Source organism: Tissierella praeacuta DSM 18095, from assembly GCF_900128955.1.
GTDB classification, from domain to species: Bacteria; Bacillota; Clostridia; order Tissierellales; family Tissierellaceae; genus Tissierella; species Tissierella praeacuta.
On sequence record NZ_FQTY01000012.1, the window covers coordinates 1 to 57,671 of the forward strand.

Below are 57,671 nucleotides of genomic sequence, written 5' to 3' on the forward strand. Positions count from 1 at the left end.
CTGCTTAAAATGAATATACGCCAATCATAATGAAATGGTTGGCGCACAAAGTTTTTATTATTTTCACTGTCTACTTGACAGGGGCATGTTCATATATTTCATTCTTGTTTTTTATAATAATCTCTCTTGCCTAATTATCTGCTAGTGCTTCTTCCATATTATCTAGGGGTTCGTCTATATCTTTACTTTCATTTGGTAAAATATTATTCTCTTTATTTGTAAAAGAAGTTATAACATCTGTTAAATCTATACCAGTTATATCCTTAACTGTTTGAAAACCATTTGTTGTAATATCAGTGATTAACTTTGTTAGTTTTGCTGCACCTTCCCTACCACCATTATCTATTATAGTTATCTTATCTACTTGCTCCATTGGTTTAGCCACTTCTGCCATTATTTCTGGTAACTTGCCTACTACTAATTCTACTATAGCTGCATCACCATATTTTGCCATAGCTTCTGCTAATCTGTCCTTAGATTCAGCTTCAGCTATACCCTTTGCCTTTATTGATTCAGCTTCAGCTATACCTTTTGCCTTTATTGCCTCTGCCTCTGCTATGGCTGCAATCTTTAGGGCATCTGCTTCTGCCACTGCCTTAATTCTTATAGCTTCTGCCTGTGCCTCAGCCTGTTTTATAGATCTTATTTTCTCTGCTTCAGCATTTACTTCTGTTTCATATTTCTTTGCATCTGCTGGTTTCTTTATTTCAGCTACAAGTCTCTCTTCCACTACTGTAGCATTCTTCTTAGCCAAAGCCGCTTGCTGCTCTGCCACTAAAGACTCATTTTCGATCTCTTTCAATTTATATGCCACGTCGGCATCTGCCTTTGCTCTGTCCTGTTCTGCTCTATAACTCTCTACCTTTATTGATTTATCTCTTTGACTTTCTGCTATTTCCGTTTCAGCTAATAGCTTAGCCCTTTCTCCTTCTCTTATTGCATTTGCAGTACGTATTTCTGTATCTCTTTTTCTTTCAGCTGTAGCAATATCAGCATCTGCCTTTGCAGAAGCAATTTGAGGTATAGCCCTATTCTCTAAGTAACCTCCTTGGGTAGATATTCTAAGAATAGAATATGATATAAGTAACAAACCCATAGAATGTAGTTCTTCCCTAATATCATCTTCTATTCTTTGCTCAAATGCTGCTCTATCTTCATTTATTTGCTCTACAGTAAGAGTTGATATTATCCCCCTTAGCTTACCTTCTAAAATTTGTTCTACCATACTACTAATAACGCCTACTGTGTTCTTTGCTCCGCCATTGCAAAACTGCTCTACTGCTTTAAGTATGCTATTCTCTTCATTATTGACTTTTACTATGGCTGTACCTATTATGTTTACAAATATCCCTTGTTTAGAAGGTGCTTCATTTACATCTGTAGTCATACTAATATTTTCTAAAGAAATTGTACAAGAAGTTTCTAAAAATGGAATCATAAATCCGCCTTTACCAGATAGAACCCTTTTCTTTAAACCTGTGATTACCATTGCCTTATCTGCCGGTACTTTTCTCCAGAATAGTAGCAGAAGTATTAAAAATATTACTACTCCTCCTAATATAAATATATACTGCATGGCAAAACCCCCTTTTTGAAATTATATAAATTTAATAATCATTATATACCTTTATGCATTTATGTTAAACAATATTTTAACAATTGTAATGTTTTTGTAATACAATATATAAAAAGAATCCTTTAGAACTCTTTCTTATGGATTAATACATTAATAAATTTCAATGTAATTTCCATTTTCAATCTCTCTATAGGATTCTCTAAATCAATATTACAAATTTGTTGTATCTTTGCAATTCTATATCTTACTGTATTACTATGAATAAATAATTTCTTTGCTGCAATATTACAATTTGATTCACTTTCTAAATAAACTTTTAATGTAGATATTAATTCTTCCCTATCGGGCTCTTCTAGTAATGGATATACCTGAATAAAATTATTATTAAAATCTTTTCTCTGAATATTCTCTAAGCGAAATAAACCAAAGGGTCCCAAATCCTCATAGGCTATCATTTCTCCATCTGTATAAATATAAGATCCAATGTCTACAGCCTTTAAAGAACCAACATAACTTTCCCTTATACGACAAATATCTTCTACCATATCACCTATACCTAATTTTATTTCTCTATCTTGAAAATTATTTTTTATTTCTTTGAATATACCAGCAAAATCCTTTTTTACATTCATAACAATATCTTTATTATAGTCTTCCACATCGTATATAAGTATTATGGTATTGTCATCTAATATACCAAATATAGATTTATCCTTTGAAAGATTTAACAAAAATGTAGTAGATATTTTTTCACGATCCTTATAAAAAGATGGATTATTTTCATTTTGCTTTATACATATACATATAAATTTATTTTCTATATTCAACTTAAAATCTTGAATACTATTTATTGCTTTAATTAAACTTTGTTTAGAATCTAATTCCTCATTTATCAAGGATTTAATTAAATCATCGTAAAAACGTCTTTCAAAAGAGTTCATAAGATAAATCTGTTCATATATCTCTAAAAGCAAAGTATAACTAAGTCTTAAAACAAATAAATCATAATAATCAATTTTAGCATTATGTTCCCATACCATTAGCTTTGATACTGTTACACCCTTTATCACTATAGGCATTATTATAAAAGGACATTTTTCTTTATCTTCTATATTTGTTATTCTATATATATTTAATTTATCACACAATATTTCTTTCTGATAATTAAATGAAAAATCATCTTCTTTATTAAAAGAAATATCATCTTTCAAAAAAGGTTGTTTCTTAGGATAATCAAAAATTCCCTTTTCCAAAATATCAACTATTGATAATGGAGAGTTCAATTCTTCCGAAAGACATATTATTGTTTTTTCAATCTTCTTATGAAAATCATCACTTCTCAGTACCAGTTTATCTGCATTTTTTTTATCAATAATATGCGTTATATATCTATTCATAACAATTGAATTTACAGCATTTATTATATCTATCCAAGCTACATCATTGGGAACATTAATTAGTGGAAATCTCAACTCATCACATAAATCTATTATTTCCTTTGGAATATCTCCCAAATATCTATTAATTTTCACCGCCAAACAAGTGGAATTTTGTTTAGATAGAAATAATATTACTTCTTTAAAAAGCTCAATATTATCCTTGAATAAATAGCCTGAGGAAAGCATAAACTCCTTACCTTTAACCCATTTATATCCATCTGGAGCATCAAAAAGTGATACAGCTTGTATTTCCCTATTTAGTCCTTCTTTTCCTGCAATTAAATAATAGTCTCCAAAAAATTTTGTTTTCAATACTTCCCCAACTGTTACTCCCATCTTCCATTTTCCCTCCTTATTTAGCCTATTATGATTCTATTTATTATATTATAGCATATAATAGACATTCTTCGACAATGTCAATAAATAAATAACCTCCTAATTTTAGGATTACCTATTAAAATTAGGAAGTTATCTAATATTATAATACGTTTATATCTTTTCTAAATAATCCATTGCACCTTGGATAAGTAATGCTGCACCTTTCCAAAGTATCTCTTCATTTATATCAAACTTAGAATTATGATGAGGATAATATTCTCCATTAACTGCTCTAGGAGTGCTCATGAAGAAAAAGGTACCTGGAACTTCATTTAGAAAATATGCCATATCCTCTCCACCCATTGCAGGCTTTTTCATCTCAACTATATCCTCTTCAGGAATAATTTTCTTTGCAGATTCTATGAAATCCTTGGTAAATTCTTTATCATTTACTAAGGGGGGATATCCAAAGACATATTCATATTCATAAGTTCCCCTCATAGTTTCAGAAATACCCTTTGCAAAATCTTCTATTCTCTTAGCTATATTTTCTCTTACTTTTTGGTCTACTGCCCTTACAGTTCCTTCTAATTCTACACTATCAGGAATTATATTATATGCAAATCCTCCATTAATCTTTCCAATGGTAACAACTGCTGGATCAGTTGGACTTAATTCCCTGCTAATTATAGATTGTACATTGGATATAAAATATCCTGCCATAGCAATTGGATCTACTCCTGTTTCAGGATAAGCACCATGACAACCTTTGCCTATTAACTTTAATTTAAACCTATCTAAACAAGCCATCATATTATTATAGGATATCATGATTGAGCCTTCTTTACTATTTTCAGTTAAATTTCCCACATGAAGTCCCATAATGGCATCTACTTTTGGTTCTTTCAAAGCACCATCTTCTATCATTGGTTTTGCTCCACCAGGTCCTTCTTCTGCAGGCTGGAATATTAATTTTACATTTCCCTTTATCTTGTCTTTATTTTCATTTAACACTTTAGCCGCTCCTAAAAGAATTGCCGTATGAGCATCATGACCACAAGCATGCATATTGCCATTCTTTGATGCAAATGTAAGTCCTGTTTCTTCTTTAATAGGAAGGGCATCCATATCCGCTCTTAACGCTATTGTTCTTCCTGGTTTCTCTCCCTTTATAAGTCCTACTATACCAGAAACTCCAATGTTTTTTCTATATTCAATTCCCATTTCTTCAAGTTGTTTAATTACATATTGGGAAGTTTGTTCCAAATTTAATCCTATTTCAGGAATTTGATGTAAGTCTCTTCTCCAATTTATAATGCTCTTTTCTACTTCCTTGGCAGTTTTAATTATATCCAATCTAATTCCCCCTTATATTAATAAATAATGATTTATAATACAAGATACCTTTCTATCATAGCTATATAAAAATGAACTGATTCCATTAGACTATCTATTGTTATATACTCATTTGGCTGGTGAGCCATAGTTGAATCTCCTGGTCCATAAAATATACAAGGTATTTCTTTAGCCGGTAAAAATATTGATGCATCTGTATAGAAATTTACTCCTTGAGCTTTAACCTCTCTACCAAACTCTTCTTTAATAGTTTCTTCAGCTAATTTAACAAATGGATGATTTGGTTTAGTTTCCACAGCCGCCCTATCATTTAATATTTTAATATCTGCTTTAAAATCATCTATTTCTGTAGCTAATTTTTCAATTATTCTTTCAAAATCCTTTGCAATTTCACTATGAATCATACCAGGTACAGTTCTCATATCTATGGTAATACTACATTTATCTGGTACAACATTGGTTTTTACTCCACCATTAATAGTAGAAATATTCATTGTAGGATGACCAAGAGTTGAATTCTCTTCATATTTAAATCTATAGCTTATTAACTCAGATAATAAGGCGTTCATATGAGTCACTGCATTAATACCTTTCTGAGGAAAAGCACCATGGGCAGTCTTTCCATAGGTAGTTATCTCCACCCAAAATGCACCTTTTTCTGCAATATTTATTTTACCTGCACTTGGCTCTCCAATAATTATTGCCCCTACTTCGTCTAATCCTCCATCTTGTACAAATTTTACTGCACCTATACTGTCTATTTCTTCTCCTGCAGTAGCAGAATAAATAAAGTCACCTTTCAATTTCCATCCTGCCTCTTTTACGGCTTTAAGTGCTATAAACATTGCTGCTAATCCACCCTTCATATCAGCAGAGCCTCTACCATAGATTTTTCCATCTACTACTTTTCCACTATATGGATCATAATCCCACTGAATATCTCCTGGAGGAACAGTATCTAAATGCCCATTAAATAATAGTGCCTCTCTTTCACCAGTACCTCTTAGCCTTCCTATTACATTTCCTCGGTTATTTCCCAAATCATCAACTACTGATTCCAATCCAATCTCATCTAGCCTTTGTTTTATAAATTTAGCTAGAGGCAATTCATCTCCTGGCTCATTTACAGTCCTAAATCCTATCATCTTTTGAAGTAAATCTATTGCTTCATCTTTATCAACTAATTTTAATATGTTACTATCTTTCATTACGTCCCCCTCCAATGCCTTATTATTTTTTATTGTTCTTGCTTTGTTTTCTTTTTATATGAAGTTGTAGCAAAAATTATTGTACTAAATACACATAAAGGAATTAAAATATATACTGGTAATATCTTTACAACTCCTAAAAGGAATAATGTTAACCCTATGGCAAAAGCCCCATATTTTGGATACTTAACTGCGAACATTGCAAACATTGCTCCAAATATTGACGGCAATACAAATTCAAAAGCCTTTAGTATTACTGGGGGAAATAATTTCATCAATTCATTCCCAGCAATTGCTGCTATTGTAACTACTACTAGATTTGTAATAATTGAGCCTGCAATTCCTAATGTAGCTACTATTTCTGCCTTCTCTGAACCCGGTTCAACTTTTAAAGCTTCTTGAGCCACTGCTGCACAAGGCACCCTCATATTACCTATGTTTCCTGCCAAGAAAGACATATATGTTCCTGCCACTCCTAATATTGGGAAATATGATATAGGTTCAATAAAATAATAAGTGCCGTAAATTGATAATATTAAAAACCAGCCTGTCATTATTGCACGAAATGGTGGTAATGCTCCGTATCTTATCCATAAATAAATTGGTGGTAAGAAACACAATGCTACTGCAAGAAGCAATGTCCATTTTCCTGTTCTAATTATGGGTTTTGTAAAACTTTCATAATAATCTTGATTTTTATTATTTTCCATTTCTATCCCTCCTAGTATCCTACATATGCTACTGCTGCAATCATTCCTACAACCATTGCTAATCCTAAGTTATATTCTGTAATCTTAGGATATTTTTCTCCTAATTTCCCAAAGATTATCATTGATATTCCTGCTGCTAATGCTGCTATTAACCTTCCGCTGCCTGCTATTAAATGTCCTCCAACTAAATATGCCATTGCACCTAACATAGCAGCTCCACTTATTTCACCTGTAAGCTTTGGATCTCCTTTTGAGACCTTATGTCTCAAGCCCTCTAGTTTATGAGTAAATAACCCAACGAATAAAAGCCAGCCAATACCATTTAAAGTCATTGTCCAAACAGAGTTAGCATATTCTAATGCTCCATAACCTTCTCCACCGAACTCTACACCCATAGCCTTTGCACCCATAGTGGATGCTGCTAATTCTGTTGGTGCTGCTCCAATTATAGCTAATCTTATCCAAGTCATTGGTCCTCCTACTACTGCCATCATACCTAGCATTACTACAAACACTGCTACAGCAGGTCCTATTGCTGATACTGCTCCTATTCTAAATGCATCCTTTGCTTCTTTTTTAGTAAGTTTTACAATACTAGCTGTTTGAAATGCCTTTTTAGAAAATATAATTGCTTGAATGGCTACTACTATTACTACTGGTAAACACATTAGCCATAGTATTGGATCATTAGCTACCTTTAAGTATTCCTTCATGTTTATTGCCTCCTTCATATTTTAATTTGTATTTTTATATTACTACATTCCTCATCAATAAAATTTGTGAGTATTTAAGATATTAAATATGGATTTTGTAGCTTTGTATTTTTTTATAAAATATCTATTCTTTTTGTACTTTTGCACTTTTATACAAAAAACATAATATTCTTGTCATATTTACATAAAAAGAACTTCCTTTTGGTGAATCACCATAAGGAAGTTCTTTTTAACTACTATTCTTTTAATTATCTTTTATATTCTATGATTTTAATTTATACTGTAAACTTTGAAACTACTTTTAATAAAGATTCTGATTTTTCTTTTGCCAACTTTGCCAACTTAATAACATCATCTGACATTTCAGTTATAACTGATGTTTCCTGTGCTATACTTGTAGCCCCCTGTGCTTCTTCATTAGCAGCAATTGCAATTTCATCTATTGCTCTTACCATATTTTGCATTGAAGCTAAGAGTTCTTCAGACGTAGCACTAAATTCATTTACCACATCATTTATTCCTATAGAATTTTGACCATATTGTTCACTGGCATTAACCAGATCTTCATAATCATTTAATACCTTCTTATCAATAAAATCTATTATTTCACTGGAATTAGATGAAAGATTATTAACGGCTTCAAATATTACTTTAGTTACTTCTTGTATTCTAGAAACCGTATTCTTAGAACCTTCTGCTAATTTCCTAATTTCATCTGCAACAACTGCAAATCCTTTACCTGCTTCACCAGCCCTAGCAGCTTCAATAGCAGCATTCAATGCTAGTAAATTAGTTTGTGAAGTTATCTCAAGAATTGCTTCAGACAATTCATTGATTTGATTAACTGCTTCTGATTGTTTAATGGCAGTCTCTAAATCAATTTTTGTATTTCTATATATTTCAATGGCAGCTTCTCTTGAAGATATTGCCTTTTTCTTCATTTCTTGACTCATATTATTTATTTCATTTACCATAATTGCACCTTCCTGTGCCTTACATGCAGTAGATTCAATAGCCCTTTCAATTTCTGTAGATGTGGCACTCATTTCCTCAGTAGATGCGGCATTTTCCTCAGTTCCTGCAGATAATTCTTCCGTGGTTGCCGAAATCTCTTCTATGCTTTTATTAAGTTGCCCCATATTTTCATCAATACTTATAAGCATCTGACTTACATTAAAGGATTCTTCAGCTACCTCTTTTATAATATCTTTTACAGATTGCTGCATAGTATCAATGGCATTTGCTAAAATACCCGTTTCATCCTTCATTTCCATCAATTTTATGGGTACTGCTCCTGTAAAGTTTCCAGTTGCCACTACATTTAAATAATCGGAGGCTTCTTTTATAGGATTTGAAATACTTCCTGCTATAAAGAAAGTAATAACTAAACCAATAAGAATATAAATAATTGAAATAATTAACATTGAAACTGCTAAACCATTTACTTCTGACATAACTTCTGACTTTGGTGCAGTTATGGCTAACAACCAATTAGTTCCTTCTACTGGAGCAAACCCCATATATTTAGCAATACCTTTATAAATATATTCTCCAACTCCATCTTCTTCTTCAATCATTCGCTTCTCCATTTCAGCAAAAGATTGTAACTCAGGATCATCTTTAGCATCTTCAATAATATTATCCATTTCCATAACAAGGCTTCTATCTTTATTAGCTATAGTTGTCCCTTGCTTATTTATCATAAAAACTGCACCATTTTCCCCATATTGCATATCACTGGTGAAATCACTTAAAACATTTCCATCTCGGTTAGCTATTAGTACTCCTTTTATAGTACTACCCTCTTTAATAGGAACTGCATAGCAAATCACTACTTTATTATCAGTCTTGCTTACAATTGGATCTGAAACTACTACTTTACCCGATAGTGCCTCTATGTAATAATCTCTATCTAAAATATTAGAACTTATTCCATTGGTATTTCTCGAATTGCCATTGATATCTGCTATATTCATATCTATATGTCCACTTCGTTTCACTTCAATATTTAATAAATCTAACTTTTCATCTAAGGTTAATTCATCACTTTTTATCCAATGACTCTCTGCCAATGCCTCTAATGCATTAAACTGAACTCTCATTCCTTCTGTAACAACCTTTGCATCTTCTTTTGCCATTTGATAAAGTGATTCATTAATACTTTTTGCCAAAGCTTTTGATGCTGTTTTATAAGATATAAGTCCAAGACCTATACAAACAACAAACAAAAGTACTCCATAAGATAAAGTTAGCTTTGTTTTAATACTCTTTAATTTCAAATATACCCCTCCTCAGTTAGCATAAAATATAAAATAATGTATTTTTTTGTAGTTTATTGTATAATTATATATTAATATCTGTATTAGTTATACTATGTGGATATCAAAGTCATTGCCTTGGTTGTGACAATTTTATACTATCTATATCCAATATGATAATATAAAATTATTGTCAATTATTTTAAGGAGGGAACCCTTTGACAACTAATGTGAAATTTGGTGAATGTCTATCCTTTTTACTTTCCACTTTGGATATAAGTATGAGTCAATTAGCAAAAGCTATAAATGTAGATAGTTCACTTGTCAATCGTTGGGCTAATGGAAAAAGAATTCCCGCATATAATACGGTATATATTGAAAGTATTACTGAATACCTTTCAAAAAATATTAAGAATTCATTTCAAGAACAACATATAAATGAACTTTTTATGAAAGTGTGTAAGAATGATGAGTTTAATGGTAATATAATAGAAAAAACTAGAAAGGTATTGTTGGAATCCCAAGGATATTCCATTGAATGTAAAAAAAAAGAGCAAAAACAAAAGAAAGAACAATCAATTAATGAAAAACAAACTTCTAATCTTTTAGATATAAAGCAAATTCATTCTCATAATCATGATAATATTAATTTTTCAAATCAAACTATAGCTTTATCAGATGAAGACAAAATAATTTTCGGAATTGAGAACATTGTTTCTGCTCGTATTTCCTTACTTGAAATTGCAGCCAATCAAGAACATGAAGATAATAAGATAATTTATATCACTTATAATATGAATAAAATAAATACTTGTTATAAATTAATTTATTGGCGAAAGACTTTGTTAAAAGCTATAAATAATGGATGGGAAATAATTGTCTTATTAAGATTGGATAATAATATTAATAGAATAATGGAATTCATAGATTTTATATATCCAATTATTATAACAGGAAAACTGAAAATATATTATTTTAATAATCATGACACTTATTTAACAAATAGAGAAATATATGTAATTTCTGGAATTGGTGCATTATCTTGTTTCCCAGAAAACCTTGGTTGGGAGATGAACTGTGGTTTTTATTTAAAAAATAAATCTGGAATAGATATTCTCAAAAACTACTTTAACAAATTTCTTGCAGATCATGCCCACCCTATTGTGAAATATTATTCAAAACATACAGAATATTACAATGACTTAGTAGAATTTGAAGAAAATATAGGAAATCGCTTTCAATATAAATATTGTTTTAGTATGCTTATGCTAACTAATAACCTGTTCCAAAAATTTCTCAAGAAAAAAAAGGTTCCCAATAATGAAGGAATTATGGCCTTAAATATTCATAAGAAAAGATTTAATACATTTCTATCAAATATACAGTACTATAAATATACAGATATATATTTAACTAACTCTATTAAATATTTAATTATAGATAAAAAATTTCATTTTGACTACTCTACTGGTACTGAAATAATTAATTTAGAAATTGAAGATATCATTGAAATTTTACAAAATATAATATATCTTCTTGAGACATATGACAATTTCAATATAGCCTTTATGCCTCAAAATGCTGTTACATTATTAAAAAATCCTAATTCATATTGTACAGTTAAAGATAGACATTATATATTATTTAAAACCTTTAATTCTCCAGAAAACATATCAGAAATACAGTTATCTATTGAAGAGCATATGATTGTTAAAACCTTTAATGAGTATTTTAAACAAACCTTGAAACAAATTGCCCCAGTTAATAAGGAGAAAAGCCAAATCATTAAAATGCTACAATATCATATAGATATATTAAATAAATAAGTAATAAAAATGGTACCTAGTACCATTTTATTACCTATTTATAAAAAATCCTTTACCTGAGATAAATATATAAATTCAATTCCTTGGTCTTTTAACTTTTTAGACATCTTATCTATTGTATTTATTGTTATCTTACCTCCTTGACCTCCTACATGACCAATTCCTATTGCATATCCCTTATCTAAAGCTATCTTACTAAGTTCCTCCATGGCATTTGATATATAATGTTCAGTCCTTTCATTATCTAAAAAAACATTTCTTTGAAAATATACTACTCCTAGTTCTTTGCTTATTTCTTCGCAAATATTAGATTCATCTGTTTTACTATTTAAGAAATAAATATTTTTTTCCTTAGCTATGTTTAAAATTTCCTTCATAATAATTTCATCTTTCATAATTTTAGACCCCATATGATTATTTATTCCCTTTGCCCATTTCAATTGTTCTAAGGCATCATAAACAATCTCTTTAATTTCATCATTACAAAAATTTGATCTTATTGCCCTAGGACCTAACCACTTCGGATCACCTTTCTCTGGCTCCATTGGTAAATGTAATATTATCTCCATTCCAGCTTCATAAGCTTTTTTTGCATCTATCTCCGTGTATTCAAGAAATGGCATTACAGCTGCAGTAATAGGTATATCAAGTTTAGTTAGCTCGTCTATTCCTTCTCCATTATTTCCTAAATCATCTATAACTATGGCAATGCATCCTTTAGAACCAGTACTTGTTTCAATAGACTTTTTCATGAAAGTAAATTTAATAATACAAAAAAATATAATAATTACCAGAAAGAAAATCTTTAATGTTTTCTTATTTATAACAATAAGCATAAAAAACCACCTCTAATTTATTAGAATTTAATCCATATACTAATATATGAACTATATGCTAATACTATTAAAGAAGTTAATATTTATAATGATAATAGTATTACAAAAAATATAAAAAAGAAGCTTCTCAAAAATTCACAGAATTAATGAAAAGCTTCTAATATTACCAAAATGTTAGCAAGTCGGCTTCATAACTTTGCATACCTATTGATTTCAATGGTTTTGCAATTTTATTACATCATGCCGCCCATGCCACCCATGCCGCCCATACCTGCCATAGCTGCCATTGGGTCTTCTTTTTCTACATCTGCTACTGCACCTTCTGTAGTAAGTACCATAGCTGCTACAGATGATGCATTTTGTAATGCTGATCTAGTTACCTTAGTTGGATCAACTATACCAGCTTCAATCATATTTACATATTTTTCATTTAGAGCATCGAATCCTATTCCATCAGCTTCTGCTCTTACCTTTTCAACTATAACAGAACCTTCAAGTCCAGCATTAGCTGCAATTTGTCTAACTGGTTCTTCTAATGCTCTAACTATTATACTAACTCCTGTTTTTTCATCTCCATTGGAGTTTTCAAGTAATTTAGCCACAGCTGGTATAGAATCTACTAATACTGTTCCACCGCCAGGTACAATACCTTCTTCTACTGCTGCACGAGTTGCTGCAAGAGCATCTTCTATTCTAAGTTTTCTTTCTTTTAACTCAGTTTCAGTTGCAGCACCTACTTGAATTACTGCTACTCCACCTGATAATTTAGCAAGTCTTTCTTGAAGTTTCTCAGCATCAAATTCTGATTCAGTTTCTTCAAGTTGAGCTTTAATTTGTTTAACTCTATTTTGAATTTCTTCTTGACTTCCTTCTCCATTAACTATTACAGTATTTTCTTTGTCAACCTTAACTTTTGCTGCTTTACCTAACATTTCAATAGTAGCTTCTTTTAAATCATATCCTAATTCTTCAGATATTACTTCTCCACCTGTTAAGATTGCTATATCTTGTAACATTTCTTTTCTTCTATCTCCAAATCCTGGTGCCTTAACAGCAACGCAGTTAAATGTTCCTCTTAATTTATTAACTACTAATGTAGCCATTGCCTCTCCTTCAATATCTTCAGCAATAATTACAAGTGGTTTTCCTAGTTGTACTATTTGCTCAAGAATTGGAAGAATTTCTTGGATATTGCTAATCTTCTTATCAGTGATTAATATATATGGATTTTCGTATTCTGCTATCATTTTTTCAGTATCTGTTACCATGTAAGCAGATACATATCCTCTATCAAATTGCATACCTTCTACTACATCTAAAGTAGTTCCCATAGATCTTGATTCTTCTACAGTAATAACTCCGTCATTTCCTACCTTTTCCATAGCATCAGCTATTAATTTTCCTATTTCTTCATCTCCAGCTGAGATTGAAGCAACTTGAGCTATAGCTTCTTTTGATTCTACTTTTTTAGAAAATCTTTTTATTTCTTCTACTGCAGTGTTAACAGCGGATTTAATTCCTCTTTGAAGAATCATTGGATTTGCACCTGCTGCCACATTCTTTAATCCTTCTCTAATTATTGCTTGAGCTAATAAAGTAGCAGTAGTAGTTCCATCTCCAGCTACATCATTAGTTTTAGTAGCTACTTCCTTAACAAGCTGAGCACCCATATTTTCATATTTATCTTCTAATTCTATTTCACGAGCTATAGTTACACCATCATTTGTAATAAGTGGTGCACCAAATTTCTTATCTAATACAACATTTCTTCCCTTTGGTCCTAATGTAACCTTTACAGTATCAGCTAATTGATTTATTCCTCTTTCCATAGCACGACGTGCATCTTCGCCAAACTTAATTTCCTTCGCCATTTATATACACACTCCTTTATTCAATTTTCAGTTAACAACTAACAATTGAGAATTATTAAATACTTAGAATTTTAATATTTTAATTGTTATTTGTTTTTGACAATTATTAATTGTCATTATTCCACTATTGCTAAAATATCAGATAATTTTAGAATTGTTAATTCTTCACCATCTACTTTAATTTCTGTTCCTGCATATTTTGAAAATATTACTTTGTCTCCAACTTTAATTTGATCTTTTTTCTTTTCGTCGTTTGTAATATCAGCACCAATAGCAACTACTTCTGCCATTTGTGGCTGTTCTTTAGCAGTACTTGGTAAAACTATACCGCTCTTTGTTTTTTCCTCAACTTCTACTTTTTTAATTACAATCCTATCACCCAATGGTCTAAGGTTCATTTTATTACCTCCTTATGTTAATATTAGTTTTTTCTTTCATTTTATTAGCACTTACTGTTATTGAGTGCTAATCTTTACAATATATATGTTACTTAAATGAAATCATGTAATCAAGTCCCAATTTAGACTGTATTAAGGTATTATTTGCTAAAATATGGTTTTATATCCATCATTCTTATGTTTTCTCTAATTTTCTATTTTTATCTTATTAAATCAACTATTTTTACTAATATGTCCTAACTAATAGAAATAAAATTAAATGAGAACACCTCGAGGTGTTCTCATAATATCACTCATATGTGCCTTTTACAAGTAATTCTTCTCCATCTAGCATCAATCTCCCCCCGGAGATTACTGATACTAAATTCATATTACTATCTAATATTAATAAGTCTGCATCTGAATTTTCACCAATATATCCCTTTTTAGGATATAAATTTAATGCCTTAGCTACATTTATAGTAAAAAATTGTAATGCCTTTTCTAGTTGAAAGCCAGCTTCTAATACCATATTTTGCATCTCAGCAAATAAACTGGTTACAGAAGAAGCTCCTATTTTTACTAGGTTTCCATATTCATCGTATTTAGACCAACTACCATATCCATCGGAACTAATAGTTATATTTTCTAAAGGAACACCATTCTTTTCTGCCCTTAAAATAACATTAGTTGGAGATAGCTCCTTATATATTCCACAGGTTAAATCTATTAATCCACCTCTTTTAGCATAATGAAAGGACTCTACAAGTAATTCTTCCTTTCTATTTACATGGGTTGGTCTTATGGTTCTAATAGGAATTTCCGTTTCTTCCAGAACTTCATTTATTAGACCTAAACCTTTTCTTCCATTTCCCATATGAGCCACAACTATTCCAGCCTTTCCAGACATCATACCTGCTACTCTTGCATCTGATGCAAGTCTTGCCAATTCATACTTTGATACACTAGGGGCTCTATGATCAGATAATGCAATTTTCACCCCTATTATTTCATCTATAAAAACTATGTCCTTCTTCACTGAATCTGTTAATGTTATGGAAGGATAGCCATAGGAACCAGTATGAATATATGCAGATATTCCTTCTTCTTTTAAAGATTTTGCCTTAGCCAATAGATTTTCTATATTCCTTGTAGTTCCATCAGTTCCTAAAAGCCCTACTACAGTAGTGATACCTCCTTCTATTAATTTAGATAAGGTAATTTCAGGTACTCTGGTTTTGAAACTTCCCTCTCCACCACCACCAGTAATATGAACATGATTATCTATTAAACCTGGTATAAGTTTCTTGCCTGTCCCATCAATTATCTTAACTTTATGACTAAATGATTCTATCTTATCTTCTATTAAAGCTATCTTTTTACCAATTATTAAAACATCTTTTATCCCAATATTTTTAGGACAAAACACCTCTATATTTTTAATTAATAACATAATTACACCTCTTCTTGTATCCTTTTTTTGTCTTCTGGACTCAATTTTGCAATTCCAAAACCTGTAAATGCTAAGATTATTGCAAATACTATTCCCATATAATTTAGTATGGCCCAAGGTAAGTATTCCATTGTAGAAACACCTAATGTAGTTGACATATATGCCCCCGCTGCAGACCATGGTATAAGAGGTACTAATACAGTTCCTGAATCTTCCAATGTCCTAGAAAGATTTTTTGGATGAAGATTTCTCTCAACATATACATCCCTAAATAATTCTCCAGGTATCAATATAGATAGATAAGAATTCCCAGTAACAAAAGCTACAGTAAAACAAGAAGCAATAGTAGACAATATTATACCAGCTGTAGTCTTAACTCTTTTTAATAATTCTTCCAATACTACATCTAACATTCCAGATATACTAATAATGCCTGCAAAACCCATGGCACAGAATACAAGCACAGTAGTACTAGTTACTGATACAACTCCTCCCCTATTAATCAAAGTTGTAACCATAGTGCTAATTTCCCCTTCATATCCTGTCATGCTAACATTGAAACCTTGAATCAAGGATATAAAACCATTTTTAAGAGTAAATCCTTGAACTATCATACCAATAATTACTGAAAAAATACTTGTTCCCAACATTGTAGGTATAGTAGGCAACTTTAGTAATGACCCTGCAATAATAAACACTACAGGTAATAATAATAAAATATTCCAATTAAACATACTATCCAGTTGACCTTGCAATAAATCTACAGTTTCTGGTGTACCAACTTCTCCAGATGTTCCCATGCCCACTATAAAATATACTATTAAAGATACTATAGTAGCAGGTATAGTGGTATAAAGCATATGTTTAATATGTTCATATAGTTCAGAGCCTGCTGCCAATGGAGCTAAGTTTGTAGTATCAGAAAAAGGAGACAGTTTATCACCAAAATATGCTCCTGCTACGACTGCCCCTGCTACTGGAGCAAGAGGTGCTCCAAGTCCTCCAGCTATACCCATTATAGCTACTCCTATTGTCCCTGCTGATCCCCATGATGTACCAGTAATAGTAGATAAAATAGCTGAAATTATAAATGCCGTTACTAATAAGTACTTTGGATTTACAATTCTCACTCCATAGTAAATAATCATAGGTACAGTACCTGAAAACATCCAAGAACCAATAAGTAATCCTACACTCCATAATATTAATGTCGCTGGCAATGCCCTTGCTATTTTTTCAATTACTCCAGCCTGCATTTCTTCCCAACTATAACCTAATCTCCAGGCTATTATTCCAGCAACAAAAGCCGATATGATGATAATAGGCTCTGTCCTAATCTTTAGCACACCTACTCCTAATGTCAGAGATATTACCATAAATAATATTGGAAAAAATCCCTGAATAAAAGTTGGCTTTTTCTTAACTCTTTCTTTCTTTGACATATTATATCCTCCCTTAAAATATTATTAATTCAATATTATATATTGCAATTTTCATGCCTAAATTAAAATATTATAAAGATTTATTAAAATATTCATACAAATTACTACTTTGCTTTATCGAGATAACTTCATAAACTATAATCTTCAAATATATAAATATATCTACATTTAATTCCATGGACAAAATAAACCATGACATGGTTATATATGACCATGTCATGGTTTATAATTCTTCCAAAATTTTTCTTCCACTCTCTGTTATCTTAGAACCCATATTTCCTATTGACTCTATCAATCCATAATTCTCTAAGGTCTTGAGTATATTCCTAATTTTTCCTTCCCCTATTTTTAGGTTCTCATTAATTGCTAATTCAGCAAGTTTAGTTCTGCCTAGAGGAACTCTATTATGTATTTCAAATTGTTCTAAAATCCATACCTCTTCTTTAGATAAATATACCCTTTCTTTTTTAGACTCAACATCCATCATATAGCTATGTAAAGATGATAAACCTAATTTTTCTCCATTATAAATCAAAGTTAAATATTCTACTAAATTTATAAGCTCTCTAACATTGCCTATCCATTCATAATTATTGAGAAATACTATTGTTTCTTTTTCAAAAAATTCCTCTAAACATTCTATCCTTCTATGTTGTAAATTAATATTAATAAAATATTTTAGCAGATATTCTATATCTTCCCTTCTTCTACGAAGTGGTATAGTATGCAATGGCAAAATATTTAATCTAAAAAACAAATCTAGTCTAAATTGCCCTTTTTCTACTAATTCTAATAAATTTTTGTTTGTGGCAGCTATAATCCTTACATCTATTGGAATTTCATCAACTCCACCTACTTTTCTAATACGCCTTTCCTCTAAGACTCTCAATAGCTTAGCTTGAACATCTAAAGGTGTATCCCCTATTTCATCAATAAATACAGTTCCTCCATGAGCCATTTGGAATAAACCTATTTTACCACCCTTAAGAGCACCAGTAAATGTACCTTCTTCATATCCAAACAACTCACTTTCCAAAAGGTTAGATGAAATAGTAGCCATATTAACAGGAACAAAGATACTATTATTTCTAAAAGAATTCATATGAATTCCTTGAGCTAGTATCTCTTTTCCTGTACCATTCTCTCCCTCAATTAAAATAGTGGAATCTGTTTTCGAAAACTTCTTTGCTATTCTTATGATATCCAATGCATCTTTGTTTATAGTTAGATAATCTTTGAAACTATGCAACTTTCTATTGAAAACTTTATTATCAGTATAATTTATTCCCTGCTCTATCTTTGAAGTATGTCTAAGGGATAATATATATCCTGTTTTCCCATAAATCTTAACTTCCCTATATTGAATATATACATCTCGATTTTCAATTTTACCTGTATATGCTCCGTTCCCATTTAGATTTGTATTTTCAAAAGGAAGAAAAGCATCAATTCTTCGTTTAATAATATCCTTCCTTTTAACTCCTAAGATATGTTCAAATTTAGGATTCAAACTTAATACTTCACCTTCATTATTTATAAAAGCAACTCCATAGTCAAGTCCATTTATTATGGTTTCTAACATTGTCTGAGACTCTAAACTTTTCTTTCTGCTTTCATCTATGGATTTTGAAATCTCCACTATATCCCGTATATAGTTTATTACCAAACTATCATTTAAGTATTTTTCCAAATCTAATATTCTGCCTATTTCATGAATAGTTTGTATATCTAAAATTCTTGTACCAATATCTATCAATTTCTTAGGTTTATATGGTGCTAATTGACTTTCCCCAGCAGTAATTGCTGTTTCTAAACATGGGTAAGAAGTACAGTCTGGATAATAAGAATGATATTTGATATGGTCTAATCCCAATTCTATAAGCTGCTCTATAGCTTCGCTAGCCGATTCATAACAATCATTAATAAATAATACATCTTTACCCTCTTCTATACTTATTATTTCACTTATATTCTTATGATCTATAATTCTTTTGGATATTATATTTGGAATATCAGAGGGAATATACCTAATTCCCCTTTTTTTTACATATATACTTGTAAATAAAACAAGGTCAGCATTTACTTCTGAATATTTTAGTTTTGAAACTAAAATATTTTCTGTTTTAAGATGTTTTTTTAACAAATCATTCATCTGTTCTATTAATCTTGTACCAGTATTTTTACTTTCACTTATTATCACTAATTTTTTCAATATATTCACCTTTAATTTTTAAATATAATAATTCTTACTGTATTGTTACTATTAGTATAGCATATTTTTCATATGGAATTAACTTACAATAGAGAGTTAATCTCATATTTACTACCTACATATTATTTTCACAAGGATATTAAAGAAATTATCCCACTTAATTATCCAGCTTGTTTTCTATACCAATAACTTCTCCTATTATACTTCCCAATACTACACTGCCTATTACTAAAATAATATTCTCAGATTTAATACCTCCCATTATACCAATAACTATAACTGAAAGACCTATTCCATCCATTATTGTATTTTTGTAATCGTCTTTAATTCCTTTTCTAATCCCTATTCCAAATAACGCTCCCATTATAATTGCCAAAGCATTAACTATTGTTCCCAGCATAGTTCAGTCCTCCTATTTTAATTAACGATTAACCATTAAGAATGAATATATTAAAAAATAATAAATCATCCTATATTTTTATTATTCTTATAAGGATACACTATTTTAACAAATATTGCTACAAAAAAATGGAGTTCTGAAAAGAACTCCATTTTATAAACTATTCATCACCAATTATTGACTATATTTTCAATTATATTTCACTTTTCTTATATACATTATCCTTATTATAATAAAATAAATCATCTGAAATACTAAATATCCAAATGCAACTACAAGTCCATTTGTAAAGAGATTTTTTTCAAGTAAATTAGAAAGAGATTTCAGTGCAAATAAGGAATGTGTAGTACTAACTACAAATGGTAAAAAGAATATAATTCCTATTTGCTTTGTAATTATTTTATTTATTTCATTTTCTGTAGCTCCAATTTTCCTTAATATATCATATTCTACCTTATCTTGTTTTACTTCATTAAATAATTTGAAATATATTATACTCCCTGAAGCTATAAAAAATAAAAATGCTATAAAGAATCCTATAAATAATGTAAGCCCAAAGTTATTTCTAATATCCTTATATGGAATTGATTTAGCATAATAACTTCCTTGATATTTGTCACCTAACATATCTCTTATTTCTACTGATGCATCAAAGGAGCTTTTCCAATTATCTAATTTTATTCCATTATATATAACAATATTATCTTCTTTAGCTCTTTTCAATAAATGGTTATAGTCTTTATCATTTAATATAAACGCATCAAAATATCCTAATTTACCTAATGCCATAAGACTATGATGGATTTCATCATTTACTTTATATTCTCTTACTTCTCCATTTAAACTTAATTTTGCTGTTTCAAGAGGATATCTTTTTATCTTCTCTGGTTTACCATTATATCCAAATACCTCATAAGGAAAATTATATACTGCTTCATTTTCTTTTACTATAATTTTCTCCTTATTTTGAGAAACTGCTAATTTATTATAATCTGTATTAGACATGATTAAGATTTCTTCTTTAATATGAGAATTGTCCTTGTTAGCTTCATTCTTAACCCATATATTCTTCACTGTATAAATTCCTTTAGTTTTTAAGTCATGTTTTTCTAATATCTCTTTTATCCTATCTATACTATGAATGTCGTCTATTGTTTCTCCTTTTCGGATTATTGCAATATCCTCTGGTGTATCAATTCCTGATATACTTGCTATTTCTGTAAAGAAAGAATATATCGTCTCTGTAGCAGTGAATGTAATTGCACCTAAAATAGCTGCTGCAAATAGAACCTTGGCTGTATCCTGCAATTTAAATATCATTTGAGAATATGATATTAAATTTGTTTTCTTATAAATTATATCCTTGCTCTTTAAAATTCTATTAGCTATAGCTATACTAAATTGAGTAAATGTAAAGTAGGTACCAATTATAACTATAAATATAACTGGCAGCATAGCCAAAGGTACAAAAGCTCCTTTTACAATCCAAGCTATACCATAACCCAATACTAATAAACCAACACCAAGAATTGATTTTATCTTTGAAAATTGTGGTATTTCCTTAGGTATTTTACTACTTTTAATTTGTTGTATTATTTCCTTGTTCCTTATTTTAAAAAGCATTAGAATACTTACTGTTTCAAATAAGACAAAGAATACTAAAATTGTAAGTCCCAATGACTTAAAGGATATATTAAACGGAAGATTTATATCCATAAATGCTTCCATTGCCATAAGAAATAGTTTTGAAAACACTACTCCTGACAATATACCAGTTACTATGGAAAAAGCAGATATTATGGTATTTTCTATAAATACATATTTCTTTATTTGTTTATTAGTCATTCCATATAGAGAAAGAAGTCCAAATTCCTTTCCCCTAGACTTTAAAAATATGGAGGTAGAATAACTCACAAATAATATTGAAAATATTACTATTATAACTTGGCAAGCTATCATACTATTAACTACACCCATTAAAGATACACTGCTGCCGCCTATATTCTTTATTTTTAATGAAGGATGAAATACAAAATTAGAAAATATAAAAAATGCCGTAACGGCAAAGGAATTACTTAAATAATACATTATATATCTATATAAGTTTCCTTTAACATTACTAAATGCCATATTAGATATCTTCATTATATCCACCTCCTAGAAGAGACAATGCATCTAATATTTCTTTAAAAAATATCTGTCTATTAGAACTCTTAACTATTTCGGTGAAAAACTTTCCGTCCTTTATCATTATTATTCTCTTACAAAAACTTGCGGCAAAGGCATCATGAGTGACCATAACTATAGTAGCCTTCTTTTTTTCATTTATATTTTCTAAAGAATTCATTAAATCAAATGATGCTTTAGAATCTAAATTTCCAGTAGGCTCATCTGCCAATATAATAGCAGGATCGTTTATTAATGCCCTTGCACAAGCAGTTCTCTGTTGTTGTCCTCCTGATATCTCATAGGTTCTTTTATCTAAAATATTCTTAATATTTAATACTGATGTTATTTCATCTAATTTCTTTTCTATTTCTCTTTTTAGATAGCCTTCCAATACTAAAGGCAGTATAATATTTTCTTTTACTGATAATGTGTCTAGTAAATTAAAGTCTTGGAATATAAATCCCAAGTTTTTTCTTCTAAATATAGCCAGTTTATCTTCTTTTAATCTATAAGGATTTTCTCCATTTATTAAAACTTCTCCAGAAGATGGAGAGTCTATTGTTGCAAGGATGTTTAACAACGTAGTTTTACCACTGCCAGAAGGTCCCATTATCCCTACAAATTCCCCTGCTTTTATACTCATATTAAAATTATCTAGAGCCTTTACAGATATACCTTTGCCTTTGCTTCCATATATTTTAGATAGATCTTTAGTTTGTAATACTGTCATTTCTTTACCTCCTAGTTTGTTTTTCTGTATATATCATAATAAATTAAGGGAAATCATCATATTGATTTCCCTTTCAAGCTTTAATTATCTCTTACAAAATTGTCATATTAATTATTTGTTAAATTATAAATACTTTTGCCACTATAAAATATAACACTAACTGTAGTTCCTTCTCCTTCAATAGATTCTATATTTATACTATGCCCTAATCTATTACATATATCTTTAGATAAATACAATCCCATTCCTGTAGACTCTAAATATCTTCTGCCATTTATACCTGTAAAAAAAGGATCGAACACCCTTTCCAAATCTTCCTTTGGTACTCCTACACCATTATCTTTTATGGAAATTATAGTATTCTCATCTTCTTTATAAATCTTTATTATTATATCCTTATCCTTACTTTCCTTTACCTTTGAATATTTTATAGCATTAGATATTATTTGACTGATAATAAACTTTACCCATTTTTTATCACTCTTTACAAATATATCATCTCGTGAAAGTATCTTAGGATATATAGAATTCACTATAAATGCAGATTTGTTCTCATTAATTACATTTCTTATTATTTCCAATAAAGATATATCTTCTACTTTAAAATCAAGCTCAAAATCATTTATCCTAAGAGTATATAAAGCCATCTCTAGACCATGAGATAATTTTTCTATTTCTTCTTCTATACTTTCATAACTTCTTCTAGTATTTTCATCTATATCTTTATCTTTCTCATTTTCCAGCATAAGTCTTATTACGGAAACAGGGGTTTTCATCGCATGAATCCATATATTATTAAAATCCATTTGAGTCTTTGTAGTCTTTTTATATCTTTCCAATGTATTTACATAAATAGTATAATCTCTAATTAAAATTTTCTTTAAAAAACTATATTCATTACTGATATTATCAGGAATATTATATATATATTGTAAATCTTCATCTTTTTCTAAACCATAATTTATTGGAGTATAAAATCTCTTTTTTTTAATATACTCTATTGATATTGATATGCCCAATGCTATAGATCCTAGAATAAAGCCATAGATAATATTTACTATATTTAATCTTTCTTTTCTGATTATAATGTCCAACATCATTATAGTTATAACCAAAGATATAGCAATAAAATAAATAACAATATATAAGAGTCTATCTTTTATATAATCTTTAAATTTCAATTTTATCTACTCCCATGTGTTAATCATCTGCTAAATCACAGATATGCCCCCCTACTTTTCATTAAAATAAAATCAAACAATACAACAATATAGTAAATTTACACTATGAACTATATTCTAAATCCATTCTATAATTAGAATCCTCAATCAAATTTTCACCAAGATAAACTATATTATCTAGACAAGATATATTATAAATTTCTTCCATATTCTTTTTCATAATATCTAATATTTCCTGATTTTTCATTATAGATTCCAAAAGTTCTTTAATAAAATCCACCTTAGGTACATATAAGGCTAGTCCTTGTCTAAGCAAAAAATCAAGATTTTCCTTTTCCTGTCCTGGAATATAATAGGGAATAATCATAGGAAGTCGCTTTGCCATTGCTTCAGAAATAGTCAATCCTCCAGGTTTTGTTATGATTATATTAGAATTTTCCATAATAAATGGAATGTTATTTGTAAATCCATATACACTAAGTTTGTTACTTTCTATTAATTCTCTATATTCTTTCTCTATACTTGCCTGTAACTTTCTATTTTTCCCACAAATTGTTACAATATTATAGTCACCATCTATTTGAACAATGTTTTTCAATACCTTTTTCATTCCTTTGAGACCTAAACTTCCTGCCATGAGTAAAATTTGGAAAGAACTAGATTTCAAATTCATCGACTGAAATCCTTTTAAAAATTCTTCCTTAATAGGTATACCATATGAAAATATTTTCTCCTTTGATATTCCTTTTTTTATTAATGTTCTACTTGTATAATCACTACCTGCAATATAGGCATCTACATTTTTATCTATATATGCCCTATGTGCTTCATAATCTGTTACTATTGAAATAAAAGGTATGTCAATTAACTTCCTTTCCTTCAAAGAGCCTACTACTCCAACCATAAAAGCATGAGTTGATATGATTAAATCAGGATTTTCTTGTAAAATTATATTATAAACTTTCTCTCTAGAAATACTTGAAAAAGACTGTTTAATTAACTTATTGGATTTCTCCTTGTTGCTAATGCTATATAAACTTCCATATAATTTAGGAAAATTATTAATTAAAACCTTGCAAGATCCAATTATAAAAGCATCTAATGCTTTATTTATCTCCAATAAAGCATCTATTTTTTTCACCATAAAACCATGTTTTTTAAACTCTCTTTCTAAACAAGATGCAGCCTCATTATGACCGCCACCTATAGATGCAGTAAATATCAATACTTTTTTCATATATTTCCCTCCTCTACTGCCTAACTCAAATAATATGTCATAGATATAACGAAATTTAAATACATACTACTGCATTTTAATTTATTTAATCTCTTTATCTATACTATATAAAAATAAATAGAGGTTATCTATTGATTTTTCTTTCAAGTCAAAAATATATCTTACAATAATGTCAGATTAAATTTAAAACCATCTAATCCCATGTTTTTATCATAGAATATCCTTGCCCTCTTTTAGTTTGAATACTGTCTTTTATTCCAATATCTTCTAGTCTCTTCCTAAGTCTTGTAATATTCACTGATAAGGTATTATCATCAACAAAATCCACATCATCCCACAACTCTTCTAATAGGATTTCTCTGGATACTATTTTATCTATATTAGACATAAGAATATATAATAATCCGAACTCTTTCTTACTTAACTCTATTTTCTTTCCTTGCCATTCAACTGTTGACTGGCTTTTATATAAATATACCCCTTCTACTTCATATATATCCTTAGAAATATCCCCTGCATATTCTCCATAGGTTCTCCTTATTACTCCTTTTATTTTTGCTAGTAATAAATCAAAAGAAAAAGGTTTTATAATATAATCATCTCCACCATTTTCTATGGCCAATACTTGATCCATATCTGAAAATCTAGCTGATATAAATATAATAGGAACTTTAGATATGCTTCTCAATTCTCTACACCAAAAAAAGCCATCATAATTAGGTAAATTTATATCTAGAAGAACTAAATGAGGATTTTCTGCTATAAACTCTCCTTTTATATTGTTATAATCCTTTACTGTAACTACAGTGTAATTGTATCTCTCTAATTTATCTTTAATAAGCTTTAAAATCTTTTCATCATCTTCTACTACAAATATTTTATACATTTCCTCACCTCTTAATTAATTGTTTATACAATTATATATTTAGAATATCCCATTCAAAATAATTTTTCCACATAAAAAATGGAATTCCATAAAAGAATTCCATTTTTTATTAATTTAAGTCAAAAATTCAAACTATGCCAGTTCTTTATTTAATTTATTTTTACTTCCTAAAAACATTATTAAAAATTGAATTAATACATAGCCTATTATGGCAGTGGTTAAATAAATTTGAAATCCAGCTAATTCTTTAATTGCAATGGATAATTTCTCATATCCAAGTCCTATTACAAACTTAGACATTTGTAGAGATGCAACAATTCCTATTGCCATTGGAAATGTCATTCCTGCATAACTTGGTACAAAATCAAAGGAGAAAAATCTTGGCAATTTATAAACTACAAAGATTAAGGAACAAAGAACTGCAAAATAAAGACCAAATACCAAATATAGATTAGGATTTTCTATGTTATTCAAATAACTTACTAAACATAAACTACATGGTGCCAATAAAATTGCCATTGTATGATAAGCTGGTGCTTTAATTTCTACTTTTATTAATCTATTAAGTATGAAAGGTAAAAGCAGTAGATAAATAGCAATACCATAATAAACAACTATTTTGCAGATAAATGGTTCTTTCATTGCTCCACCAACTACGGCAGAAACCATAATCCCGTTGTAAGTAACAAACCAACTAGGTAAAAAAGTTTCCTTATTGAAATTTTTAATTATATTTCTATAAGTAAATATAAGAATATGAATTATATGAAGAATTAATCCTATTACCCAAAGACCTTTCCCAATAACTTGGTTAAATCCAATATAATAACTACCTAAGAGCATCATAACCATTGTAAAACCTGCATATAAACTACTTGGAACCGTAGTAGAATATTCTTTTTTAAAGGTTTTAGGATATTTTAAAATCTTTATTAAATAAAGAACCCAGATACAAGTTCCAAGCCACATAAAACCATGTCGTATTCCAGTAAAACCTAACCCTTGATATACATTGGATAAAGTTAAAGCTCCAACCATAGTAGGTAAAATAGGTACTGGCATATTTTCCAATCTTTCCATAAATGATTTATCCATGATTATCCTCCTATTCATAACTGAACTCAAAATTATCTGTAATATTGAAGAAATCTGAGTAATCGATTTTAAAAATTGGTTTCTTTACTTTAGAAATATCTATATTCTCTCTAATTAACTGTGTTAGTACTCCTGCATAGGATAGATCTCCTTGAAGAATAGCTCCATATATCTTTCCATCCTTGTGAATTACCTTCTTATAATTTCCCTTAATATCTTCTTCTATCTCTACTGAATAGCTACTATCTAATGGCTCATTTATTCCCAATGACATAGTTGGAATACCAAAAAAATTCATAGTAGATTTACTTGTAAAAAAATCTGTCATCTCTCTATGAACTCCAACCATATTGCTGCCAGCAATAACTCCTTCCTTTACTGCTACAGGCCATATAGGTCCTCGACCAGTAACATCTCCTGCACCATAAACATCAGAGTCATTAGTTCTTCCACTTCTATCAATAATAAGACCTTTTTTATCTACTTCAATTGTAGAATCCTTTAAGAAACCAATATTAGCACGAACTCCAGCAGTTACAATAAGTAGTTCACAAGGGATTTCTTCTCCATTACTTAAAGTAAGACTTTTAATATTATCTTCCTCATGAAGATTTAACTTTTGAGCACCAACTCCAAAATAAAAATTTACTCCTCTCCTACGAAAGGCATCTTCATAAGTCTTAGCAGCTCTTTTATCTAATTGAATAGATAATAATCTATCCTGCATTTCTACTAAATACAGATTTTTTTTGGAGTCTATTAATCCTATAAGGGCATCAACACCTACTAATCCTCCACCCATTATAACAATATTGTCTAACTTATCTATTTTCTCCATGATTTCTATACAATCATCTATATTTCTAAATCCCAAAACATTTTTAGCCTTATTCATATTCTCAATAGGTGGAAAGAAGGAATTTGAACCTGTTCCTATAAGGAGCTTATCATATCCAACAGTTTCTCCATTAGATAGATATACTTCCTTTTTCTCTGCATTTAAACCTATTGCCTCTGTACCTCCAACCCATTTAATTCTATAGCGTTCAAAAAAATCCCCTTCTACAAATCTAAGTCTATTCATTGTACGATGTCTAGACATATAATGATGCAATATACATCTGGAATATATAGTCTCATCTTTAGAAATCATAATAATTTCCCCATTAGGGTCTAGTTTTCTAATCTCTTTTGCACCATTAACACCTGCTGCAGATGAACCTAAAATTACATACCTCATACTTATACCTCCTCTAAAGTAATTGCATGCATTGGACATTTTTCAACACACATTGGCTTCGGCGAACCATCCTCAGTACTATGAACACACATATTACATTTCATAATTAATTCATGATTGATTCTATCACTTTTAAGAACTCCATAAGGACAGGCCATAATACACATATAACAACTAGCACATTGCTCACTATCATATTCTACAAATCCAGTTTCCGGGTTCTTATGCATTGCACCAGTCATGCAAGTATAGGTACATTCAGGTAAATCACAATGACGACAGAAAATAGGTGATGCTTTTGTTTCACTATCTATTACAACACGATTTCTTGCATCATCACTTTGGTGAGATACTACGCAAGCAGTAACACAGGTTAAACATCCAATACATTTATTTCTATCTATCTTTATTCTTTTCATCTCTATCCCTCCTTAGAGTTTTTCAAAATAGATCGGTGTCGCCTTATAGGATGGCTCCTTTGAATAAGGGTCATAAAGCGAAGGCGTAAGTTTATTACATTCAATATAGTGTATTGGTGCATAAAGCTGTTCATATCGTAAATTATCCGTTATTTTTACAAAGAAATCTGCATATTCTCCATTAATAGAATAAACACGTATAAAATCATTTTCTTTAATTCCATTTTCTAAAGCCAGTTTACTATTCATATAAATATATGATTTTTTAATACTAACATCTTCAATAAATTGTACCTCTTTTGTACGAGTCTGAGTATGCCATTGTCCCACTGTACCTCTTCCTGTATTCAATACATAGGGAAATTCTTCTGTAGTAGGAAGCGGGTTTTCTTTTGCATCTTCAAATATAAATTTTGCTTTTTTAGATGGAGTGTAAAATTTTCCATCTTCATAAAGACGTCTTTCATCTTCCTTCAATTCTTCCCCTTCTCTAAATGGCCATTGAATACCATTGGAGCCTTCAAGACCTTCCCAAGTTATACCTGTTATATCACAAGGCATTCCCCTAGAACATTCTTTCATAAGCTCAAAACAATCTCTCGGTGTTTTCCATTTATCTAAAAGAGAACCCATACCTAAAGCTTTCCCTACTCCGTAGATAATTTCATAATCATTTTTTTCATTTTCACCTTTTTCCAAACAAGGTCTCATGGCAGAAACCCTTCTCTCAAGATTTATATATGTTCCTTCCTTCTTGATACCAGAAACTGCTGGGAAAAATACGGTACAATGATTTGCACTATCTGTATCATCATAAATATCCTGAACCACAAATAATTCAAGTTTCTCAATTGCCTTTGCAAAGGTTTCATTATTTGTCCAGCTATGACGTGGATTAGTACATAAAATCCACAACCCCTTAATCTTACCTTCATTGATACCTTCAATAATTTGATTATAGGTTGCCGTTGGCTTTTCTGCTAAATCCGAATCCTTAACTCCTAAAACTTCTGCAATACGTTTTCTCCTATTAGGATTATTGAAATCTCCCCCACCAAAGAAACAAGCAGTATTACTATAGGCTCTAGAACCCATTGCATTACATTGTCCTGTAATAGAATTAGCTCCCGTACCTTCTCTTCCAATATTTCCAGTCATTAAAGCTAAATTGATAATAGCTTGTGCAGTACGTACTGCCTCATATCCTTGATTAACTCCCATAGTCCACCAGAAGGATACTCTTTCTCCACTATGAATTAATTCTACAAGTTCTAAAATTTGTTCTTCTCTTAACTCTGTAATCTCTATAGCCTTATCTAAGGTATAGGATTTCACAAAGGACTTAAATTCTTCAAATCCCTCTGTACTCTTCTCTATATAATCTTTATCAATATAATCCTTTTCAATTAAAATATTTGCAATTGTATATAATAAAACTAAATCAGTCTTTCCTTTTAAACCATACCAATAATCAGCATTTTGAGCAGTTTCTGATCTTCTAGGGTCAATTACAATTAATTTCTTATTTTTGTTCTTTAAAATACGTTCCCATAGAATTGGATGGGCAACCACTGGGTTTGCCCCAATTAAAATAATTCTATCAGATAACTCAATATCCCTTAAAGTAAAACCAGGTGCATCAAATCCAAAGCTTTGTTTATGTGCAACAACGGCAGTTGCCATACAAAGTCTTGTATTACCATCTACATTGGTTTTGAGGAAATTTCTCATAACATGACCGAATATGGCAAATTCCTCCATAGTAAGTTGTCCTGTACTAATTCCTGCAACACTTTCTTTTCCATATTTCTCTTGTAATTCTAATAATTTATTTGCTACATATTCAAATCCTTCTTCCCATGAAACATATTTAAAACTTCCGTCAGGTTGTTTGATTTTTGGCAAAGGCGAGCAATTTACTGTAGTTTGTTGCTTATCTAAAGATAATCCCTTAATGCAGGAAAACCCATTGTTAACTGGATATCCTTTAGTTGGAACAACTTTTACAACTCTATTATCTTCTACATAAAAATCAAGATTGCAATCTAATGCACAATAGTTACAGGTTGATTGTACCTTCTTCATATTCATCCCCCTATTAATTTTATTTTTATTGTTACCAGTAAATATGCTCCGCCACCTTTGCATCCTTTGGCAATTCCACATCCTTCAATGCCCATTTTTTAAACTCTTGATATCCTGTACGGTCTACAATGTAACCAACATGTTCCTTTGGAAGAGTACGGTCTATATATTCATCTACATAATCATAGGTGTTTTGAATGATTTTAATAATAGATGCTTCGTCAACACCTTGAATAAAAGTCTGTGCTAAACGTGGTTTTTTCTTTCCAGTTCGACCCATGATTACTAATTTATATCGTTTTTCTTCTTTTCTAGACCATGCCTGCATAGGACAAGTTAAAACACATTCTCCACATTCTATACAAATAGCTTCATTTCTTACTACTTTGCCATCTACCATCTCTAAGGCACCAACAACACGTTTCTTACAATTTTTCACACAGGCCTCACAACCTACACAGTGATAAGCATCATATTGAACACCTGCCATTCCTATTATTCCAAAATCTTGCATATGAGCCTTGATACAATCATTTGGACATCCAGTAGTTGCTATTTTAAAATGATGATCATGGGGAAAAACTGCTGCCTCTATTCTTCTTGCAAACTCTGTTGTATTGTAATTTGCATAGGGACATACTCTATTTCCAATACAGGAAGATATATTTCTAGTTCCTGAAGCAGGATATCCTTCCTTTGGATTGTGGATTTCAACTCCATAGGACAATTCTAACTTCTCAATTATTGGACTTATTATTTCATTGACTTTATCCATATTAGCAAAATCAATCCCAGTTATTTCAAATCCTTGTCTTGAGGTAATATGTAGCTTACCATCTCCGTATTTTGTAGCAATCTCATATAATGTAGGAATAATTTCTGCTGGTAATTGTCCACCAGGAATTCTTATACGTATAGATGTTTTATTTCGTTCTTTTGTAATTCTAAATGCATTCTTTTTAATTTTTTTTGTGTTTAAATCTAACATCCATTTCCCTCCTTAATCTATTAATTTAGAAGCCTTATCATATCTAAATACTGGACCCTCTAAACAGACATATGTTTCGTCAATTTTACAATGTCCACATTTTCCAATTCCACAAGACATCTTCCTTTCAAATGAAACCCAAATTTGTTCATCTTTAATACCTAATTTTGACAATTCAATTCCAGTAAATTTCATCATGGGCGGCGGTCCCACCATGATTACACTGACATTTTCTATATTGGGAAGATTAAGTTTAGCTACATGCTCTGTTACAAATCCTGTATTTCCCCTCCAACCTTCTTCTGGTCTATCAATAGTCAGACAAATATCCATATTCTTTTCCCATTCCTTAAAAGAATCTTTAAATAGAATATCTTGTGAGGATTTAAATCCACTAATTAATTTAAAGCTATTTATTTTATCTAAATTCCTATGAAAATAATTAATTACACTTTTTACAGGAGCGAGACCAGTTCCACCTGTTACCATAATTAAATCCTTACCAAAATGGACTTCCGATTGAAAATTATTGCCATAGGGACCACGAATTTGCAAAAAATCTCCTATCTCTTTATTAAAAATCCCATCTGTTACACGACCGACTTTTCTTATGGTTAACTCCATTAATTCATCATCAAAATCACTGATGGATATAGGCACTTCTCCAAATTTAGGAACAGATACCTGAACAAATTGCCCTCCTTTAACTTCCATAATCTTTTCAACAAAAAATGTGTAATCAATATCTGTATGTTTGATGATTTTCTTTATTTCTGCAGGATAAGTCATATATGGATTCATTATTTCTCCTCCTTATTTTCTTCATTAACCTTTTCTGAAACTAAATTAATGCAACGTGCAAAGGATATATACTCTGGACATCTATCATCACATCGCCCACAGCCAACACACATTGTTTCTCCAAAACGTTTTTTAAAATCATAAACCTTATGCATTGTCTTGAAACGCATTCTTGACCCATAATCTCTCCTAAAGGAATGTCCTCCTGCCATGTCAGTAAATTTATCTACTTGACAACCTGCCCACACACGGCGTCTTTCTCCATTATCTTGATTTTCTTTATAATGAATATCTGTTGTTGTAAAACAAGTACATGTTGGACAGGAAAAATTGCAACGACCACAGGCAATACATCTGTTTTCATAATCCTTCCACATTTCATCATTAAATAAAGAGAAATCTAATTTTTTCACATCAGGAACTGTAACATTATAATGATTTTCTAAGACATAATCGGGAGTAAATTCAACTTCATTTTCCCCTTTAAACTCTTCTTGAAATATTGGGTCTTTGACTTCAATATAAACCTTATCATCAAAAAACTTAATTCCCATAGAGTAATTATCTGTTTTATTAGTTTCCATAGATACACAGAAACAGTTCTCAAAACTATTATTACATCCCATTAAAATAAATTTAGTATTTTCTCTTCTTCTTTTGTAATAAGGATCTTGAAAACTTCCATTTTTTAAAAATATATTATCCATTCTATCTATTGCATGAATATCACAGGAACGAAGAAAAACTAGATATTTCTTATTCTCATAATTTGGTTCACTAAGTCTTTCTTCTTGAATATTGAAAATTGTTTCTGTTACTGGAAATAATACTTCCTTTGCAGAAAAAATAGATTTTTCTTTATACTCAATATCTTCAATGTTTTTGATTTTTTCATAACGTATATTATCCGTATCAGAAAACCTTCCTCCTCCTAGTATTCGAACAGGCCCATAGATTTCATAATCTTTACTCCATTTTTCAAGATAGGAATTAAATTTATTATTTCTTATTTCATAACTCATTGAGCACCCTCCTTGCTAATTATAGTAACGCTTTAACCAATTATATATTATATAAAACAAACAGACTGTGAAATCTATCACAATTATGATAGAATAATAAAATAAAGTTAAAATACATAGTTGGAGGTATTGACTATGATTCAGTTAGATAATTTCAAGTCTTGGAGAAATATATCAAAAGAAACAAAGGAAAAGTTTTTAAAAAATTCCACCTATATGGAATATACTAAAGGAACTGTTATTTACTTAGAATCAGAGCAAAATCCCCTAATCTATCTTATTTCCTCTGGATATATAGTATTGTCAAAAACATCTATAGAAGGAAAAGAAAAATATTTATATTATCTTTCAACTGGAGATTTTATAAATCAATGTGCTATTGATGGAAAACTTACTGCAACTACTGCAAAGGTTGTTAGTGATGCATCTTTAATTAGTATAGATAAAGATATTTTGCTTAAACTTATGAAAGAAGATTTTGAGTTGAATCTTCTTATTCTTACTTCCCTAACACATATAATACGTAGAAGTCAAAGGCAAATCTTAAATCTTGGAATCTATAATACCAGTCAAAGAATAGCCTCTAGGCTATGGAAGTTATCAAGGGATTATGGCAAAAAAATAGATGATTATACTTTAATAGATGCACCTATAAATCAAACGGATCTTTCTAATATGGTTGGAGCTTCTAGAGAAACTGTTAATCGCTTTTTAAAAGAGTTAGAAAATAAAGGTATTGTTATTCTAAAGGGTCATAGTATTATAATTATAGATAGAGATAGACTTTTGGACTATATAAATTAAAAACATGCTCAATATTGAGCATGTTTTTAATTATTCATATTCTGGATAAGGTATTTCTCCTTTTCCTTCCCTTATAAAAGAATTTGTCCATTCAGGCATAGGTGGTTGTTTATCTTCCTTTATGAGTTTTTGCCATTTTTCATCTGTTAATCTTTCATTAGATATAAACTCATGATAACTAAATACTGCACCTCTTGTAAGATATAGTTTCCCTCCTATAGGTACTACTACATAAATTTCATATGCCGAACCTACTCCTGTTTCCATATATCCTCCATCACTCTGAGGATTTGGTGCAATAGTGTGGAAATCTGCTATTACTGCCATATTCTTATCGGTTTCAGAAGTTATTTCAAACCATCGTAAATAATCTCCAGCAAAGGAAGCTGTTAAACGTTCTAGTCTACCTCCATATACCTCAATTTGAAAATACTCTTCATTTGTCAACTCTTCATTTCTTAATTCTTTTATGGAACAATTGATTAGAAACTCTAGAATTTCTTCAAATTCTCCCATCTTCATATCTATGCCTTCTATGGCTAAGCCCCTAGCAGATAAGTTTTTTCTTGAGAATTTAGTTAACCATAGTAATTTTTCATATACTTCTATATTAGGCTCCACATATCCTATTACTTCTTCAAATCCTGCACCACCACATTCTGCACCAGATTGTTTACCATAAAGAACAGTATCATGTTTTAACTCTGACCAAGAACCAAGCGCTGTATTTAAATTTTTATCCACCCATGCCTCATTAGTCATAAAAGACGGATAACCCTCTCCAAAGGGTTCAAGAAACCCAAATAATGTCCAAAGCCATCCTTGGTACATATTTCCCATCCATTCCTCTTCAGATAGCCTTGAAAATTCATTCCTTAATTTTTGAAATTTAATAGGATACTCTTCCCAAGATTGATCATTTTTAGATAGTTGAATTTCCTTTGCTCTTTCCGAGCCTAATACTCCCATTATATCTAACCCTGAAGGTATTGGTCTAATTATAGGCTCTACTAATTCTTGAATAATTTCAGAATCCAAGATATACCTTTGCCCCATAAATCTAAACTGTTTTCCTACTGGAGTAGTTACAGTGGTATATTTTGCTTTTATCCTTGGTTCCGGCAATTTATCTGCTTCTTCATAAAATTCATCTAATTTTTTCTTATCCTTTAATTTATTTAAATTTGGAGTTTTTCCATATATGCTAAATAATAATTCTCCATATTGATAAACACTTAAATCATCACAGCTTCCAACAAAGAAATTAGTTGGTTCATATATATTTTCCCATTTATTATAATTCTCCTTATTAGAATATAAACTATAGGTAATTAAAAGAGCCTGTAAAGTCTGCTCTATATTTCTCTCACCATTATGAAAATATAATGGGAATGGAGCTTGCCCATACCACATCATAGCCTTGAAATATCTCTCAAAATCTTTTGATCTAGTATAATGTCCCCTAATAGTAAATTGACTATAATCTAGGTCATATGGGAATAAACTAGATTTCTCAAATCCAGAATGTGCATTAATTTTCTCTAATTCTTCCAAGGCTATCTTTCTTGCCTGTTCTGGTACTTCATTTGGAATTTCCTTTTCTAATGCGAGCTGTGCAGTGGCAAAAAAACCAATATTCTTTAATTGAATATCCTTAATTTCTTTATTATTTAGTTTATTATAAATATTAATAGAGTCCATTAACATACTATCTGTCATTTCCTCTACTAATCCCAATAATTTATCATTCTCTAATGTTCGTAGTGTATAATCATAAAATATATGATATACTTGTAAAACTGAATCTGTAGTGATAAATGATGGTATGTTCTTATATTCATTATCTTCGTAGATATAAAATAATTGCTCTTGTTTTGTAGGATTTACTACAAAATTATTTTTCACTATAAGCTCTAATTGCTCCTTAGAAAACTCACCAAACTTCGTCAGATTTTCAATATTAGATAAATCAGATTTCACCATATAAGGCTCAACTTTTATTTCAAATTTTAAGGGCTCATAGGGAACTCCTATATTTATTAATCCATGGTTTATTTCCTTATTAATTTCTTTATCATTTTTAGTATCTCCTGATACATCAGTAGTACATCCAGTCATCAAAATAACTGCTGCCAAAATAAATGAAGTAATTGAGCAGAATGATTTTCTTTTCAACCTAATCCTCCCTTTCTATTATTAAATTATTATCTTTTAATTTTACTACCCCCAAGTATTTATCTCGTCCTTCTTTAATTCCAATATTTAATCTTTCATTCTCTATAGTTAAGTCTTTTAAATCTTCATAATCTTTAGACTCTAAGTATCCCTCAAATCCAAATCCTTTCCATTTATATGTATTAATAATCTTTCTATTACTCTCTAATATTTCAACTGAAATAATTTCATCTATACTATCTCCATCTATATCATAAAAATCATAATCAGTAAAGGGTTTTGATAGTCTTGAGCCTCTCCATTTAGGTTCCAATCTCCCATTCTCAAAAGAATATATAAATGGTCTTTTTGCCATTACTTGATGAAAGGGAGATTTTTTATACATACCAACAGATACTTCGTCTTTTCCATCTCCATCTATATCTCCTATGGCTATTTTCCAAGGTTTAAATTCCGAGAAATTTCTTCTATATATTTCTTTCATATCTTTTAGAGAATAGATAATTACTTCCTTCCCGAATTTTCTCCCCCTTGATCCTGTTAATACCACTAAATAGTCTATATTATCTCCATTGATATTTCCTATGGCATAATCTACGACTTTATCTTTTATTTCTATAGGAAGTTTAACTTGATTAGATGAAAAAAATAAAAACAAGGCAAGTAAGATTATAGAAATATAGAGAAGTATTATTTTTGCTTTTAATCTACGCATTTATTCACCACTTTATCTTATCTCTTTACTAACAGTATAGCAATATTATACAAAGAATAAATTACAAATAGTTTACAATACGAAAATAACCAGTGCCTAATAGACTCTGGTTATAACTATTATTCATTATTTAAATTGCCAATTCTTCTATTTGCCTATTCCCAACTCCCTAGCATAATAAAATAAATATTGTTGGGCAAATCCTGCAAGGTTTCCAAATATTCTAGCACCATGTGTTCCTATTAGCTTCACATTAGTATCTTCTTTTAAATAAAAATGTTCCATAACTCTTTTTACCCATACATCTACTGGAAAAGCATCATCTTTATTAAAGGCAAATAACAAAATACAGTCACTAACCTTTGGTCCTACTCCTGGTAAAGTCATTAAAAGCTCTTTGCCTTCATCTCTTGTTAAATTATAGATTGAGTTTAAGTCTAACTCGCCATTTGCTATAATCCTTGCTGTCTGTACAATTCTTTCTCCTCTAAAGCCTACTTTACATATTTCCTTTAAATCTTCTGGTTTAGCATTTGACAAGTTTTCTGCTGTTGGAAAGCTATAGTATTCCTGTTCTCCTGGCACAATTTTTTCTCCATAATGTTTAGACATTAACTCTATGGATCTTTTTATTCTAGGTATTTGATTATTAGCTGATGTTATAAAGGATATTACCATTTCAAAGGGTTCTTGGTTCAGTATTCTAATCCCTTCTCCAAATTTAATTGCTTCATCTAATATGGGATCCTTGGATAATTCCTTTTTTATCTCATCATAATCTCTATCCAAATCAAAATAATTATACCAAATATTATTAAAGTCTTCTATATTTGTGTTAGATAGTATAATATCATCATTTTCTTTCTTTACATTAAGTACCTTCCCATAGGCTACTGTAGTGTAGGATTTATCTTCTTCTACTTTCCATCTAAAGGCTTGCCCACATTCAAATATATGTTTAGGCTCAAAATTTTTTATATCTTTTAATATTATCTTTCCTTTTTCTTCAATTATATTATATTTCATAATACTCTCCTTTCCCTTAGTATTTTACCCTTATTTAAAATAAAAAAACTGGCATAAGCCAGTTTTTTATATATTAATACCATCCTCTTAATTTCATTACTTCAGCAACTTTCTTAACTGAAATCATATAAGCTGCTTCTCTTACTGTAACATTATATTCGTTTTTAAGTTTCCAAATTGCGTTGAATGCCTTAACCATTTCAACTTCTTGTTTCTCTTCTACTTCTTTTTCTGACCAATAGTAGCCATATAGGTTTTGTACCCATTCAAAGTAAGAAACTGTAACTCCACCAGCATTTGTTAAAATATCTGGAGTAACTGTAATTCCTCTTTCTTTTAATATAACATCTGCACCTGGAGTAATAGGTCCGTTTGCTGCTTCACATATTAATTTAGCTTTTACAACTTTGGCTACATCTTCTGTAATAGCATTTTCCAAAGCTGCTGGAATTAGCATATCTACATCAAGTGTCCAGAATTCATCTAATGAAATCATTTTTGCCTTTGGATAATCTACTAAATTTTTATGCTCATTGAAGTAAGCTTCCATATCATAGAAGTCTAATCCATCTTCATTATATAATGCATAAGTTCCAACTGATGGTGCCCATTCAGCTATAGCTACAATTTTTGCACCTTGACGTTGTACATTTTTAACTGTATATCTACCTACGTTTCCAAAACCTTGAATAGCAACTGATATCTTAGTCATATCCATACCTAATTCTCTAGCTGCTTCTCTTGCTATAACTGCAACTCCAAATCCTGTAGCTTCATTTCTCCCTTGTGAGCCACCCCATTGAACTGGTTTACCAGTAAGTACACCTAAAGCCATATTATCATTATTTAACTTAATATATTCATCTACCATCCAAGCCATAATTTGACCGTTAGATCCTACGTCTGGAGCTGGAACATCTATTTTTTCCCCTAGATATTTATGAAGTCCTTGAACATAGCCTCTAGCTAATCTTTCTAGTTCTCCTTGTGACAATTGAAGTGGATCAACAGTTATTCCACCTTTTCCACCGCCGTAAGGAACTCCCATAACTCCACATTTAAATGTCATCCAAATTGATAATGCCTTAACTTCATCTGGATTAACCCCTGGATGGAATCTAATTCCACCTTTAGCAGGTCCAATTGCTGTATTATGTGATGCCCTATACCCTTTGAATACTTTTATGGTTCCGTCATCCATTTTAACTGGAATCGAAATCTCAATTATTCTTTGTGGTTCTTTAAGTAATTCATAAACTGCTGGCTCTAGTCCTAGCTTATCACAGGCATGCTTAACTTGTAACTGAGCACTTTCTAATGGATTTAAACTTTCTTTTGACATTAAACAAAACCTCCCTATAATTTTAATAGCGAAACTTTATGCTTAATCGTATATCATTTCACTGAAATTATAACACAATGGAATTTTTTTGTAAACATTTCAGAATTTTTATATAATTAGCAATTATCGGTTAAATTACCAATTATAAATAGATTAAATCTATTTATTTAAACCTTTAAATGCCTCCATTATATCATCAACATTATCTAAAGCTTCTATAAGTTCTGGTAATACTTCATAAACATCTCCCACTATACCATAGTCAGCAATCTTAAATATAGGTGCATCTGCATCCTTATTTATAGCTACTATTACCTTAGAATCTTGCATACCAGCTAAATGCTGAATAGCTCCAGAAATACCACAAGCAACATAAAGTGAAGGTCTAACAGTTTTTCCTGTTTGCCCTACTTGATGTCCATGCTCTATCCAGCCAGCATCAACTGTAGCACGCGAGGCACCTACTACTCCACCAAGCTTTTTAGCTAAATCTTCAATTAGCTTAAATCCTTCTGGGTTTCCAAGCCCTCTACCACCAGATACTATTATTTTAGATTCTTCTAATTGTACTTCTGCTTTACCACCCTTAACTACTTCTATAACCTTTGCTCTTATATCTTCATCCTTTAGGTCTGGAGTAAATTTAACTATATTACCCTTTCTACTTTCATCATACTTAGCCTTTTCCATAACTCCCGGTCTAACTGTAGACATTTGTGGTCTATGGTCTGGACATATAATCGTTGCCATTAGATTACCACCAAATGCCGGACGTGTTTGCATAAGTCTTCTGTTCTCTAAATCTACATCTAGTTTAGTACAGTCAGCAGTAAGACCTGTGTGTACTCTAGCAGATATTCTAGGTCCTAAATCTCTACCAATATTTGTAGCACCTATTAACATAATTTCAGGCTTTCTTTCCTTAATTAAATCATAAATAATCTTAGTATATCCGTCAGTTGTATAGACATTTAATAGAGGATGATCAGCATATAAAACATTATCCGCACCATATTTAACAAGTTTTTCAGCTAAATTATCTACATCTTTACCTAATAATACTGCAGTTAGTTCTGTTTCTAATGCATCGGCTATCTTTCGTCCTTCTCCAACTAACTCTATAGCCACATTAAGTAATTCTCCATCTCTTTGTTCTGCAAATACCCAAACACCTCTATATAGTTCTACATCTACACCGCCAGCTCTAAATTTTTTCTCTTCTTTTTCTATTGCCTTTACAGGACAAGCAACTACACATTGACCACAAGCCGTACATTTTTCATTTATTTTAGCCTTTTTATCTATCATATCAATAGCATCAAATGGACATACTCTAACACATTTACCACAGCCAATACATTTCAATTCTATAACCTTAACAGCCATTTAAATTTCCCCCTTTATCCAATGATTATATTAAATAAGATGTTTTTCTTTCAATTTAACTATTAACTCTCTAGCAGTTTCCTTTGCATTTCCTTGTAGTATTTCACCTACACCAGATCTTCCTGGTGGTGTAAAGGATTTATTTACTTGAGTAGGAGAGCCATCTAATCCTAAATTGCTAAAATCAGCCTCTATATCCTTGGCAGATAAAACTCTTACTTTGTCACCTTTATGAGCATCATATATGCCCTTAATCGAAGGATATCTTGGCTCGTTTAATTCTTTTATAGCTGTTAAAAGAACAGGCATCTTTGATTCTATAACAAAATATCCATCCTCTAATGCCCTTTTAGCTATAATCTTATTATCTTCAATCTTTAATTCTTCAACATAAGTTATTTGAGGTAAATTTAAATGCTCAGCAATTTGAGGCCCAACTTGTGCCGTATCTCCATCTATTGCTTGCCTTCCGCATAAAATAATATCATAATCCTTTATATTTTTAATTCCTGTTGCTAAAGCTGTAGATGTGGCCCAAGTATCAGAGCCAGCAAAAGCCCTATCAGATAATAATACAGCTTCATCTGCTCCCATGGCTAAGGCTTCTCTAAGAGCAACATCTGCTTGAGGAGGTCCCATACTTAGTACTATTACCTTTATATCCTTATTTTCATCCTTGAGTCTTAGGGCTTCTTCCAAAGCATTCCTATCATCTGGATTTATAATACTTGGTACTCCTTCACGAATAAGAGTTCCACGAACTGGATCTATTTTTACTTCATTAGTATCTGGTACTTGTTTTAAACATACTATAATATTCATTTTCTTCCTCCTATACAAATTATTTTAATACCTGAGCTGCTATAACCATTTGTTGAACTTGAGATGTACCTTCATATATTTCAGTAATCTTAGCATCTCTCATCATTCTCTCCATAGGATAATCCTTTGTATATCCATATCCACCAAATAATTGAACACATTTAGTAGTTACATTCATAGCACAATTTGCTGCAAATAGTTTAGCCATAGCTGCTTCTTTGTTATATGGAAGATTATTAGCTTTATTATATGCGGCTCTATAAACTAAAAGTCTAGTCGCTTCAATCTCTGTAGCCATATCTGCTACCATCCATTGAATACCTTGGAACTTAGATAAAGGTCTACCGAATTGTTGTCTTTCTTTTAAATATTTTACCGTTTCATCTAATGCACCTGCTGCAATACCAAGTGCCTGAGAAGCTATACCAATTCTGCCGCCATCAAGGGTAGACATGGCTATTTTAAATCCTTCTCCTTCTTTCCCTAATAAATTTTCCTTTGGAATTCTGCAATTTTGAAATATTAATTCTGCCGTAGCCGAAGCTCTAATACCCATTTTTTCTTCAATCTTGCCTATACTAAATCCTTCACAGTCTTTTTCAACTATAAAAGCAGATATTCCTCTAGTTCCTTTGCTCTTGTCTGTCATAGCAAATATTATATATGTATCTGCTTGTCCCCCGTTTGTAATAAATATTTTTGAACCGTTTAATATATAATTATCTCCATCAAGTATTGCTGTAGTTTGTTGTCCTGCAGCATCAGTACCAGCATTAGGTTCTGTTAAACCAAAAGCACCTAAATGTTCTCCTTTTGCTAAAGGAATTAAATATTTTTGTTTTTGTTCTTCTGTTCCGTATTTATATATTGGCCAACATCCTAAGGATGTATGGGCTGATAATATAACTCCTGTAGTAGCACAAGCCTTTGATAACTCTTCAACTGCTATGGCATAGGCTAATTCATCTCCACCTGCTCCGCCATACTCTACTGGAAAAGGTATACCTAACATATTGTATTTTGCCATTTTGTCTACGGTTTCTCTCGGAAATCTTTCCGTTTCATCAATGTCGGCAGCAATAGGTTTTACCTCTTTTTCAGTGAATTCCTTCATTACATCTCTTACCATTTGTTGCTCTTTAGTTAAATTGAAATTCATATATTATTTCCCTCCCTAATATATTGGCTATCCCTAATTTCATTATAAGCCATTTATTTTTTTATTTCCACTAATATCGTTAAATTTTTGTCTTTAATTTAAAATATAAAAAACCCAACTAATCAGATTAAATGTAAATTAACTGATTAATTAGGTTTTTAAATTGATTTCTCACTTATTTTCCTTATTCTTTTATAATTCTTGTCATTCCATTAACAACTAAATCTCTGCATACCTATCCTTTAGAAAGTAAGAAAGCGTAAATAAACTTTCATTTAAACGTACATTCTCTACTATCATATCTTCGGGAACATTTAAATCTATTGGTGCAAAGTTCCAAATACCTTTAACTCCTGCTTTTATAAAAGCATCTGCTATTTCTTGAGCATTATCTTTTGGAGAAGTAATGATTCCTATGTCTACATTATTTTCCTTAATAAAATCAACCATAGTATCCACATCTCTTATTTCAATATCTCTAATTCTTAGACCTATAAGTTTTGGATTTTTATCAAAAAGTGAAAGTACTTTGAAACCAGCATCTTCAAAACCTTTATAATTTGCTATGGCCTGACCTAGGTTTCCTGCACCTGCTATTACAGCCTTATATATAGTTTCTAACCCGAGTATTTTAGCTAATTGATTATGTAGTTCTTCTACATTATATCCATAGCCTTGTTGTCCAAATCCACCGAAATTATTCAAGTCCTGCCTTATTTGAGAAGCTGTAAAGCCTGTCATTTTACTTAATTCCTGAGATGAAATCCTATTAATACCTTTATTTAATAAATCTCCCAAATATCTATAATATTTAGGCAATCTCCTTATAACTGTTATGGAAACCCTGCTGTCTCTGTCCATTCTGTAATCACCACCTAATAATATTTTACAGACTATTATAACATTATGATATTAATATGTCAATTTGCACATATAATGTTTTTTGAATATTTAATTACCTTTTTTGACATAATAATCTCTGAAAGGAGTGTTATAATGGCTAGTAAGGAGCAACTTAGAAAAATAGCTTTATACTGCAATGAATATGACCCTTCAAGAAACAATCTAGTATCAAGCAGTTTAACATCTTCTGTTCGTGCTTATGAAGATAAATATGAAAATTGTATAAATTGTATTCATTATACTAAGGAAGGTAAATGTAATTTAAATCTAATTGATCAAATTCTATCTTCATTATCAATGGAATTAGATTTAAAGTCTTAAAATACTCCTAATATTTATAGGAGTATTTTCTTTATTTAATCACAAAATTACACCATCTACATTTAAAGACTTTATCCATAGTATCTTATTTAGACCAATTTTTAATGTATTGTTGCGTGCTCTAATATTAGGAGAAATATATACATCTATACCTCCTACTTTATACATAGTAAAAGAACTTTCATTATAGGGTTTTCCCATCTTCACTGATGGTTGATAACTTATGCATCACCCTCCTCCTACCTTTTCAACTATAATCTGTATAGAATTATTTTGGGACTTATTTTTTATATGATTCTCTGCCTTATCAGTAATATATATTTCCATTTTTCTCCCTCATCAGATAATTTTATTTTATTTTACCATACGGGGGTATCAAAGGCAATGGAAAAGAAACATATTTTTTGGTACAATATAAGAAAAGTTTCTATAGAAATATTAAAATTAAAGAAGTTTTTCTTAAGATTTATTGAGAAAAAATTCTTTATATAAAAATTAAAATAGGACTTTTACATTGATTATAATTCAATAATATTTAGGAGGAAATAAAATGTTAGTCCTTTCATGTAGCAATATAATTAAAACTTATGTAATAGATACTATTTTAGACGGTCTTAGTTTTACTGTAGAAGATGGGGATAAAATTGGGGTAATTGGGCTAAATGGTTCAGGTAAAACCACCCTTTTCAATATCTTAAGCGGTGAAGTCCATCAAGATAGTGGGGATATATATATTCAAAAGGATGTAAAAATTGGATATTTGAAACAACACACAAAAATAGAGAGCAATAAAAATGTTTTTGATGAATGTTTGGAAGTCTTTCTTCCCTTAATAAAAATGGAAGAAAATTTAAGAGAACTTGAACATAAAATTTCATTGGAAAGTGAAAAAGGTACCACTGAAAAGTTAAATATCTTAATGGATGAATATGCTCATATGTCAGAAGAATTTTTATCTTTAAATGGGTATGGATATAAATCAGAAATTAAAGGTACACTTAAAGGCTTAGGTTTTAATGATGAAGATTTAGAAAAACAGGTTAATATCCTTAGCGGCGGACAAAAATCACGTTTATCACTAGCCAAGCTACTTCTTGAAAAGCCAGATATTTTATTATTAGATGAGCCGACTAACCATTTAGATATAGATGCTATTGAATGGCTAGAAAAATTTTTAAAAGATTATAAAGGAGCTGCCCTTATAATATCCCATGATAGATATTTCTTAGATAATGTTGTAAATAGAATATTTCACTTAGAAAACTTAAAATTAAATATTTACAACACCAATTACACTAATTTCATGGATAGAAGAAAAAAAGAACTAGAATTATATAAAAAACATTTTGAAGATCAGCAGAAAGAAATAAAAAGGCAAGAAGAAATAATTCAGAGATTTAAAGCTTATGGAGGAGAAAGATATCATGGTCTTGCCCAATCCAGACAAAAAATGCTGGATAAAATGAAACTACTACCTAAACCACCAAGTGATCAAAAAAAAGCAAGAATTAAATTTGAACCAAAGATAAAATCAGGTAGAGATGTTTTACAAGTAGAAAACCTTGAAAAATCCTTTGGAGATTTAAAACTTCTAAAAGATATACATTTTAATATTTACAGGGGAGAAAAAGTTGGACTTATTGGTGCTAATGGTATTGGAAAAACCACTTTATTTAAAATAATCCTAGGGCAAATTCCTAAAGATAATGGAAGTATAACCCTTGGTCATCATGTTGTATCTGGTTACTTTGACCAAGAAATGGATAGACTCAATCTAAATAAAACCATTATAGATGAAATATGGGATGAAAATCCAAACTTTGATCACTACCAAGTAAGGACAATCCTTAGTCAATTCATGTTTATAGGTGATGATATATTTAAGGAAATCTCAGATTTAAGTGGTGGAGAAAAGGGAAGACTTTCTTTACTAAAATTAATGTTATCCAATGCAAACTTTCTATTAATGGATGAGCCGACTAACCATTTAGATATAGACTCTAAAGAGGTTTTAGAAGAAGCAATACTGGATTATGAAGGTACATTATTTGTAATATCTCACGATAGATATTTTTTAAATAGGGTAACAGATAAAATTTTAGAATTAACTGTAGATGGGATTAAGGAATATTTAGGAAATTATGATTATTATTTGGAAAAGAAAAATGAAATAATATATGTAGAAAATGAAGATGATGGCAAGACAAAGACTCAAATAAAACTAGAAAAAAGAAAAGAAAAGGAATTAATACAAGAAGAAAGAGCTAAGAAAAAGAAAATAACTAATTTAGAAGAAAAGATAAATGAAGAAGAATGTAAACTTGAAGAATTGGATAATCTTCTTTGTAACCCTCTAATATATGAAGAGCCTGAAAAAATTGTTGAATTAACAAAAAAAAGAGAATTAATTCAAATTACATTAGATGAGTTATATAATGAATGGATTTTATTGACGGAAGGATAACTCCACATATAATTCACACCTTATACACAATACCCACAAGTTTATCCACAATCTAAGGCCTTTATTTTAAGGTTTTCCATATATTATTCACATTGTCCACAGTTTATTGTAATAAATCATCTTATTATCTGTGGACAATATGTGGAATAATTTGTTAAAAAATATCAAATTAGGTCTAAACTTGGTACAACATTTAGATATAAATCCGATTTCTTACCTTCTTTATAGTTAAAATATGCTGCTGCACCAATCATTGCTGCATTATCTGTGCATAATATCCTAGAGGGGTAAAGTATCTTTATATTTTCACTTTTTCCTCTCTCTTCCATCATATTTCTCAGACCTTGATTTGCAGCTACTCCACCAGCTATAACTATTTTGTTAGAATTTCTTTCATGAGCAAGCCTAAAGGATTTATCCACAAGCACATCTAATACAGCCTGTTGAAAAGATGCTGCTACATCTTCTACTATAATATCCTGACCTTTTTGTTCCCTTTGATTTAAATAGTTTAGTACTGCCGTTTTAAGTCCGCTAAAACTAAAGTCATAGGACTTTGGCTCTAACATTACTCGTGGAAAATTTATAGCATCTTTATTTCCACTTTCAGATAATTTGTCTATAACTGGACCTCCTGGATAAGGAAGTCCCAAAGCTCTAGCTACCTTATCAAATGCCTCTCCTGCTGCATCATCTCTTGTTCTGCCTATTAATTCATAGCTAGTATAACTATTTACCTGTACTAAATAAGTATGTCCACCAGATACTATTAAACAAGTAAAAGGTGGCTCCAACTCCTTATGCTCAATATAATTTGCACAGACATGACCTTCTATATGGTTTACTCCAATAATAGGTATATCTAATCCATAGGCTAATGCCTTAGCAGTTGATATACCTATAAGTAAGGCTCCTACTAATCCTGGTCCTTGAGTTACTCCTATTAAATCTATATCATCAAATCCAATATTTGCTTTATCCAATGCTTCTTGTATAATAGGGTTTATACTCTCTATATGCTTTCTTGAAGCTATTTCTGGTACTACACCTCCAAATTTCCTATGAATATCTATCTGAGAAGATATTATATTAGATAAAACTTCCCTCCCATTTTTAATCACAGCAACTGACGTTTCATCACAGGAAGTTTCTATGGCTAATGTCAACATACTATACACCTCTTAATTCTATAATTTTTTCCACATAATTATTGCATTTTCATTATCATCTGCATAATAATTTGGTCTAATTCCTGATTCAATAAACCCATAATTTTTATATAAATGTTGTGCTACTATATTAGATTCTCTTACTTCTAAAGTCATCCCACCAATATTTTGCTTAATACACAAGGAAATAAGAGCTTCTACTATGGCTTTGCCTGCACCTATATTTCTATATTTGCTTTCCACTGCAATATTAGTTATATGTCCTTCATCTAATATCAGCCATATACCACCATATCCCACTACTACATCGTCTATTTCAGCCACAATATATCTAGCTAATTGATTTTTAGTTATTTCAAGTAAAAAAGCTTCCCTTGTCCAAGGAGTAGTAAAAGCATCCTTCTCTATCTCCATTATTCTATCTAAATCTTCTTCTTTCATTTTACGGATAATAATACCCATTTTATCTTTGCTCCCTTTCTCTTAATTCCCTTTGAGCTTGTGATTCCCTTAAATATTCTGGTACTAAAGTAAAATAATCATCCTTAATTCCTTCATTATATTTAATAATTGCTAACTCTCCTATGCTAGTAGCTCTGCAAAAATTGTTACCAATAGTTGAAAAAATAACTTTTTCCTTTAACCTACCTTTAATCTTTTCTTTATGTAGAAGAGAGCCATCTCCATTTACTAATACTTGAGCATAGCATTTGTCAATAATATCTAATAAATCATATATATTAAGTACATCTGGCTCCATTATTGTTTTAATCTTACCGTCTTCCCAAGTATATACGCCTGTATAAACCCTATCTCTTCTTGCATCAATCATTGGAATAATTGTTTCTCCATAAGGCAAATTAAAGGCTAAGGCTTCTAAAGTAGATATACCTACTACTGGTTTATTAAATAAATGGGCAAAGGCCTTTACTGTTGCCACACCAATTCTAAGACCTGTAAAAGAACCAGGTCCTATGGCTACACCATAAAGGTCAATATCACTAACCTTTAAATCTAAACTACCTAAAACTTCCTTAACCATAGGTACTAATTTTTCAGAATGAGTTTCCTCTTGATTTAAAGAATACTCTCCTAATACTCTATTTTCATCTAATATTGCACAAGTTGCCATCATAGTTGATGTATCTAAAGCTAATATCTTCAATTTTTCTCCAACTCCTTAAGTATCTCTATATATCTATTGCCGGATCCTTTTATATTTATTATCCTTTCATCTAAAGCTTTACCCTTTTCTATATCTAATATAACTCTTTCCTTAGGTAATAATCTTTCTATTTTTTCTGCCCATTCTATTATACAGACACCTTTACCATAAAAATATTCGTCAAAACCTAAATCATAAATTTCCTCTACATTCTCTAATCTATATACATCAAAATGATAAACTGGCACTCTTCCATTATATTCGTTTATTAAAGCAAAAGTTGGACTGGTTATGTAATCAGTAACTCCAAGACCTAAACCTATTGATTTAGTTAATGTAGTCTTTCCAGCACCTAGTTCACCATTTAGACAAACTATATCTCCACTCTTTAGGATATTGCCTAATTTAATTCCCATCTCTTTTGTTTCTTCTAATCCCTCTAATCTTATTTCCAAAAATATCAACCTTTCATTTGTATGCTAATATTATATTATAACATAGGATAATAAAAATTAACAATTCCATAAATAAAAGAAACGGTTGATAATACTACTGTGCCGAAGGTTGAGTTGAAGAAAAGTTGAATTTTTATTAAAATAACTTCCCATCTGTCTTATTCTTTTATATTTTGACTTTTCTGTATAAAAATAATCTGAATAATAAATAAAACAAAAGCAACTAAACTTAAAATAAACATTTTGTTTCCCCAAATCTTAAAATATTTGGATGACATGTCAGCAAATACTCCATGAAAAAACATCCCACATCCTAACCCCATACCAGCTAGTATGCTTAAAAGCAAGTCCATGTTACTTGAAAAAACATTTGACACCTTAGATTTTTTAATAGAATAAAAATTTACTATTGCCTTAATACAGTTTATAAATACTATAAAAACCAAAATATAGTATACATTAAAATTTATATGATAGTAATGCATGAGTTCCTCAAATGCGCTATATTTACCATCTACATAGAAGTTCATATTATTACACCTCTCAAATTATTTTCTTTGTTTATGGGTATCTTATCTATAAATCCATTACTTTAATTACTCCTCCTATCTATTCAAAAAATGAATTTAATGTTTCTTCATAGCTTGGAATATCAGTAATCTCCAAATCTACTTCCCTTCCAAATAAATCTAACATTATCTTTTTCATATGATAAATTAACTTCCAAGGTGCTAAATCATTTCTTTTATTAATAAATATATCTGCATAATAGGAGGATTCTCCTTTATTATTTTTTATATCTAATAAACAACCTCTCTTATACTTAGGAAACATTTTATAACTAACATTGTCCCCAGATATTTTAGTAGGATAACGAATAATTGTTACTAAGTGAAATTCTAATCCATTTAAAAGTTTCTCATGAGCTTCTAAAAATTTATTATATTCCTTATCCTCTTTCTCTATATAAAGATTATTTCCTATAAAATATTCCATACAGTCCAGATCCATTAAATCAAAATGAAATACTATATCTTCGCCTTCTAAATCCGTTGTTATATCAAATTCAACTTCACTAGGAAATTCACAAAACCCATATATACCAAACCAATAATCCCAATGACGAATACTTATATATCTTTTCATTTAATCTGCCCCTTATAAATTATTTTTAGCCTTTACTTCCATACCTAGTGATTTTTTACTTAAGCTAAATTCTTTAAATTTAAAAATCCATCCTTATCTATATAATATTCTAGTATTTTAACATATCCATATTATTATCTTAACGCAAAAATCTTTGATTAATAATTGAAGGTATACCAGTTAAACCACAACATATATTATTAAGATGGAATTTGTAAATGTTGTTAAATACTTTTATTGTTTTCTACTATAATGAATATTCCATATAATAAAATTCATCTTTACCATCAAATGTATCTCTAATATATTTATCTTTAATCTCAAATCCAACATCTAAGTAACATTTTATGGCTCTTTTATTGAAGGATCTTACTTCAAGTGTCACCGGATATTGAGGATATCTCTTCCTAGACTCTTTTATTAATAGCTTCATTATATCTTTACCATAACCTTTTCCACAAAAAGTAGGCTTCAATCCTATACCAATAATACTTTTACCACAATCATTTGTAATCCTTCCATATCCAATTAACTCATCATTATAAAGTATGCCTATAAATTCATCTTCCCTCTTTTCCTTTATTGATAAACCCCATCCATTTTTAACTACCGTATCATAATCTGAAAAATTATAAACAGCATATTCTTTCTCATATTTCCAATTACAAATTTCTATTGCATACTCCTCAGTTAATTCTTTAATAATATAATTATTCATATCTTTCTCCTTCATAATAATTATTTCACACAATCCTATATATACAACTGCCTTTCAATTTAATCCAATACTTTAATTTAATCTTTCCCCCTTGAATTGTTCAGCTAAAAGCTCAAATTTTATTTTTTATTGTTTGTTTTTAGCATAGGAATTGCTACAATATTACTCCATTTAGCTAAGTTGATTCTCCTATGAATTACCTCTTTAAAAATTACTTCTTAAATATAGTATATACTATATGTGGACTATTACATATAGAAATACATTATAATATGTATTTACTATATTTTTAGACAAAGCTTTAATACCCTTGATTTATCTCTGTTTCATTCTGATGTCATTGTTATATGACCTTGAAATTCTGAAGAATAACATAGAATTAATTTATAGACATAATTTTAGAGAGGATTGGTTTACTGGTTAATCCTCTCTAGTGTTATTTTTTAAACTATTTTATTGTATTTTTATTCTCATATTATTATTTAAAGATATTTTTGTTATTATCTTGGTACAAATAGTTTTAGTTAGTAACAATGGGTATTCTAGTATCATCTATAATTATAGCTGTAACTTTTGTAACATCAATAGGAGTTTCTATATCCCAATTTAAATTAAAAGTATGATTTGCAGGATTTCGACTTCCTCCTCCACCTTTCAATTGAATAATACCATCTACAGTTTCAACTTTAATTATCATCTCTCTAATATGCCAATCATCCTCTTCATAGGTACCCATTGCTTGTAATCCTAAAGGACTTAATGTTATATATTCAAAAACATGTCCTTCAAATGAAATATCATTTGTCCAAGTGAGAATATTTGGGTTTGAATTATTTAAATTTGCCACAACTCTCCAATTACCTTCAACGCCAGAATGAACTGCACCAGTATAGGAAAGAGTATATTTGCTAAGGTCTTCTAAATTTATAGAAAATATAAATTCTTCATACTTATATATAGCATCACCATAATCATTTCTTTCGAAGTCTAGAAAATTATTTTTTCCATCTGCAAGTAAAACTAAACTATAGTCATAGGATATTAAATTTCCATCTTTATCTTTTATATCAATGGTTGGGTCACTGGTGCCAAATTCTTTATTAAAAATCTTACCTGTCTGAACATGTAATTTTCCATCTATAATACCTATATTAGAAATCCATTGGTCTTTTTCACCATGAGGCATACTGGCATAATTGCCTGGTAAAAGTGCTTTTGTATATAAACTATAATTGTCTGCCACATTTCTACCACCCCAAACTTGTACTTTATCAATAGTTACAGTATCTTTGTCTTTAATTGTTGAAAGACATAAATTTATTGGTTCTTCTTCATAAGCTGTTTCATCAAAATAAATTAGTGAACTACCAAGCTCCAATGGATCTGATAATGGAGTATCTAAGTCAGTAGTTATATTGAATTCATAATAAATAGTATTAGTATCTGAATCAAAATAAATCATTTTTTGTTTCCAGGAAAATCCAGACAACAAAGAATCCTTAGTTCCTAAGAATTTATCTGGAGTTCGCTGATTCATTTTAACACTAAATCCATCTCTAAAGGCAGTTTTTTCTGTCAATCTATTCTCACCTGTCATATCTTGAAGAGATAGATATACAATTGCTCTATTGTCATATTTTTGTGCACCAATTACCTCCATTTTAATGCCCTGATCCTCACTATAGACTCCAATAGGTTCTACAACTTTGCCAAAACTTGGATTAAATTTCTTCATAAACCATTGGAAATTTCCCAATACTGCAGCAGTTGCACTAACAACTAAGAACATGGATAACACCATAGCTACGATTATATGCCTTAGAAATAGTCTATGTCTGCTAGTTTGTGTTTTAGTATATGTTTTTTGTAATCTATTTTTCACTTGCTTTGTAATTTTGCTTGAATCAACAGTAATTTGAGAAAACATATCATATATTTTTTGCTCATCAATATCTAATTTACTCATGTTCAAACTCCTTTCTACTGTATTCAATATTTATTTGTTTTGCCAATTTCTTCTTTGCTCTTTGATACTGCTTTCGTAAGGTCGATGGAGAAATACCAGTAAGCAAAGATAGTTCCTCATAACTTTGATCCTCCATTATCCTCCCATATAGTAATGCCCGCTCCTTAGGTTTAAGTTTTCGCAAAGCTCGAAGTGTTTCATCACTTAGTCCTTCGTCTTGCTCCCCCAACACTGCTTCACTATGAATTTCACTAAAATAAAATATCTTATGTCTTTTTAGTTGATTTAAACTGCGATTATATGTGATTTTATATAACCATGCAGACAAATTTTCTCCATCAAATTTATTGCGATTTTCATATGCCGAGAGGAAACTCTCTTGTACTACATCTTCTGCCTCTTGATAATCACATAAAATTGCTGTTGCATAGCGGAGGAGCTTTTCACCATAGAGATTAATTACCTCTTCTAATATAGCCTCTCCTCCAGTTGCAAATCTTTTATCTATATCTTCCATGGCTTCACCCCTTTCTTTTTTCCAGTCAACTGTACCCTTATAACAATTCAAAATTAGATTTTGTGACATATTTCCAAAATTATAATAAAAATAGATGAAGAAAAAATGATTTCCTCATCTATATATAAAACAGTCTGATTAAATTTGTTTTAATAATTATAAGTTTAAGACAATTAAAATCTCAAATAATTAATTCAACTTAGTTTAGCAGCTAATGTTCACCAAGTTCTATACATTTAAATTAAATTGTATATTTGAATTTTTTACAAAATCAAGGTTTACATCTGTAAAAGTAAATATAACTTCATCTGCTAATTCAAAGGTTCTTTCACTTTTATTTTTGTTAATAATCATATATCCATTTGGCATATCATATTCATTTAGACCAAGTTCTTTTACCCTTGCCTTGTCTTCCCATTCAACAATTTCAACTTCGTTAAAATACAAAGTATTATCCTTTATTACTATATATCCAACTAACCCTTCAGGTTGATTTTCCTCCATACTGTTTTCAATCAATATTTCATAAAATTTCTTAAAACGTTTCTTATTTTTAGCTATTTCTGAAATCCTATATCCTAATGCTGACATAGTTAGACTATCAGTAACCTCTCTAGTTATATAAGATACAACAATATTTCCGTCTCCACTATCTATGGCATACTTAATATAATCTAAGTTATCAATAAGGGAGAATAAAATTAAAGACTGGGCTCTCCAAATGTAGTCGGAACTCATGGCTATATATTTCATCTGTGTTTCAGCATGAGCCTTAAAATTAACTTGGAGTCCATAGGGTTCTTCCTTAGTAGATAATTCCATTCCACTGGGAGTTAATTCTTCAGGAAAATCCAAGAGATTAAGTATATTACCAACTTTTGAATTATTGCCTATTTTAGTTCCTTTCAGTTTATACAACTCATTTATAATGTTTTGACTTTTATCCTTTTCTTTATATGAATATACTTCCTTTCTATTTAAAAATATATCCATACCTTTTTCTGTATCTATATGACCATAGAGTCCAAAGGGGTAATTGTCACTTCCACCACTAAAAATAATATTATCAACTATCACATTTTCTTTCCCGTTGGTCAGTTTTATTAAACTATAATAATCATTGCCCTTATATCTGCTAAACAATATACTATCTTCTGATACACTGATGGGCATAAAGTCGAAATGCTCTCCTTCTGTTATCTTTTTAACACTTGATGTTTTCATATTATATTCATAAATATTGTGTGGTTGACTTTCCCACTCATTATATACCTTAGTAAAATTAGTTGCCCTAAAATCCTCTAAATTTTTAGTTGCTGAATATAATAAATTCTCCCCATCTAATGTAAAACTTGGAGTCATAGCAACTAAATCCTTATCCATAAATTTAATTGTTTTATATGTTTTATCTTCATCTATAGTTAATAAAACAATTTCCTTGTTTAAAATCATTTCCCTATAACCGCCTTCTATTAATCCAATTAAATTATTATTCTTTGGATTTATAGATAAATGATTTTTATAAGCTAATGTTGTTATGTCTGTAAATTCTATATGTTCCTTTTTCTCCACATCATATATTCCAATACCTATGCCATCAGTGCTTAATGAGCCTGAGGCAGGTTTTTCCATTATATAAATGTATTTCCCATTCTCTGTTATATCCCATATAATAGGATTATATCCTATCATTTCATCTGTCGTTTCTCTGGATTTTATTATAGTATTTATGGCAAACACCTTGTTTTTTGAATCATAGTTTTTTAAATTTATCTCAACTACACCGTTATTAGCAGCATAATCTGTTCCTTCTGATGTCCATTTACTCCTTTTTATACCATAAATAGTGTCTTTATTTGCTGCTCTAAGGTTATCATAATAAAATTCGTCTAAATGCTCTTTTTTTATCTTTGTATCTACATTATATATTGTAAACCCAGGATTGTCTGTAGAATATACTATAGTATCATCATCTACCCAGTCATAGGAAATATAATAATGTTCCATATTATCTGCTATTTCTTCATATTCTTTATTTTTAATATCATATATATAAAATCCTTTTCCTTTAGTATAGGCTATATATCTTCCTCCTCTAGAAATAAGCGGATAAATAAATTCTTTCCCTTCATGGATTTTAATCTCTTCTCCGCCATTTAAATAAGAATAATAAAGTCCATCTTCTTTGATATATACTACAAAAGTGTTATTTTCTTCTATAGTCTTGTTGGGTAAAATACTGCAAGCTACGGTAATTCCTGATATAAGCATTAGAACTGATATAAACAAAGAAACTATATGTCTTTTTCTAGATATTTTAAAAGAAAATATCATATTTTCCAGTCTAGACTTTAATTGATTCCCATTACTTCCCATAGCTGTTGTAAAAGAATTTTTCTTTGTCATGGAATTGCCTATTAAATTCAAGATAGTTTCTCCATAATATTTTCTGTCACTAATATCCATTTTTTCTACTACTTTTTCATCTATGGAGTATTCAATATATTTATCCATTTCTTTTAACAATATATATATTATTGGATTGAACCAATGAACTGCATTTATAATAAGTCCAAAGAATTTTACTACAATATCTTTTCGTTTATAATGGTTTAATTCATGTAAAAATATCATTTTTAATCTTTTATAATCTTCATTACTATTTGGAATTAATACTATAGGATGAAATACTCCTATTAACATTGGAGATCCAATAGTATCACAAATTCTTAAGTGTATTCTACTATTTATATTTAATTCATCTTTACATAGATTAAATAATTCTAAAATATCTTTATCTTCAACTTCTATACTTTTTTTAAGAATTGCAGATTTAAATCTAATATAGGGTATGATTTTTGATAGAAATAAAATAATCATACACCCTAACCATATATATTTAATTATATTTATATAATCATTGATGTTAAATTTTATATCTTTAGATATATGGTTTTTTACTTTTATTGTATTAACTTCTTTATCTTTTACTTCCTTTTTTATTTCGTGTTTAGGTTTTTGATTTTTTCCATTCTCAATATTTTCCATGTCCTTTGTTGCTTGATTTTTAATTATATTTTCCAATCCTCTAGACTCTTGAATCTCTAAATTAGAAATATTAGGTATTGATTTTATAGGTAGTTTTATAAAATTACCTACTGGTAGGATAAAAAAGATTAGGATTAAAACAAGCATTTTATAATGCCAGGATGAGTTAAAATGTTTCTTAGTTAAAGGTTTTATTAGCAAAAATATGAAAAATATTATACTTCCAGTAATAGACATATTCAGAACTGTATTTAGAATTTCCATATTACAACCTCCTAATCCAGTCTTTTAAATCTTTTAAATCCTTTTCATCTATCTTTTTATTATCATATAATGAAGCCACTAAAGACTTTACACTGCCGTCATACATATCCTCTATAAAGCCATTAGCCTGATATGATTTATATTCATCCTTACTTATATTTGGAGAATAATAATTAACTCTTTTTTCCTTTCTTACCCTTAGTACATTTTTATCTACTAATCTTTTAGCTAAAGTAAGTATAGTAGTATGTTTCCAAA

Annotated in this window: 50 protein-coding genes (1 of these 50 running past the window's edge); 4 read left to right on the top strand and 46 right to left on the bottom strand. The window is 30.1% G+C overall.

Annotated features, from left to right (window positions below; translation table 11 throughout):
- Positions 1 to 130: 130 nt before the first annotated feature.
- The 7 genes from BUB33_RS11215 to BUB33_RS11245 form a co-directional block, all read right to left on the bottom strand.
- Complete coding sequence (locus BUB33_RS11215) at positions 131 to 1,576, bottom strand: flotillin family protein (protein WP_072976358.1); 1,446 nt, start codon at positions 1,574 to 1,576, stop codon at positions 131 to 133.
- Positions 1,577 to 1,698: 122 nt separating this feature from the next.
- Positions 1,699 to 3,351: a PucR family transcriptional regulator gene (locus BUB33_RS11220; protein ID WP_072976360.1), complete on the bottom strand. Its 1,653-nt coding sequence runs from the start codon at positions 3,349 to 3,351 to the stop codon at positions 1,699 to 1,701.
- Between the two features lie 153 nt (positions 3,352 to 3,504).
- Positions 3,505 to 4,689 (bottom strand): M20 metallopeptidase family protein, encoded by a 1,185-nt coding sequence (locus BUB33_RS11225; protein ID WP_072976363.1) that lies wholly within the window; start codon positions 4,687 to 4,689, stop codon positions 3,505 to 3,507.
- Between the two features lie 32 nt (positions 4,690 to 4,721).
- Complete coding sequence (locus BUB33_RS11230) at positions 4,722 to 5,897, bottom strand: M20 family metallopeptidase (protein WP_072976366.1); 1,176 nt, start codon at positions 5,895 to 5,897, stop codon at positions 4,722 to 4,724.
- A 29-nt stretch (positions 5,898 to 5,926) separates the two neighbouring features.
- Positions 5,927 to 6,607, bottom strand: coding sequence for a hypothetical protein (locus tag BUB33_RS11235; protein WP_072976368.1), 681 nt, complete (start codon positions 6,605 to 6,607; stop codon positions 5,927 to 5,929).
- Between the two features lie 11 nt (positions 6,608 to 6,618).
- The gene (locus BUB33_RS11240; protein WP_072976370.1) at positions 6,619 to 7,320 is read right to left on the bottom strand and encodes a DUF5058 family protein; all 702 of its coding nucleotides are present in this window, start codon (positions 7,318 to 7,320) and stop codon (positions 6,619 to 6,621) included.
- A gap of 275 nt (positions 7,321 to 7,595) precedes the next feature.
- Positions 7,596 to 9,599, bottom strand: a complete 2,004-nt coding sequence (locus BUB33_RS11245; RefSeq protein WP_072976373.1) for a methyl-accepting chemotaxis protein — start codon at positions 9,597 to 9,599, stop codon at positions 7,596 to 7,598.
- 197 nt (positions 9,600 to 9,796) lie between these two features.
- Here BUB33_RS11245 and BUB33_RS11250 point away from each other — a divergent pair, with 197 nt between their 5' ends.
- Entirely contained in the window at positions 9,797 to 11,404 is a 1,608-nt protein-coding gene (locus BUB33_RS11250; protein WP_072976375.1) for a helix-turn-helix domain-containing protein, read from the top strand.
- Between the two features lie 38 nt (positions 11,405 to 11,442).
- Here the strand turns inward: BUB33_RS11250 and BUB33_RS11255 are convergent, their stop codons facing one another.
- From BUB33_RS11255 to asrA, 19 genes are all read right to left on the bottom strand, one after another.
- Positions 11,443 to 12,240 (bottom strand): divergent polysaccharide deacetylase family protein, encoded by a 798-nt coding sequence (locus tag BUB33_RS11255; RefSeq protein ID WP_072976377.1) that lies wholly within the window; start codon positions 12,238 to 12,240, stop codon positions 11,443 to 11,445.
- Between the two features lie 233 nt (positions 12,241 to 12,473).
- The gene (groL, locus tag BUB33_RS11260; RefSeq protein WP_072976379.1) at positions 12,474 to 14,111 is read right to left on the bottom strand and encodes a chaperonin GroEL; all 1,638 of its coding nucleotides are present in this window, start codon (positions 14,109 to 14,111) and stop codon (positions 12,474 to 12,476) included.
- Positions 14,112 to 14,227: 116 nt separating this feature from the next.
- The gene (locus BUB33_RS11265; protein ID WP_072976381.1) at positions 14,228 to 14,509 is read right to left on the bottom strand and encodes a co-chaperone GroES; all 282 of its coding nucleotides are present in this window, start codon (positions 14,507 to 14,509) and stop codon (positions 14,228 to 14,230) included.
- 289 nt (positions 14,510 to 14,798) lie between these two features.
- Positions 14,799 to 15,941 carry a beta-aspartyl-peptidase gene (iadA, locus tag BUB33_RS11270; RefSeq protein ID WP_072976383.1) on the bottom strand — a complete coding sequence of 381 codons (1,143 nt, stop codon included), beginning with the start codon at positions 15,939 to 15,941 and terminating at the stop codon, positions 14,799 to 14,801.
- Positions 15,942 to 15,943: 2 nt separating this feature from the next.
- Entirely contained in the window at positions 15,944 to 17,383 is a 1,440-nt protein-coding gene (nhaC, locus tag BUB33_RS11275) for a Na+/H+ antiporter NhaC (RefSeq protein ID WP_072976385.1), read from the bottom strand.
- Between the two features lie 223 nt (positions 17,384 to 17,606).
- Positions 17,607 to 19,595, bottom strand: coding sequence for a sigma 54-interacting transcriptional regulator (locus BUB33_RS11280; protein WP_072976387.1), 1,989 nt, complete (start codon positions 19,593 to 19,595; stop codon positions 17,607 to 17,609).
- Positions 19,596 to 19,752: 157 nt separating this feature from the next.
- Positions 19,753 to 19,995: a DUF554 family protein gene (locus tag BUB33_RS11285; protein ID WP_084725401.1), complete on the bottom strand. Its 243-nt coding sequence runs from the start codon at positions 19,993 to 19,995 to the stop codon at positions 19,753 to 19,755.
- Between the two features lie 189 nt (positions 19,996 to 20,184).
- On the bottom strand, positions 20,185 to 22,140 hold the full coding sequence (locus BUB33_RS11290) for an ABC transporter permease (RefSeq protein ID WP_072976389.1): 1,956 nt from the start codon (positions 22,138 to 22,140) through the stop codon (positions 20,185 to 20,187).
- Complete coding sequence (locus BUB33_RS11295; RefSeq protein WP_072976392.1) at positions 22,127 to 22,894, bottom strand: ABC transporter ATP-binding protein; 768 nt, start codon at positions 22,892 to 22,894, stop codon at positions 22,127 to 22,129. The genes BUB33_RS11290 and BUB33_RS11295 overlap by 14 nt, the downstream gene beginning before the upstream one ends.
- 107 nt (positions 22,895 to 23,001) lie before the next feature.
- The gene (locus BUB33_RS11300; RefSeq protein WP_072976395.1) at positions 23,002 to 24,075 is read right to left on the bottom strand and encodes a sensor histidine kinase; all 1,074 of its coding nucleotides are present in this window, start codon (positions 24,073 to 24,075) and stop codon (positions 23,002 to 23,004) included.
- Between the two features lie 103 nt (positions 24,076 to 24,178).
- Complete coding sequence (locus BUB33_RS11305) at positions 24,179 to 25,312, bottom strand: MGDG synthase family glycosyltransferase (protein WP_072976397.1); 1,134 nt, start codon at positions 25,310 to 25,312, stop codon at positions 24,179 to 24,181.
- Between the two features lie 193 nt (positions 25,313 to 25,505).
- Positions 25,506 to 26,198 carry a response regulator transcription factor gene (locus BUB33_RS11310; RefSeq protein ID WP_072976399.1) on the bottom strand — a complete coding sequence of 231 codons (693 nt, stop codon included), beginning with the start codon at positions 26,196 to 26,198 and terminating at the stop codon, positions 25,506 to 25,508.
- Between the two features lie 132 nt (positions 26,199 to 26,330).
- Entirely contained in the window at positions 26,331 to 27,293 is a 963-nt protein-coding gene (locus BUB33_RS11315) for a TDT family transporter (RefSeq protein ID WP_072976401.1), read from the bottom strand.
- 10 nt (positions 27,294 to 27,303) lie between these two features.
- Positions 27,304 to 28,533 (bottom strand): NAD(P)/FAD-dependent oxidoreductase, encoded by a 1,230-nt coding sequence (locus BUB33_RS11320; protein ID WP_072976403.1) that lies wholly within the window; start codon positions 28,531 to 28,533, stop codon positions 27,304 to 27,306.
- Positions 28,534 to 28,535: 2 nt separating this feature from the next.
- Positions 28,536 to 28,952, bottom strand: a complete 417-nt coding sequence (locus tag BUB33_RS11325) for a 4Fe-4S dicluster domain-containing protein (RefSeq protein ID WP_072976405.1) — start codon at positions 28,950 to 28,952, stop codon at positions 28,536 to 28,538.
- A 12-nt stretch (positions 28,953 to 28,964) separates the two neighbouring features.
- Positions 28,965 to 31,037 (bottom strand): molybdopterin oxidoreductase family protein, encoded by a 2,073-nt coding sequence (locus BUB33_RS11330; RefSeq protein ID WP_072976407.1) that lies wholly within the window; start codon positions 31,035 to 31,037, stop codon positions 28,965 to 28,967.
- Between the two features lie 31 nt (positions 31,038 to 31,068).
- Positions 31,069 to 32,025, bottom strand: a complete 957-nt coding sequence (asrC, locus tag BUB33_RS11335; protein ID WP_072976410.1) for a sulfite reductase subunit C — start codon at positions 32,023 to 32,025, stop codon at positions 31,069 to 31,071.
- A 12-nt stretch (positions 32,026 to 32,037) separates the two neighbouring features.
- Positions 32,038 to 32,826, bottom strand: a complete 789-nt coding sequence (gene asrB, locus BUB33_RS11340) for an anaerobic sulfite reductase subunit AsrB (protein ID WP_072976412.1) — start codon at positions 32,824 to 32,826, stop codon at positions 32,038 to 32,040.
- Positions 32,826 to 33,848, bottom strand: a complete 1,023-nt coding sequence (gene asrA / locus BUB33_RS11345; RefSeq protein WP_072976414.1) for an anaerobic sulfite reductase subunit AsrA — start codon at positions 33,846 to 33,848, stop codon at positions 32,826 to 32,828. The genes asrB and asrA overlap by 1 nt, the downstream gene beginning before the upstream one ends.
- 135 nt (positions 33,849 to 33,983) lie before the next feature.
- On the opposite strand from asrA, the gene BUB33_RS11350 reads away from it, so the two are divergent.
- A complete protein-coding gene (locus BUB33_RS11350; RefSeq protein ID WP_072976416.1) occupies positions 33,984 to 34,652 on the top strand; it encodes a Crp/Fnr family transcriptional regulator in 669 nt (222 codons plus the stop codon).
- 30 nt (positions 34,653 to 34,682) lie between these two features.
- On the opposite strand, the gene BUB33_RS11355 is transcribed toward BUB33_RS11350, so the two are convergent.
- From BUB33_RS11355 to BUB33_RS11390, 8 genes are all read right to left on the bottom strand, one after another.
- Complete coding sequence (locus tag BUB33_RS11355; RefSeq protein ID WP_072976420.1) at positions 34,683 to 36,827, bottom strand: DUF3160 domain-containing protein; 2,145 nt, start codon at positions 36,825 to 36,827, stop codon at positions 34,683 to 34,685.
- A gap of 1 nt (position 36,828) precedes the next feature.
- Positions 36,829 to 37,542, bottom strand: a complete 714-nt coding sequence (locus BUB33_RS11360; RefSeq protein ID WP_072976422.1) for a hypothetical protein — start codon at positions 37,540 to 37,542, stop codon at positions 36,829 to 36,831.
- Between the two features lie 147 nt (positions 37,543 to 37,689).
- Positions 37,690 to 38,568, bottom strand: coding sequence for a DNA-3-methyladenine glycosylase family protein (locus BUB33_RS11365; protein WP_072976424.1), 879 nt, complete (start codon positions 38,566 to 38,568; stop codon positions 37,690 to 37,692).
- A 73-nt stretch (positions 38,569 to 38,641) separates the two neighbouring features.
- A complete protein-coding gene (locus BUB33_RS11370; RefSeq protein WP_072976427.1) occupies positions 38,642 to 39,910 on the bottom strand; it encodes a Glu/Leu/Phe/Val family dehydrogenase in 1,269 nt (422 codons plus the stop codon).
- A gap of 159 nt (positions 39,911 to 40,069) precedes the next feature.
- Positions 40,070 to 41,296, bottom strand: a complete 1,227-nt coding sequence (locus tag BUB33_RS11375; protein ID WP_072976429.1) for an electron transfer flavoprotein subunit alpha — start codon at positions 41,294 to 41,296, stop codon at positions 40,070 to 40,072.
- A gap of 30 nt (positions 41,297 to 41,326) precedes the next feature.
- A complete protein-coding gene (locus tag BUB33_RS11380; protein ID WP_072976431.1) occupies positions 41,327 to 42,118 on the bottom strand; it encodes an electron transfer flavoprotein subunit beta/FixA family protein in 792 nt (263 codons plus the stop codon).
- A gap of 19 nt (positions 42,119 to 42,137) precedes the next feature.
- The gene (locus BUB33_RS11385; protein WP_072976432.1) at positions 42,138 to 43,277 is read right to left on the bottom strand and encodes an acyl-CoA dehydrogenase; all 1,140 of its coding nucleotides are present in this window, start codon (positions 43,275 to 43,277) and stop codon (positions 42,138 to 42,140) included.
- 219 nt (positions 43,278 to 43,496) lie between these two features.
- Positions 43,497 to 44,138, bottom strand: a complete 642-nt coding sequence (locus tag BUB33_RS11390; RefSeq protein WP_072976433.1) for a redox-sensing transcriptional repressor Rex — start codon at positions 44,136 to 44,138, stop codon at positions 43,497 to 43,499.
- A 135-nt stretch (positions 44,139 to 44,273) separates the two neighbouring features.
- Here BUB33_RS11390 and BUB33_RS11395 point away from each other — a divergent pair, with 135 nt between their 5' ends.
- Complete coding sequence (locus BUB33_RS11395) at positions 44,274 to 44,501, top strand: hypothetical protein (protein WP_234950041.1); 228 nt, start codon at positions 44,274 to 44,276, stop codon at positions 44,499 to 44,501.
- Positions 44,502 to 44,540: 39 nt separating this feature from the next.
- Here BUB33_RS11395 and BUB33_RS16775 read toward each other — a convergent pair whose 3' ends face one another.
- Positions 44,541 to 44,828, bottom strand: a complete 288-nt coding sequence (locus tag BUB33_RS16775) for a CC/Se motif family (seleno)protein (protein WP_264175366.1) — start codon at positions 44,826 to 44,828, stop codon at positions 44,541 to 44,543.
- Positions 44,829 to 45,051: 223 nt separating this feature from the next.
- Here BUB33_RS16775 and abc-f point away from each other — a divergent pair, with 223 nt between their 5' ends.
- Positions 45,052 to 46,965 (top strand): ribosomal protection-like ABC-F family protein, encoded by a 1,914-nt coding sequence (abc-f, locus tag BUB33_RS11400; protein WP_072976434.1) that lies wholly within the window; start codon positions 45,052 to 45,054, stop codon positions 46,963 to 46,965.
- Positions 46,966 to 47,129: 164 nt separating this feature from the next.
- Here abc-f and tsaD read toward each other — a convergent pair whose 3' ends face one another.
- From tsaD to BUB33_RS11455, 11 genes are all read right to left on the bottom strand, one after another.
- Complete coding sequence (gene tsaD / locus BUB33_RS11405; protein WP_072976435.1) at positions 47,130 to 48,134, bottom strand: tRNA (adenosine(37)-N6)-threonylcarbamoyltransferase complex transferase subunit TsaD; 1,005 nt, start codon at positions 48,132 to 48,134, stop codon at positions 47,130 to 47,132.
- Between the two features lie 18 nt (positions 48,135 to 48,152).
- Positions 48,153 to 48,575: a ribosomal protein S18-alanine N-acetyltransferase gene (gene rimI, locus BUB33_RS16620; protein ID WP_234950042.1), complete on the bottom strand. Its 423-nt coding sequence runs from the start codon at positions 48,573 to 48,575 to the stop codon at positions 48,153 to 48,155.
- 22 nt (positions 48,576 to 48,597) lie between these two features.
- Positions 48,598 to 49,299: a tRNA (adenosine(37)-N6)-threonylcarbamoyltransferase complex dimerization subunit type 1 TsaB gene (gene tsaB, locus BUB33_RS11415; protein WP_072976437.1), complete on the bottom strand. Its 702-nt coding sequence runs from the start codon at positions 49,297 to 49,299 to the stop codon at positions 48,598 to 48,600.
- Positions 49,296 to 49,754, bottom strand: a complete 459-nt coding sequence (tsaE, locus tag BUB33_RS11420; protein ID WP_072976438.1) for a tRNA (adenosine(37)-N6)-threonylcarbamoyltransferase complex ATPase subunit type 1 TsaE — start codon at positions 49,752 to 49,754, stop codon at positions 49,296 to 49,298. Before tsaE ends, tsaB begins: the two co-directional genes overlap by 4 nt.
- 158 nt (positions 49,755 to 49,912) lie before the next feature.
- Positions 49,913 to 50,284: a hypothetical protein gene (locus BUB33_RS11425; protein WP_072976449.1), complete on the bottom strand. Its 372-nt coding sequence runs from the start codon at positions 50,282 to 50,284 to the stop codon at positions 49,913 to 49,915.
- Between the two features lie 79 nt (positions 50,285 to 50,363).
- Positions 50,364 to 50,900, bottom strand: a complete 537-nt coding sequence (locus tag BUB33_RS11430; RefSeq protein WP_072976451.1) for a hypothetical protein — start codon at positions 50,898 to 50,900, stop codon at positions 50,364 to 50,366.
- 247 nt (positions 50,901 to 51,147) lie between these two features.
- Complete coding sequence (locus tag BUB33_RS11435) at positions 51,148 to 51,618, bottom strand: GNAT family N-acetyltransferase (protein ID WP_072976454.1); 471 nt, start codon at positions 51,616 to 51,618, stop codon at positions 51,148 to 51,150.
- 520 nt (positions 51,619 to 52,138) lie between these two features.
- Positions 52,139 to 53,584, bottom strand: a complete 1,446-nt coding sequence (locus tag BUB33_RS11440; RefSeq protein ID WP_072976456.1) for a hypothetical protein — start codon at positions 53,582 to 53,584, stop codon at positions 52,139 to 52,141.
- Entirely contained in the window at positions 53,577 to 54,152 is a 576-nt protein-coding gene (locus tag BUB33_RS11445) for an RNA polymerase sigma factor (RefSeq protein WP_200778206.1), read from the bottom strand. Before BUB33_RS11445 ends, BUB33_RS11440 begins: the two co-directional genes overlap by 8 nt.
- Positions 54,153 to 54,329: 177 nt before the next feature.
- Entirely contained in the window at positions 54,330 to 57,413 is a 3,084-nt protein-coding gene (locus BUB33_RS11450; RefSeq protein WP_072976460.1) for a M56 family metallopeptidase, read from the bottom strand.
- A 1-nt stretch (position 57,414) separates the two neighbouring features.
- Positions 57,415 to 57,671: the 3' portion of a BlaI/MecI/CopY family transcriptional regulator gene (locus BUB33_RS11455; RefSeq protein ID WP_072976462.1), read on the bottom strand. Its footprint extends 112 nt past the window's final position; 257 of the gene's 369 nt are visible here — the last part of the coding sequence; the start codon falls outside the window, past its right edge; its stop codon occupies positions 57,415 to 57,417.

What these genes read in the sequence shown, in the direction of transcription:
- BUB33_RS11235 (WP_072976368.1), bottom strand. Translation starts at nt 6,607, where the DNA reads ATGGAAAATAATAAAAATCAAGATTATTATGAAAGTTTTACAAAACCC.
- BUB33_RS11325 (WP_072976405.1), bottom strand. Translation starts at nt 28,952, where the DNA reads ATGAAAAGAATAAAGATAGATAGAAATAAATGTATTGGATGTTTAACC.
- BUB33_RS11305 (WP_072976397.1), bottom strand. Translation starts at nt 25,312, where the DNA reads ATGAAAAAAGTATTGATATTTACTGCATCTATAGGTGGCGGTCATAAT.
- BUB33_RS11220 (WP_072976360.1), bottom strand. Translation starts at nt 3,351, where the DNA reads ATGGGAGTAACAGTTGGGGAAGTATTGAAAACAAAATTTTTTGGAGAC.
- BUB33_RS11450 (WP_072976460.1), bottom strand. Translation starts at nt 57,413, where the DNA reads ATGGAAATTCTAAATACAGTTCTGAATATGTCTATTACTGGAAGTATA.
- BUB33_RS11375 (WP_072976429.1), bottom strand. Translation starts at nt 41,296, where the DNA reads ATGGCTGTTAAGGTTATAGAATTGAAATGTATTGGCTGTGGTAAATGT.
- BUB33_RS11365 (WP_072976424.1), bottom strand. Translation starts at nt 38,568, where the DNA reads ATGAAATATAATATAATTGAAGAAAAAGGAAAGATAATATTAAAAGAT.
- BUB33_RS11440 (WP_072976456.1), bottom strand. Translation starts at nt 53,584, where the DNA reads ATGAGTAAATTAGATATTGATGAGCAAAAAATATATGATATGTTTTCT.
- asrA (WP_072976414.1), bottom strand. Translation starts at nt 33,848, where the DNA reads ATGAGTTATGAAATAAGAAATAATAAATTTAATTCCTATCTTGAAAAA.
- BUB33_RS11360 (WP_072976422.1), bottom strand. Translation starts at nt 37,542, where the DNA reads ATGCGTAGATTAAAAGCAAAAATAATACTTCTCTATATTTCTATAATC.
- BUB33_RS11430 (WP_072976451.1), bottom strand. Translation starts at nt 50,900, where the DNA reads ATGAAAAGATATATAAGTATTCGTCATTGGGATTATTGGTTTGGTATA.
- BUB33_RS11390 (WP_072976433.1), bottom strand. Translation starts at nt 44,138, where the DNA reads ATGGACAGAGACAGCAGGGTTTCCATAACAGTTATAAGGAGATTGCCT.
- BUB33_RS11370 (WP_072976427.1), bottom strand. Translation starts at nt 39,910, where the DNA reads ATGTCAAAAGAAAGTTTAAATCCATTAGAAAGTGCTCAGTTACAAGTT.
- BUB33_RS11435 (WP_072976454.1), bottom strand. Translation starts at nt 51,618, where the DNA reads ATGAATAATTATATTATTAAAGAATTAACTGAGGAGTATGCAATAGAA.
- BUB33_RS11350 (WP_072976416.1), top strand. Translation starts at nt 33,984, where the DNA reads ATGATTCAGTTAGATAATTTCAAGTCTTGGAGAAATATATCAAAAGAA.
- tsaD (WP_072976435.1), bottom strand. Translation starts at nt 48,134, where the DNA reads ATGTTGACATTAGCCATAGAAACTTCCTGTGATGAAACGTCAGTTGCT.
- BUB33_RS11230 (WP_072976366.1), bottom strand. Translation starts at nt 5,897, where the DNA reads ATGAAAGATAGTAACATATTAAAATTAGTTGATAAAGATGAAGCAATA.
- abc-f (WP_072976434.1), top strand. Translation starts at nt 45,052, where the DNA reads ATGTTAGTCCTTTCATGTAGCAATATAATTAAAACTTATGTAATAGAT.
- BUB33_RS11290 (WP_072976389.1), bottom strand. Translation starts at nt 22,140, where the DNA reads ATGAAGATATCTAATATGGCATTTAGTAATGTTAAAGGAAACTTATAT.
- BUB33_RS11320 (WP_072976403.1), bottom strand. Translation starts at nt 28,533, where the DNA reads ATGAGGTATGTAATTTTAGGTTCATCTGCAGCAGGTGTTAATGGTGCA.
- BUB33_RS11240 (WP_072976370.1), bottom strand. Translation starts at nt 7,320, where the DNA reads ATGAAGGAATACTTAAAGGTAGCTAATGATCCAATACTATGGCTAATG.
- nhaC (WP_072976385.1), bottom strand. Translation starts at nt 17,383, where the DNA reads ATGTCAAAGAAAGAAAGAGTTAAGAAAAAGCCAACTTTTATTCAGGGA.
- BUB33_RS11380 (WP_072976431.1), bottom strand. Translation starts at nt 42,118, where the DNA reads ATGAATATTATAGTATGTTTAAAACAAGTACCAGATACTAATGAAGTA.
- BUB33_RS11295 (WP_072976392.1), bottom strand. Translation starts at nt 22,894, where the DNA reads ATGACAGTATTACAAACTAAAGATCTATCTAAAATATATGGAAGCAAA.
- groL (WP_072976379.1), bottom strand. Translation starts at nt 14,111, where the DNA reads ATGGCGAAGGAAATTAAGTTTGGCGAAGATGCACGTCGTGCTATGGAA.
- BUB33_RS11330 (WP_072976407.1), bottom strand. Translation starts at nt 31,037, where the DNA reads ATGAAGAAGGTACAATCAACCTGTAACTATTGTGCATTAGATTGCAAT.
- BUB33_RS11265 (WP_072976381.1), bottom strand. Translation starts at nt 14,509, where the DNA reads ATGAACCTTAGACCATTGGGTGATAGGATTGTAATTAAAAAAGTAGAA.
- BUB33_RS11315 (WP_072976401.1), bottom strand. Translation starts at nt 27,293, where the DNA reads ATGGATAAATCATTTATGGAAAGATTGGAAAATATGCCAGTACCTATT.
- BUB33_RS11425 (WP_072976449.1), bottom strand. Translation starts at nt 50,284, where the DNA reads ATGAACTTCTATGTAGATGGTAAATATAGCGCATTTGAGGAACTCATG.
- BUB33_RS11395 (WP_234950041.1), top strand. Translation starts at nt 44,274, where the DNA reads ATGGCTAGTAAGGAGCAACTTAGAAAAATAGCTTTATACTGCAATGAA.
- BUB33_RS11310 (WP_072976399.1), bottom strand. Translation starts at nt 26,198, where the DNA reads ATGTATAAAATATTTGTAGTAGAAGATGATGAAAAGATTTTAAAGCTT.
- rimI (WP_234950042.1), bottom strand. Translation starts at nt 48,575, where the DNA reads ATGAAAGAAGAAGATTTAGATAGAATAATGGAGATAGAGAAGGATGCT.
- BUB33_RS11255 (WP_072976377.1), bottom strand. Translation starts at nt 12,240, where the DNA reads ATGCTTATTGTTATAAATAAGAAAACATTAAAGATTTTCTTTCTGGTA.
- asrC (WP_072976410.1), bottom strand. Translation starts at nt 32,025, where the DNA reads ATGTTAGATTTAAACACAAAAAAAATTAAAAAGAATGCATTTAGAATT.
- BUB33_RS11385 (WP_072976432.1), bottom strand. Translation starts at nt 43,277, where the DNA reads ATGAATTTCAATTTAACTAAAGAGCAACAAATGGTAAGAGATGTAATG.
- BUB33_RS11215 (WP_072976358.1), bottom strand. Translation starts at nt 1,576, where the DNA reads ATGCAGTATATATTTATATTAGGAGGAGTAGTAATATTTTTAATACTT.
- asrB (WP_072976412.1), bottom strand. Translation starts at nt 32,826, where the DNA reads ATGAATCCATATATGACTTATCCTGCAGAAATAAAGAAAATCATCAAA.
- iadA (WP_072976383.1), bottom strand. Translation starts at nt 15,941, where the DNA reads ATGTTATTAATTAAAAATATAGAGGTGTTTTGTCCTAAAAATATTGGG.
- BUB33_RS11285 (WP_084725401.1), bottom strand. Translation starts at nt 19,995, where the DNA reads ATGCTGGGAACAATAGTTAATGCTTTGGCAATTATAATGGGAGCGTTA.